Source organism: Faecalispora jeddahensis (assembly GCF_000577335.1).
Taxonomy (GTDB): Bacteria; Bacillota; Clostridia; order Oscillospirales; family Acutalibacteraceae; genus Faecalispora; species Faecalispora jeddahensis.
On the sequence record NZ_CBYL010000023.1, the window covers coordinates 1 to 56,331 of the forward strand.

The window sequence follows — 56,331 nt, forward strand, 5'->3', positions numbered from 1 at the left end:
TTGAACTTACATAGGAGCTAACATGAAAATTTGTAAAAATAATAGCGTTGTATTGAGCTGATAAGAGGGCTTACAGATAAACTATCTGTAAGCCCTCTATTCTTATACAGCTTTATTAAATTACGCTCTACTGCCTTTTCCTTAAACTCTGCCATATTTCGCTTGTTCGATTTCTCTTTAGGCGTAGAAAAGCATCCCTTTATTTTCAGTATATCATACTGTCTAACAATTGGAATACAGTTCAGAATGCTAGCTTTTCGGGCTTTTTTGCAAATTAGCCCAAATGGCGTTTGTGGAGATTGCCAGATCAAGTGGAAAAAAGTTTTTGAATGATTGCCCAATCCTGATCGTTGAAATGATATTCACGCCTTAGAGCATCAAGATTTTGTACCCCACTGTTTTTTTTAGGAACAGCATGCAAAATACTATTGATTTTTTTGACAGATTCAAGATCGCGAAACTCTGAGTAAGTAAACTGAATATCCTTTCCATTATTAAAGAAAAATGTATACGAAAATGTATAATATCCAATCCTGCGGACTTGATGATGATAGTAAGCACCTATTTCCACCTGAGTGACCGTATTGAGTGGATATTGATTAGATACATGATTTAGGCAATCATATTTCACAATTGAAGTATCTGTGAGTTCATAACGTGAGTAGATGCCAAAAGCACCAATTACAAAAGATAATATTAAAATAATGGCTAAAGAAGCAGAAACAAACCTCTTATACATTTTTTTATTCTTACTTAAGTCGTTTATGCTTTTAGGTTTATGCTGTTGGCCAAATAAAGGATAGATATTACGGGTTTGCTCTCCATAGATTATTCCCCTTTTCCCGAAGATTGGCCTCTTTTCTTTAAATTTCACAATCCAAAAACAGAAGCTGATACAGAAAATGGTGAGCGTAGGTATCACTAAAAAGAGAGAAGAACTGCCTGTTGCTACAGCGAAAACACGATTGTTTGTAAACGAAGTAAAATTGTGTACCCATCCAGGAATAAAAGAAAAACTAAACGATATCATGATGATAATTAAAAAAAGAAAATAATAAATCAATTTATCTAAAACGGATAGTGGAGGCATCTTGGGTTTCTTCCGTTTCGGCATATAAATCATCCTAAGTATTATTAAGAATAGAGATCGGTTTTTAATTATATCATATATTTAGTGGATAATAAATTAAGATACAAAGATAGCGATGTATTTTATTCTGTATGTTAATGATTATCTGCTCTCTATCATCGCGCCGCCAGAAGAATATCGGTACTATGGATGATTTACTCTAAGAATGAATCGCCCGTACCACTATGAGTTACCCTCAAATGTTCATGAAAGCAAAAACAGGTTGGTATTGCTAACCTGTTTTTGCTTTTGATAGGAAGAAAACATGCCGGAATCAGAATTGTAAGCGGTTTATTTGAGTGCATCGAATGCACACGGCAATATCTAACCAATCTTTCTCAGCGCAGTCCATTGCTACGCGATGGAGTGATACAGACGGTCCAGCGGCTGAAATAAAATGCGGATTAAGATAAAATTGCTGACGCCATGCAGAATATCAAAGGGAATGCCCGCAATCCACCACGCCAGAGCGGTAGGGATGCCGCCTGCCAATAGGTAAATGAGCGAAAAGAAAAGGCCGAACAGCAGGCCGAATCCTCCGCCGAACGCTGCCCATGTCCATACGCTGCGGGGCCTTTTATCCAGTAGCGTAGCGATGATCCACAGAAACGCCCAAATGTACAGGTAGCCAAACCACCAGAAATGGAACCCATAAAAAACGCCTTCCAAAAGCACAAATACATAGATAATGAAAAGAGCTTTCTTTTGAAACCAGCGCGTATAAAGCAGGATCAGCAGCGTTACCATTTCGATATTCGGCAATGGGGAAAGCGCAATCTGTAAGACAAACAGTATCGCGGTGCATACCGACAGCCGGACCAGCTCTTTGGCGGTCAAAGAATTATTTTGAAGCATTTTCAATGTTTTCAACGATGAATTGATATTGATCGCCATCTGTAACTGGCTGCTGATCTATGCCATATTGTCCATATTCCCCGTTTACATAAAGCGCCCAGTATTGATCCCCTTGACTAAAGTCCGCGGTTACTCCATTGATCGTGTAAAGCGAGAACCCGTACTGCGTTTCTTTTCCCTCAATGGATAAAACAGATTCGGCTGCTTCTTTCAAATACTCAGCATCGGTATCGACGGTGAAATTTTCGGTTTTTCCATCCTCATAAACTACCGCGATAGAAATATGCTTGCTGCCCTCTGTGGGTTTTTGGGAAAAAATCGCCCAAAGGCCCGCGAGCAGGGCTATGGCCAGTACAAAAGCTGTGATGGGAATCCAAATCCGATTGCGATTATTTTGTTTTTCCATGAAATACCCCTTTATTTGATTGATCAGTCAGATTTGCCTTTTAATACGCGCTCTGCATATCTTACGCTTTCCATGGCGTTCTTTCCATAAAAATCAGCACCGATTTGGTCAGCATACTCTTGTGTCATGACGGCTCCGCCTACCATGACGAGCGTATCCGGCTTTTTTTCTTTCAGCTGACGGATCGTCTCAGCCATGGCAGGGACGGTGGTGGTCATCAGCGCGCTGAGCCCCACCAGTTTTACCTGATTTTCAATGGCCGATTCTACGATCGTTTCCGGCGGAACATCTCTTCCAAGGTCAATCACGTGGTAGCCGTAATTTTCCATGATCGCCTTGACAATGTTTTTCCCGATATCGTGAATATCGCCTTTTACTGTGGCCAAAATCACGGCCGGGCCGATTTCATCGGAAGCCGGCAGCTTTTTCCGCACTTCTTCAAATGCCGCCTTTGCCGCTTCGGCGCTCATCAAAAGCTGCGGCAAAAAGACCGTTTTTGCTTCAAATCCCTTTCCGACGATATCCAGTGCCGGCACAATCTGCTCCTGAATCAGGGCGAGCGGCTCTGTGCTCTCCAGCTTTTCCTTTGCCAGCTCGGCCGCCTCCGCACTGAAACCGCGGAGGATGGCGCCCTGCAGTCCGTCCGGCGTTTGGGAAGAATTCTGGGCGGCAGGGGCCTTTGACACTGTCACCGTATCCGACGGAACATTCTGAGAAAAGCGGATATATTCCTGGCAATTGTCGTCCAATCCGGCCAAGGCCAGGTAACTGTGATACGCTTTTTGCATTTCGAAAGAGAAGGGATTCATGATCGCCGCACTCAGTCCCTTTACCAAAGCCATGATAAAAAATGTGCCGGTGATAAAATCCCTGTTGGGCAGACCAAAGGAAATATTAGAGATTCCCAGAGAACAGCAAACGCCCAGTCTGCCTTGAATCATTGGAATCGTGTCCAGAGTGACCTGAGCCGCCTGCTGGTCGGAAGAAATCGTCATGGCCAGAGGGTCAAAAATCAAATCGCAGGCGGCGATCCCATATTCCGCCGCTCGACGTACGATTCGCTCGGCGATTGCGAAACGTCCCTCCGCTGTTTCCGGAATTCCGGATCCATCCAGCGTCAGGCAAACGACAAAGCCCCCATATTTTTTAACGAGAGGGAAGATGGCGCTCATACTCTCGTCACTGCCGTTGACAGAGTTGATCATCGGCTTGCCGTTGTACACGCGCATCGCGCGTTCCATGGCAGTCTGGTTAGATGTGTCCAGCTGAAGCGGCAGATCGCATACGCTTTGCAGCTCTTTCACACAGGTTACCAGCATTTCCGGTTCATCAATTTCAGGAAGTCCCACGTTGACATCCAGCACCTGTGCACCCTGCTCCTGCTGCAAAATACCTTCTTTGAGAATATAGCCGATATCCTTCTGCCGCAGGGCCTCTTTAAACCGTTTTTTGCCTGTGGGATTGATTCTTTCGCCAATCATGACCGGTTTGCCGCCAAATACAACGGCATGGGTATAAGAGCTGATCACAGCGCGGTGTTTGGAAAGAATCGGAGTAACGGGCAGGCCCTTTGTCTGATCCGTCATCAGCCTGATATAAGCAGGCGTCGTTCCGCAGCACCCGCCTATGACACGGGCCCCTCCGGCTGCAATGCGGAGCATGGTTTGTGCAAATTCTTCGGCCGACACGTCAAATACCGTTTTTCCGCCTTCCGAGCGCGGCAGCCCTGCATTCGGCTTGACCAGAACAGGGACGGACGCACAGGAAATAAATCTGGGGAGGAGCTCCAGCATTTTGTCCGGCCCTAATGAGCAATTGATGCCGATGACGTCTGCACCCAAACCCTCCAGCATGGCTACCATCGCCTCCGGCGTGGTACCGCTCATCAGCTTGCCCGTTTCATCATACACGTTGCTGACGAAAACAGGCAGACTGCAGTTTTCCTTCGCGGCCAGCACAGCGGCCTTGGTTTCATAGCAGTCGTTCATGGTTTCAATCAGCACACAATCAGCACCGGCTTCTGCGCCGGCCTGTACGATTTCGGCGAACAGGGAAACGGCATCTTCAAAATCAAGGTCTCCCAGCGGGGCAAGCAGCTTGCCGAGAGGGCCAATGTCCAACGCGACGAAACGATCCGGCTGACCGAATTTCGCTTCCTCTCTGGCGGTTTTTGCGCAGTTTACGGCGGCTGAAACCACCTCTTTTACCGAAAACCGGCCTTCCTGTCCGTCGTATTTCAACCCGTTTGCGCCGAAAGTATTGGTACAAACCAGATGGCTTCCCGCTTCGTAATACTGCCGGTGCAGATCCTTTATTTTTTCAGGATGCAGCAGATTCCATGTTTCCGGCAGCTCCCCGGGCGCCAGCCCCTGCTCCTGCAAATAGGTGCCGGTTCCACCGTCCAGATAAAAAATCCCTTGATTGATACATTCCATGATATTCATTTCTGCAAAGTCCCTTCATAGACGAAATGTGCAGTCTTGCTGACCGCAGGTCGGGCAATGATCCCGTTTAGAGCATACAGCCGGTTTTTCTGCTGTGTGGTCTGTTTGTTCCATTCCAATGATAGCCGAAACAGATTTCTGCGGAATCATGAGCAGCGCATCTGTCAAGGAAATGCCCGCATTCTGGTTCGCATGCAGGGCATCCAGCAAGGGTTTCTGCGCGTTTAAAGGCAAATCGCCGTAGCCAGGGCTGAAACGCGAACGAAAAGTTTGGCCAGGGTGCTCTTCGGCCCATTCCCGGCACAACAAATCACAAAAACTCTCGATGGCAACAGTACCGACGGCGTCCAACACAAGAGCCAGGGAAGGCGAAGTGACAAAAGCACGCTTTCTCTGCCGTTCGGTCTCTATGCCCGTGGTAGCTGCAAACAATATGGCACGGTCGCACCCTGCAAGATGTTTGGCAAGGCTTTTTCCTTCCACACAGAAAGTGCCGAAATCTGTTTTTGCCTCCGTAATAGACACGGGCACTTCCATAAAGCAGGCGGTATAATTTGCCGCCCTTTGAAAATCGGCCAGAGCCCTTTCCATCAAACCGACAAGCTGAGCATCCGGCTGAGAACGCCCGAGCCCCATATAGCGGCCAACTTCTTTCAGCGGGATTTCTACATCGGACGATTTATGAAAAACAGTTTTTACTGCGGAGCTATGTCTCATTAGATACCTCTGCGGGAGCGCCCACAATTTCCGATAGATTTTCCATGATCTTACGGGCAATCAAAGGATTGTTCATCGAATAAACGTGTACAGCGGGTATCCCATTGGCAAACAGATCTATAATTTGCTCTGTTGCATAAGCGATCCCCGCCTGGCGCATGGTGGCCGGATTCTCTCCGAAGCGATCTAAAATATACCGAAAGCGCTGAGGCAGTACGGTTCCCGAAAGAGCAATAATTCTGCGGATCTGAGCGACGTTGGTGACGGGCATAATTCCCGGAATGACAGGCACCTGAATTCCCGCGTTTCTGATTTTGTACATAAAGTTGTAAAAAATATTATTGTCAAAAAACATTTGTGACGTTAAAAAATCACACCCGGCGTCTACTTTTTCCTTCAGATATTCGATATCCTTTCTTTGGGACGGAGATTCCGTATGGCCCTCAGGATAACAGGCCCCACCGATGCAGAACCCGCCGTACCGGTGGATCTCCGACACGAGCTGACTGGCATAATGGAATTCCCAGTCTTCGTGTACGCTTGATTCCGGCGGCAAGTCGCCCCTGAGCGCAAGTACATTGCTGACGCCGGCAGCACGCAGGCTGGAAAGCTGCTCGCGGATACCTTCCTGTGAAGAATGGATGCAGCTCAGGTGGGCTAAAGCGGGTACGTGGAATTGATTCTGAATGTCCGCCGCAATCGAAACAGTATAATCACTGGTTCCGCCGCCCGCGCCATATGTCACGCTCATAAAGCTTGGCGAAAGCAGGGCGATTTCTTCGGCGGCCCTTTGTATGCTTTCATAATTGCTGCTTTTTTTCGGTGGAAAAACCTCGAAAGAGAGCGAGGGTTTTGGACCGCACAACAATTCCGTAAGCTGCATAACCATTCCCCTTATGTTTTATTTTCAAACCATCCCGATGGATGTCTGAATTTGGTATATTAATCTATTATACCAAAGAATTCCCCCAACAAGGTAATAGCATATTTTTATTTATTGTAATAGATAAATCCTATATATGAAGTACGAAATCACTTTTTCCTTTTCACCATCATTGAACTGAGCTGAAAACCATTGATTATGAATCTGTGGTATCATATGCGGGAATCGCAGAAGTAGTGGCAGGCATTAACAGAAATGTTTGTGGAAATGGGAAAGCAGGCGGTAAAGCGTATCCTAGAGAGAGGGAAGTCAGCCACTAGCATGGCCGAAACTTGGAATGGATGGAAAGGATGCTTTATTTCATAAAATTTATCTCTGGCTTTATCCTATAAGGAAAATGAAAACAGCAAGACGGTATCGCGAAAGCGATACCGTCTTGCTGCAAGGATACTTCCTTCTGATCTAAGATGATTGCGTTAACAGGGTTCTTGCTAGAAATCATTGTACGAAATAGATGCATTGAGAGGTGACATAGCTTTTGATTTATCATAATCCCTGAGTCGTTGGAACCTGTTTTTCCACACAACATTCAAAATCATTTTCGCACAAAAAGCCTGGGAATTGCCTCAACAATACATGGGCTTTTTTTAAGAAACTTTAGGATACCGGAACCTTCAGCACAATTTTTTTCACCATTGCAGACTCACCCGCAACAATCTTAGGCATATGGGCCTCCTCCGGGGTGACTACAATCAGTTCTCCCTGGGAAAGAATCACCTGGCTGGCCGTCTCTGGGCTGTGGTAAATGGTGATGTCCCGCTCAGCATCGTAGGGAATCTTCTCCTCCAGTGTATCGCGCGGAGCCAGATGAAAGCCCTCACGTCCTGCAACTATGTAATGAATGTCAAAGTAGCGGTCATGGGTCTCGTATTTGCCCTCGTCTGCAGGAATGGTCGTATACTCCTGTACGCTGGCGGTAACTCCTTGCTCCAGCTCAATCTTTCCCACCGGAAGGTCTGCAAGATCGGGTCTGCGGAGAAAGGCATAGCCGATTTTGAATTTCTCTGCCAAATAGTCGTAATGTTCGGCCAGGGCAAGACTGGAAATCAACATATAGGTACTCCCTTTCTTCTGTCGCAATGTGTTTGTGCGACAATCTGTTTGTTTTTCCGAGTTTTAGAAATTACAGCGCACCAGACAACCACGCCGCCCAGTGCAACCCTAGAGAAACCGCTAAGCATACCCGGCGTGACAAAGAGGATGATCGCCGCAAAGAACAGCACCAGCTCCACCAACATCAGGTTTTTTCTCAGATAGTCCGCCACCGTTGAAGTCAGGAAGAAGGTGCTGCATCCCTGAATATCAACCTGACTATGGACGAAATCCAGCGGGAGGTAGCCCGCCGGGGCCCTTCTGCACATAATTTTATTGATCCTAATTTGCTTCTCCGCTCCATTTGGGGTGACGGTAAACCTCCGGATTTGCCACACCGGGCCACTGCTCACCCTGCAGAACAGCCAGACAGCCGTCGGCGCACATGGTGGCGGCGCGGATCGTGGCCTCTTTTGTCTGGGCGGCGCTGTGGGGCGAAAAGATGAGATGCTTTGCTGCCAATAGCGGATTCCCCAGTCGGGTGGGCTCTTCTACCGGAGTGTCGATTCCCGCCCCCGCGATGATATCGTTATTGAGGGCCTCAATCAGTGCGTCTTCATCCACAATGCCGCCGCGGGCACAGTTTACCAATATCGCCGAGGGCTTCATCTGGGCCAGCTGTGCTTTCCCAATGAGGCCTTTTGTTTCAGGCAGCAAAGGAATGTGAAGGGTTACAATGTCCGCAGCCTTCAGCAGATGCTCCAGCGTCGGGCAGGGCTGCGCGCCGCGTTCTGCAATCTGCTGCTCAGACAGGTAAGGATCATAGGCCATCACCTTCATCCCAAAGGCAGCGCACAGCCGCCCAACACGATTGCCAATGTCACCAAATCCCACAATGCCTACTGCTTTGTCCAGCAGCTCAAACTGGCGGCCGCAGTTTCGGATTTCAAAATTTCCGTGCAGCGCTTCGTTGTGACATTCCACCAGGTTAGAGGCCAGACCCAGCATCAGGGCCAGGGTGTGCTCCGCCACCGAATCGGCGTTGCAGTGCGGGGCGATCACCACCGGAATGCCCCGGGCAGTGGCCGCCGCCACATCCACGCTGTCGAACCCAATTCCGGAGCGCCCTATTACCTTCAGGTTAGGGGCCTGTTCCAGCTCCTGAGCGTTTAGGTGTCCGATGCGGATCACCAGAGCATCCGCAGTGGAAAGCTCCTCCAGATACTCTGTGGGGTTGCCGGAATTGGCAACCCAGATTTCTCCAGCTTGGGCAAATTTCTCATATCCCTCTTTGCAAAGAGGCTGTGTCATGATGGTTTTCATTGGCGTTCCTCCCATATCAATAGATTTCCCTTTTCGTCAAACGGCAGTTCCTTAGGTTCTTCAACAATTTCGATGCCGGGGGTGTTTTGGGCAAGCTCCCAATATGCTTTGGAAAGATACAGCTCGCCCATGGTCAGTGTGTTGCGGATCAGTACAATTCTGGGATTCTCGGGGTCAATGTGATTGCAGGTCTTGATGGCGCCCTGAATGGCCATCTTGTCATCCCGCAGTACCATGGCCAGCTTAATGGGCCAAAAAACAGTAGAGGTCAGGGCATTGGGATAGGTCTCCAGAAAATTAAATTTCTCATAAAAACGAAGCGTGGTGGTATCGGCCTGACCGATTCCCATCCCGTTTCCGTGGGAGGCCTCGGTCAAATCCAACACTGCCGTGCGCTGGTGCTTCAGACCGCCGCCGCCATAGGGGGTGGACCAGGTCCCGGTGATGTTGGGGTCCATGCCGCTGCCGGAAAAGTCCTTTCCGATCTCCTTCACCACCATGACATCGGTTTCATCCACCAAAATCCGGGGCATCAGACCTTTGGCATACTCCAGCAATCCTGGCTCTTCCACCGGGATTTCTTCGTTGCGCAACACCGCCACCCTGCAGGTTTGGTCGTGTGCATTTTCAATCACCCCAATGCCGAAGAGTACCTTTGCATGGGTGCGGACAAAATTTCCGAAGAGGGGAATGCGGGTTTTAAACACCCCAAAGCCGTCCCGGTGTAGGCTGTCCGCCCCCTCCTGATTGCCGAGACCGATGCAGAGCATTTTGGTCAGTCCTGACTCATAGTCGCCCCGAAAGGCGCTGTGGGGTTTGATGCGATTGACCGCCACGATGCCGTCCGCCTCAAAGGCCAGCTTGTCGATGTAGACCGGAAGACGCTTTCCCTCCTCTTCCACGTGGCCCAGTTCCACCGTCTCCATGGAGGAATCAATGGGGCAGCCGCAAAATTCTTCCGTGATGCCATAACCGGAGAGGATAAGCCGCTGACCCTCGGCGGTGGCCCCTCCGTGACTGCCCATGGCAGGGACGATAAAAGGGTGACAGCCCAGGCGTTTTAAGTAGGAGACCGCCTCCCGCAGCACAACATTCATATTGGCGATACCGCGGCTTGACCCCGTAAGGCAGATACACATTCCCGGGCGGAGCAGTTCCTCCAGCCCCTTGTTTTCCAGCTGGCGGCGCACCTCGCCGGCTACGTCGGTCAGGTGGGTGTCGTCAAAGTGCTGCCGAATCTTGAACATGGGCGGGATGTGAACCTCCTTCAGCAATCCCTCAATGACACTATAGTCCTGAAAGCTATGGTTAGGGTTTTCCAAAATAACGCCCCCTTTCTTTTTCTTTATCTTACCGCAGAAAAGAGGAGACTGTCTTTTAAAAATTTTATTCTTTATTTGCACTTTTCTCAGATATATGATAAGGTGACTATGAGGTGATACTCTATGGAAAGCAACGTAACCGTTCACCGGGTGGTCCGCGATAAAAAGAAACCCGGTCAGTATATTGAACCTCACAGTCATCCTTTTTTTCACTATCTGTTCGGTCTGGCAGGTCACGTCCGCATGCATGCTGCAGAGACGGATTTTATTGTGCCGCCCGGCGGGCTTGCTATGATACCGCCGGGGATAGAACACTCCATCCACAGTCTGGATGATTCCTGTAGCCTGAATATAAAATTTACCTGCGAGGGCTGCCTGGCAAAACCGGCGGCGCAATTACCCCTTTTTTTGCCGTGGGTTGGAGATTACCAGCAGGTGCTGCTGAAAAACCTGTTGGAGGAGGCAGTCCTGCAGCGAGCTGGCAGTGCTGAGCTTGTAAGTCTGCGGATGTACGAGCTGCTGCTCCTGTTAAATCGGACAGAGTCTGCTGCACTGCCTGCACCACCAGTGGATGTAGGGCGAAACAGCAAGCTGAAAAAGGCACTGGAGCTGATTGCGATCCATCCGAATTTGTCCGTGGCAGAGCTGGCGGCGGCCTGCGGCTACCACGAGAATTATTTTTCTTCCTTTTTTAAAGAAGCCATGGGCTGTACACCCCGGCACTATATTAACCTGCAGAAAATGAACAAGGCCAAAGATCTGTTGCTCTTTTCAGACTGCAATGTAACGCAGGCTGCGGAGCAACTGGGATTTAGCTGTGTACACTATTTCAGCCGGGTGTTTCATCAATTGACCGGCATCACCCCGTCAGAGTATCTTAGCCGCGGTAGCCAACCGGTTACTGTCAATGTAGTGCATAACAGCAACACGCCCGCGGGGATATTCGAATTCCCGCTTCGCGATCCGGCCTCCTGATCATTTCACGGTACGTTCAAGACGGATACTGCAAGGTCTTATATACGGTAATTTTGTATTATAAGACCCAAAACGCCTCTCGAAAGTATAAAACGCACGATGGCATTGCCATTGTGCGTTTTAGATTTTTAATATCAGACAAATCTAAAGACATAAATTTTGCACACAAAAATGCAACAATGCAAAGGGCAGAGATGATAATGGAGGCTTTATAATCATTTAGTATGCTTAGTTACCGTACTTGCATTTCTAAAAAATATAATTAAAAGGATCAAGACTGTAATACAAGAGCGGAAAAATAAAGCTGAATTATGCTTTATTTGCTATCCATTTATGGTAAAATACAAAAAAGTATGGACAATGCAGGTATACAGCAGTTTTTCGCGATTGAATCTAGAAAAAATAACGACATGCAGAACATGTGGTATAACTGGGAGAACGCGGCCGCCGCGGAATAAATTCAGGAACATTCTTATGATGTGATTTAAGGCTTTTCAATCGGAGAATGCCGAAGGATAAACACAGAAAAAACCTTGAGGCCTGTAAAATACGGGCCTCAAGGTTTTTTGGTTTGGTAAAGAGATATGGCGGAAAAGGAAAAGCCTGAAACCATCTCTTTCATTTTAGTCAGAATGACTTTCCGATCGGAAATCAATTGTTATGGCTCCCAAAGAGAAGCTGTGTAAAAATTGCTTTCAGCCTTCTTTTGGCTTCCTCGAACAATGCCTCATTGCGAGTGGTAATTTCTTCTTCCACAAAATAGCGGTCCTCAATATACTTTGTATACCGAAGCTCTACCAGTATTCCCTCAAATCTTTCCTGAAACAGCTCACGGTAGTGGTGAATGCTGTGTCCGCCTAGAATGGCATTATCCAAAACGGTATAGCCCTGTGTTTCAAATCCATTGTGCAGAGCTTGCAGCGTCTGTTCCGAGGATGTTGCGCCGCACCGGTTCGATAAATAAATATCCTGATTGCCACCATTTGCAAAATTGATAAAAAAACTGTGTAGATCCAGTAAAAGGACGGACGGAAACACCTGTAGCTTTGCGCGCAGCAGATTTTCCAGCGCCTGATGATATGGTTGATAATATTGAGTGATCCGCTCGTTGATTTCTTTCTCCTCCAACGGAATCGCATACAGCGGACTGCCCTGCGTGTTCTGCTGATAAACTACTGTATTGCGATAATCACCATCCTTTGCGCCTCCTGTTGGGCGGTTGACGTCTACAACATACCGGCTTAAGTGATTGACAATGGTGGTACAGCCCATTGCAGGAAGAAAGTCGTATAGCTCCGGCAAAAACCAATCTGTGTTGGACAGGCATGCCGTATCAAGCATGCGGCTTCTGATATGCGGGGGAACCAATGTTCCGCTGTGAGGCAAATCAATCACCAGCGGGAATCGATGCGTGTTTTCATTCAGAATCGTAAAATACTCCATGACAGCCTCCTTTTTGCTCCGACTGTTCAAAAATTTAAAAACAATAAAAGCCCACCAGTCTAAGGCATCATGCCCAGACGGTCGGCTCACAATACTGCACTTCCCGTGGTCTGTTCCACTTCCGTCAGTTGTACAGTGATTTGATACTATCATCGAATATCAATATTGTCAAATCTGAGAGCAGTTCAGGACGTTGCAGAGAGCATCCGGCAGGAAACGAAAAGCAGGAAAGGCCCCGCCGTTTTGGCGGAGCCCTCCTGCTTGGTTCAGAAGATTGTATATCCTGTGAGTTGCACTCGTAAGCAAATTGGATCGGGCGCTATACCACGGCCCGGATTGCCGTAAGGCTCATTCCGTAAAGCGTGAAAGAAAAGCTCTGGTGCGCTCGTTGCGGGTGTGAGAGAAAATTTCGTCCGGCGTGCCGTTTTCCAGAACCGTGCCACCATCCATGAAGATGACGTGGTCGGCCACGTCGTGGGCGAACTGCATTTCGTGCGTTACCACAACCATGGTCATGTGCTCTGCGGCCAGCTGGCGCATAACCCGCAGAATTTCGCCCGTCAGCTCTGGGTCAAGGGCCGAGGTCGGCTCGTCAAAAAACAGGATTTCCGGGTTCATGGCCAGCGCCCGGGCAATCGAAACCCGCTGCTGCTGCCCGCCGGAAAGCTGGTACGGGTAAGCGTCCGCTTTTTCAGAGAGCCCCATTTTCTTCAGCAGCTCTCTTGCGGTAGCGGTGGCTTCCTCGTGACTTTTCTGTAACACGCGCACCGGCGCGTCGGTAATGTTTTTCAGTACGCTGTAATGCGGGAACAGGTTGAAATTCTGGAATACCAGCCCCAGGCGCAGGCCGATTTTACGGCACAGCTCGGGGGAGGAATACACGGCTTTTCCGTCGGGGCCGTTTTGTACCAGTACGTCGCCGCAGACGGAAATAACGCCCGAGTCCACGTTTTCCAGCTGGGCAATGCAGCGCAGCAGGGTGCTTTTTCCCGAGCCAGATGGCCCGATAATGGCGAGCACCTCGCCCCGATGCACCTCCAGCGAGATCCCCTTGAGGACTTCTTCGCCGTCGAAGCACTTTTTGATATCTGTTGCGGTCAGAATCGTCTGACTCATTGGGAATCCCTCCTTATTGGTAATAGCTCAGCCGGTTTTCCAGCACCGTAAATGCCCGGGTGACAATCCCGTTCATTACTAGGTAGAACAGCCCGGCGATTACCAGAGGAGTCATATCCACAGCGCTCGAGACCCACTGAGAGGTGACCTTCAGCAGCTCAACGACGCCGATTACCTGAGCCAGAGAGGTATCTTTCACCAGGGTGATGAATTCGTTCCCCATCGGCGGGGTGATCCGCTTGATCACCTGGGGCAGAACGATGTGAAAAAAGGCCTGTGATTTGGTGTACCCCAAAACCTTTGCGGCCTCCCGCTGTCCATTGGGGATGGACTCCAGACCGCCGCGGTAAATCTCGGCAAAATAGGCGGCATAATTCAGGGCAAACGCAACCTCTGCGGCCAATACGCGATCCAGCTGGATTCCAAGCAGGGGCTTTAACGCGTAGAACATGAACAGCAGCTGCAGCATCAACGGGGTTCCGCGCATGATCAATATGTAGAAGCGCACGGGCAGATTGACGATTTTCAGTTTCGACATTCTGCCCAGTGCCACCAAAAGTCCCAAAGGAAGCGAGACAATCAGGGTGAAAAAGAAAATTTGCAGGGACATCAGCGTTGCCGTAAACATTTCTGTTAATAGCACCTGATAATTCATAGCTTAGACCTCCGGGACCAATTTCGGAGACGGGTTTTATTTCACGTCTACCGTTGTAACATCTTCGCCAAACCATTTTCCAGAAATGGTGGTCATTGTGCCGTCCTTTGCCATCGCGCGCAGGGTTTCATCGATCTTATCTTTCAGTGCCAGATCGTTTTTGCGCATGCCGACGACATAGTCCTCAGACGCCAGAGAAATCGCCGTGCCGCCGTTTTCCAGAATGCGGAAGGAGCCGGGCTGGTTTTTCAGGTAGAAGCGCGCGACAACCTCGTCGATCGAGATCGCGTCGATTGTGCCGTTCTGAATTTCCAAAATCGCCTTGGTGTAGTCGTCGATCTGTATCACATTCTTCAGGGAGCTCTTGAACTCCTTGTTTTCCACCGCGTTCAGAGCCGCTTCGGCGGAGGAATCACTCTGCACGCCGACCACCCTGCCGCTTAAATCTTTGAGCGTTTTATAGGTGGACTCCGTCTTGACCAGAATGATCTGGTTGTTGCTCATATAGGGAATGCTCAAAGCCATCGCTTCGGCGCGCTCAGGGGTTTTGCTGAAACCGTTCCACAGGCAGTCCACGTTGCCGTTGTCCAGTTCGGCCTGCTTGTTGCTCCAGTCGATCGGCTGAAGCTTCAGCTCTACGCCAAGGCGTTTGCAGGCTTCCTTCGCCAGATCGATATCGAATCCGATCAATTCGCCGGTATTGGTATCTTTATAGCCCATCGGGGGGAATGCATCGTCCAGCCCAACAACCAGAGTGCCGGCTTTTTCCACCTTGTCCCAGGATTCATCTGCGCCGGCCGCGGAGGAAGCCGACTGATTTCCCTGGCCGCAGGCAGTCATGCCGAGCGATATCGTAAGAGCGAGGAGCGAAGCCAGTAATTTCTTCATAATAACAGTCCTTCCGATTTTGATCACATTTCGGGCACTTTAGCGTAGTAGCATTAGAAAGTGTCCGCGATAACGTTTTTTATTCTACTCGATTCATAAGAAAAAGTAAAGAGATTTTGAAAAGTCTATGCAAAGTATGCAAAAAGCTTCCGGATTTGCCGGAAGCTTTCGGAGCATCATTACAGCAAAGCGCGGCCCCTTGACGGAGAATTCCGCAGGCGCCGCGCTCTTTTAGAAATTACCAGAAAATTTTTAGTTGAAGTAGCTGCGGTTACGGGCAGCCTGACCGTGCTGTGTCACGTTATACGCCACGTCGAAGCGGATGGAAACGTGATTCAGTACGGTAGAACCGCTCAGCACATCCACCACAACATAGCAGGTGCCGGGGGCCTTTCCGGTTACGCGGTAATTGCCGTTGGCCAGCCTCTGCACGGTGGCAATTCCGGTGCGGCTGGAATAAACGTTGATGGTTTTGGTGTAGGCATTTCCGGCCAGAACGACGCCAATGTCGTAAATGTTGCCGGGGGCCATGGTGTAGGTATTCGTATCGATCATAACAGAACCGGCATACTGCACGCCGTTGTAAATCAGATCGGTATTGGTGGAGCCGTTATCGGTTCCGGTGTTCGCGCCGGCAGGGATATCCGAAGAGGGATCGCTCTTGAGCTTAAAGGTATACCCCTTGCTGTTGGCGTATGCTCGCACATAGGAGTCCGATGAGCCGCGCAGCGTCGTATTGTCTCCAAACGCACTGCGACCGATGTCCTGTACACTGTCGGGGACAACAAGGGTATAAAGTTTCGTGCAGTCGTAGAACACACCGTCGCCGATTCCTCTCAGCCCATCCTCTATAGTGACGGAACTGAGCATCTGGTCGTAGGCAAACAGGTCATCCTCCAGAGTATCGAGTTCGGCAGGAATATTGACGGACTGCAGGCGTGAGCAGTAAGAGAAGGCGCCCTCTCCCAACATGGAAAGATACTGGGGAAGCTTGACAGACTGCAAATTAACGCAGTAGGCAAACGCCTCGGGCTTGATTTCCTCCAGAAGTGAGGGCAGCGAAATCCCCGTCAGTGCGCGGCAGTTATAAAATGCGCGTTCCCCAATGGAATAGAGCGAGCGCGGAAGGGATACACTGGTCAGAGCGGTGCAGTTAAAAAAGGTCTTATCGGGAAGCTCTTCCATACCGTCCGGCAGGCTGGCACTTGTCAGTGCCGTGCAGTAGGAGAAAACGGAATCATCCATCTCTGAGATTGTGCGGGGAAGAGAAACGGAAGTCAAAGCTTTGCAATAGCTGAATGCTTCCTGTCCAAGGGTAGTAAGGCCGCTGCGGAAGCTGACACTGGTAAGCTTTGAGCAGTAGCTGAATGCGTTCTCTTCAATAGTATTTACATCCGGCGGAATAGATATGCTTGTGATGCCGGAATTGTAAAAGGCCGCGTCTTCAATGACGGTGACATTCGATGGAATCGTGATATCGTTTAAGGCGGTGCAGCCGCTGAACAGCCCGCTGCTGATTTCTGTCAGCTTTTTGGGCAGGGTGATATAATTGAGCTTGGGGCATTCCGCAAAGGCGCGGGTGCCGATCGTCTCAACACTGCTGGGCATGGAGACCGAGGCCAGACGACCGCAGTCGTAGAAAGCCTTCTCGGCGATTGTCTCAACGGAATCCGGAATTGTCACATAGGTCATACGGTTGTTTCCCGAAAACGCACTTGCGCCGATTTCGGTGACGGTGGATGGGATTTTTACGGTAGTGTCGGTTCCGGTATACTTTGTCAGCACTCCGTTCGTTATTTTAAAATCGCTGGATGCGGCGAATACAGGCGGTGCGGAAAAAGCCGATACAGCCAATACGAAACCGATGACCAAGGTCAGCAGTTTGTATTTCTTCATAGAAACACGCTCCCTTTTTAAAAATGCATAAGATGTCGTTTCATTCTGTTAAACAATATAACTATAATGTATCATGAGATGGAAATATTTGCAAGAAAAGTAACAAGAATGAAAAAACTGCTTTTTGCAAAATTGGGAACCATGTTTTGTGTTGACCATGGCAGCAGAATGGCTTATACTGGAAATAAAGAGACCAACAGGAACCAGGCAGGAGAGTGATACAATGAAAAAATTTGTCATTACGATCGCACGTGAGTACGGCAGCGGCGGCAGAACAGTCGGCAAATTGCTGGCTGAGGAGCTGGGCGTTCCGTTTTATGACAGAGAGCTGCTTCGTATGGCGTCTGACGAAAGCGGAATTAACGAGACCTTGTTTGCGAAAGCGGACGAAAATCTGAAAAGCACTGTGCTGTGGAAGGCGTTCCGCAAATCGTATTCGGGCGAACTGATTCCGCCGGACAGCGAGGATTTTGTATCTAACAGCAATTTGTTTCAGTTCCAGTCCAAGGTGATCCGCGAGCTGGCCGCGCAGGAATCCTGCGTGATTATCGGCCGCTGTGCGGATTATATTCTGCGGGACATGGATCACGTTTTAAGGCTTTATGTTCATGCGCCGATGGAATCCTGCATGGAACGGGCCAGGGTTTTCCACCCCAATCTTTCGGATTCGGAGCTGCGCCGCCTGATTCAAAAAATCGATAAGCGCCGCGCGGAATATTACGAGTATTTCACCGGGAAACACTGGAAGGATGCGGACAATTACGACCTGTGCTTCAACAGCAGCCAGCTTTCGTGGGATCAGTGTGTCCGGCTGGTCAAGGCATATTTGGATATTAAACTGGGTTGACAGCCCGCAGGCCGTTAAAGCGCGACGTAGCCACAGCGTGTTCTGCGCTGTTTTTGGCGGCGGGAACGTTCAGTTGAATTCATAAATAAAAAGCTCCGGAGACGACTGAGTCGTCTCCGGAGCTTTTCAGTTTTCAATCAGCATCCGGGTCTCCCCGGATTCATACTCCAGCTCGATGCTGTGAATGCTGTTCCCTTCAAACAGAACCAGGGCGGGGTCGTCGCACAGCGCACAAATCAGCGGTATCCGTTCTTTTGATGTACCGAACGAAACGCTGCGGATTCGTTTGACCCCATTGGGATGCACAAAGTTTTTGGGCTTGGGATCAATATTGAAATAGGTCATCAGAAAAGGAATCTGCAGATCGTCGGGGAACAGGCAGGTAAAGCGGAGCTTGCGGCCCTTGGTGTCATTTCTGTGAGAGGGCATGACAACATACTTCTGCTTTGCCTGATCCAGAAGCTTTTTTTCACGCTCCAGATTCGACTCGTAAGTTTCCAGCGCCAGTCCGCAGGGACCGCCCTCGTGCGTATCCCACAAATCGAGGCGGTCGGCAAACCTTTTTTTGCCCGACAGGCGCAGCAGGCGCTTTATCATTTCCGGCATGCCGGTAGAGGCAAGCAGCTCGAGGTATGGCCCGTCAGAAAAATAAATGATGGCATTATAAGCCCGCTTTGCCGAGCCGTATTCCACGGCAAAGCCCTTTTCGCGGTATTCTTCCACCGCTTTCTGCAAATCGTTTACTTTCAGGATCATGTGACTGACTTTCATTTGTTTTCTCCTCCCGTCAGCGCCGTCGGCGCGCCATCACAGCCGTTTGCCGAAATCAGGAATGATGGACTTCTTTGTTAGTTATAACATACAAGTGTGCGGATTTCAATTCCCCAACCTGTTTTTAGGGAAGAAATGAGGGAGGGAACGTTCGGATTCTTTCCGGTAGCTTTCATATTCTGATTTTCGGCCGCATATCTATAACCAATCAGATTAGTTTGGGAGGCAGAGCTGTGAAAGGCATAGTAGAAGAGCGAGCCGTAGAGCTGGGAGAATACATCATAGAGAACAACGCGACCGTTCGCAAAGCCGCGAAAAAATTCGGCGTCAGCAAATCCACTGTACATAAAGATGTGGCGGAACGTCTGAAATATGTTGATCCGCAGCTGTACAAAGAAGTGAAGAATGTGCTGGAGATCAACAAGGCCCAGCGCCATATTCGCGGCGGCATGGCCACCAGAATGAAATACAAAAAAGACTGATCCGACCTGTGACTTCCTGGCAGCCGGTCTGTATCCGGCTGCCGCAAAAACGGCGGTTCCCTCTTCGAAAAGAAGGGGGAGCCGCCGCATTTGATTTTTAGGGATCAGTGTTCGATCATCCGGTACCCGGCTGAAAGAAGTGCGCTGCGGATTTCTTCAATGTGCTGGTGGTTGCGTGTTTCCATCACGATGCGCAGGGTGCAGCCGTTGATGTCGCTGCCTTCGCCGGAATGGTCGTGGCGAACCGCCACCACGTTGCCTCCCATATCCGCTATAATGGCCGAAACCTCTTTGAGCTGGCCAGGCTTGTCGATCAGCTCGAGCGTCATGTCGCAGGAACGGCCGGCCTTGAGCAGGCCGCGGTTGATGATGCGGGACAAAATCGTCACATCGATATTGCCGCCGGACACCAGGCAGACGACCTTCTTGCCTTTCAGATCCAGCTTGTTAAACAGGGCGGCAGCTACCGAAACGGCGCCCGCCCCCTCGGCAATCAGCTTCTGCTGTTCAATCAGCGTCAGAATGGCGGTGGAGATTTCGTCATCGGTTACGGTCACGATCTCGTCAACGTATTGGTCACAGATGGAATACGTCAGGTCGCCGGGCTGCTTGACGGCGATGCCGTCCGCGATCGTGCATACGCCGTTCAGGCATTCCACCTGATGATGCGCCAGCGCCTGCACCATAGACGGCGCGCCGCTGGACTGTACGCCGTACACCTTGCAGTTGGGGCTCAGCGACTTGATGGCATAAGCCACGCCGGAAATCAGTCCGCCGCCGCCGACCGGGACGATCACCGCGTCCACGTCCGGGAGCTGGCTCAAAATTTCAAGGCCGATGGTGCCCTGGCCCGCCATCACGTCCTCGTCGTCAAACGGGTGGATGAAGGTGCTGCCGGTTTCCTCCTGAATCTGGAGCGCGCGCTGGTATGCGTCGTCGTATACGCCGTCCACCAGCTCCACCTGTGCGCCGTACGCGCGGGTGGCTTCCACCTTTGAGATGGGGGCGGAATTCGGGATGCAGATGCAGGACTGGATGCCGCTTCTGGCGGCCGCCAGAGCCACGCCCTGCGCGTGGTTCCCGGCGGAGCAGGCGATCACGCCGCGCTCCTTCTCCTCCGGACTGAGGCGAGAGATTTTATAGTAAGCGCCGCGCACCTTAAAGGAGCCGGTGACCTGAAGATTTTCCGTTTTCAGGTAAACCTCGCAGTCGTCGCCGATTTTCGGCGCGTGGATTAAATCGGTCTGGCGGATTACATCCTTTAAAACGAATGCGGCGTGGTATATTTTATCTAAGGTCAGCATGCTTCTACCCCCTGAGTGCTCATGGCCATTGCTCCTGTGCGAAGAATCTGTTCGATCTGGTACGGCTTGCACAGCTCGATCAGGCTGTTCAGCGCCGTGGCGTCGCCTACCAGCTCCAGAATCATCGTGGTGGGGGAAACCTGCAGAATCGAGGCGTGGAACGCGTTGGCCAGCGTGACGAGAAACTCGCTGTTTTCGGGTGTGCGGCGAACGCGCAGCAGCAGGTGCTCGCGCACCACCGCACTGTCCCGCTCCAGAACGGTCACCTGCTCAATTTCCTCAAGTTTGCTCAATTGTTTATCGACCTGGCGGACGATGCGGTCGTCGCCCTGCACGACGATAATCATTTCGGAATACTGCTCATCCTCCGTCTGTGCGGCCACGATGCTCATGATATTGTAGCACCGGCGGCTGAACAGGCCCGAGATGCGCAGCAGAACGCCGGGGGTGTTTTTGGCGCGCACCGACAAAATGTACTCTGTTGCTTTTGTGTCACTCATTGCTGCTGCTCCTTTTCGTCGATTTCCAAAATGGCTTCTTCTGCCGCAGAACCTGCGGGAACCATGGGCAGAACGTTCATGTCGCTGTCGATCAGGCAGTTGATCAGGGACGGGCCCTGGTAGTCGAGCGCCTGACGGAGGACAGGCTCCACGTCTTGGCAGGTGCGGATGGTAAAGGCTTTTACGCCGAACGCTTCGGCCAAAAGCTCGTAATTCGTCGCTTTATTCAGCGTTGTTTGAGAAAAGCGGCCGTCGTAAAACAGCTTCTGCCACTGGCGTACCATTCCCAGAACGTTATTATTTACGATCAGCTCAATCACGGGGATATTGTACTTGGCGGCGGTGGAAAGCTCCGCACAGTTCATGTGGAAGCTGCCGTCGCCCGCAACGTTGACCACCCGCAGCCCCGGCTGCGCCACCTGCGCGCCGAGCGCCGCGCCCAGGCCGAAGCCCATGGTGCCCAGTCCGCCGGAGGTGATCATGCGGCGCGGTTCTTTGAAGGGATAAAACTGCGCGGTCCACATCTGGTGCTGGCCCACCTCTGTGGAAAGGATCAGCTGATCCCCGGCCAGATAGTGAAGCGTTTCCAGCAGATACTGCGGGGTTACGCCGCTTTCACAGACAGCCTTCTGCGAGAGCGGATACTCCCGCTGCCACGCTTTGATCTGTGCTGTCCATTCGGGGTGGCTGGCCGTTTCCAGCCGGCTGTTCAAAGCCTGTAGAATGGCACGGGCGTCGCCCTTCAGGCGGAGGTCGGCGTAGATGTTCTTATTGAATTCGGCGGAATCAATGTCGATATGCACCACGCGGCAGCCGCGCGCGAACAAATCCGCGTTGCAGATCACGCGGTCAGAAAAACGGGTGCCGACCGCGACCAGCACATCGCATTCCTTCAGTGCCAGAGCGGAGGGAACCGTGCCGTGCATGCCGAGCATGCCGAGATACCGCTCGTCGGTCTGGTCAAACCCGCCCTGACACATCAAAGAGCAGGAAACCGGGGCGTCCAGGCGCTCGGAGAGCTCCCGCAGAGCGTCGGAGGCCTCCGACGCGATGACGCCGCCGCCCGCGTACACAAAGGGGCGCTGGCATTCCCGGAGCAGCTCCACTGCCTGCTGGAGCCTGTTTTCATCCGGAAGAACGGACGCGCTGAGCGGATGATCCGGTTTTTGGGAAGTGAATTCGCATTTGTGCGCCGTTACATCCTTCGGGATATCCACCAGCACGGGGCCCTTCCGGCCGCTTTGCGCAATGCGGAACGCTTCGCGCAGGGTGAATGCCAGGTCGCTGACATCCTTGACGATAAAGTTGTGCTTGGTGATGGGCATCGTGATCCCTGTGATGTCCACCTCCTGAAAGCTGTCCAGACCCAGAAGGCCGAGGTTGACGTTCCCCGTGATGGCAACCATCGGAACGGAATCCATATAGGCGGTGGCGATGCCGGTCACAAGGTTTGTCGCACCGGGGCCCGAGGTAGCAAGGCAAACGCCGGTTTTGCCGCTGGCGCGGGCATACCCGTCGGCAGCGTGGGCCGCGCCCTGCTCGTGAGAGGTTTCGATGTGGTTGATCTTGTCCCGGTACTCGTACAGGGCGTCGTAAATGTTCAGTACCGCTCCACCCGGATACCCGAATACGGTGGTGGCGTCCTGTTCCAGTAAGCATTCCATAATAATCTGCGCGCCGGTTAACAGCATGTTTTTTCCTCCTGCAATGAATTTTCGTTCCGGGGAGGATGCAAATAAAAAAGCCCCCGCCTCCGGTTTCCCAGAGGCGAGGGCGTCAGCTCCCGCGGTACCACTCTGTATTGCTGCCCAGTACAGGCAGCATCTTGCTGCATATCTAACAATATGCTTCCCAATAACGGAGGAAATCCGGACTCAGCTTACTACCCAGCGGTTTCAGCCGTCTGCTCAAGGGTGATGTCCTGTGGGCGCCTTGCTGCCTCGCACCAACCGGCAGCTCTCTGAAAAGACGGTATCTCACATTCGTGTCCCTATCAAAGCATTTTTTCTGTTGCTATCATAGTATTCGATTGTTTTTGGTTTGTCAAGAGGGACAGGCAGAAAATTTGTTTTCCTGAAAAGACAGAAATAGAGAAATCAGGGCAGGTCAGGCTCTGTCGCCGAGCAGAGTCGATACGACCCCACACAGGATTCCGCCCACGGGGAACACCACCCAGCCCGGGTGCCACAGGCCAAACAAAAAGCCGAGAAGGAGGAACACCGCTGTCGCTATCAGCATAATGGCGCCGCTCAGCCGGCCTGCAAGCGTATCGTCCTGCCCCCTGGAAGCGTGGCGGTGGTGGTAAACAGGCGCGGACGGCTGGTATTGCTGCAGCTGCTCCTCCCAGTAGGATTTCTGCATCCCGAAGTAAACGAACAGGCTGACCCCGGCGGCAACCAGCAGGAAGAAGATAGTCGTAGCCAGAAAGCCTTCGCCGAAAATCGCTTCAAAAATCTGCTGCATCACAATGGCGAGGATACAGCAGACCACCCCTGCGGTGATCGCGATGGCAAAGCGGCCGCGGAACGCCTCATAGCCGCGCAGCAGCTCTTCAGGAATAGAGGGAGGGTAGCTCCCTGCCGTTGACGCTGCGGTAGGGGAATCCTGATCCTCCGAAATCCCCAGCTCCTGCCGGATTTCATCCATGCTGCCGAATTCCGAGATCACGGCCCCGAAAGCCTCGTTTTCGTTCTTCCCCTCTTTTAAAAGCGCTTCATAGCGCTCCTCCATGCTTTCAATGATGTTCATTTTCACTTCGGCGACCTCTTTCGTGCGGGGCAAGGAGGCAAAGGAATTCTCTACGTAAATCTGAATTTTACTCATGCTCATGCTCGTTCTCCTCTTTCTCACTGGTAAAATAGTCTACGATCTGCCTGGTCAGCTTCCATTCGCCGCACTTCTCGCGATAATACGATCTTCCGGCATTGGTGATGGTGAAATATGTGCGGGGTTTGCCGAAGGATTCCGAACCGTGATAGCTGGCGATATATCCGCTTTTTTCCAGGCGGTTGATGGCGGAATACAAGGTTGTTTCTTTCATGCTGTAAATTCCCTTGGTGCGTGTCTGTATTTCCTTCGAGATTTCATATCCGTAAGAGTCGTGTTCCAGCAGAAGAAACAGGATCATGATGTCGTTGTAGCCGCGCATGATATCGCTGCTGATCAAATTAGTTCCTCCTCCTTTTATTACTACGTCTGTTGAAGTAATTTGAGTATAGCACAACTACTACGACAAGTAAAGTAATTTTTGAAAAAACTTGACAGACCCTTCTGTTTTCCGGTAAAATACTTTTAACTTAAAAGCTTAAAGGAGCATCCATATCCATGAATTCTGTTCAGCAGGAGGAGCTGAATCACTTTTTTGTAGAAACCTTTAATAAGATTCTGCAGTATGAGGAAGCCGCGCTTTCTGCCGGAGACACATCCGGCCTGAGCATGAAAGAGCTGCACATACTGGAGGCTGTGGCGCAGATGCAGGCCCGACAGGAGAACACCATGTCGAAGATCGCGGCACGGCTGGGTATCAGTGTGGGCGCGCTCACCACGGCAGTCGGTGTGCTGGTCGCAAAGGAATGCCTTGAGCGCCGCGGCTGTGAGCAGGATCGCCGGGTTGTGTGGATTGTACTGACTCCGAAGGGGGAAAGGGCGGAATGGCAGCATCGTCTGTTTCACCGCGATATGGTTCAGATGATCGGCGATTCCCTTTCGGAAGAAAGACTTTGCTCCCTTTTGGAATCCCTGAAAATCTTGAGTCGTTTTTTTGAAGAAAAAAAGGAAGGCGGAATGACAGCATGAGCGTTCAGATTTTAATAGACAGTACGGCAGATTTGTCCCGGGAGGAGGCCGAGCAGCTCGGAATTCGGATTGTTCCGCTGACGGTGCATTTCGGCGATCGCCAATATATCGATAAATTTACGATCACAGACGAAGAGTTTTACGGGATGCTGAATACGGAAGCAGAGATGCCGACGACAACGCAGGTCAGCCCCCAGAGCTTTCTGGACGTTTATGCCGAGTACCCGAACGATGAGATTGTGGGGATTTACATTTCCCAGAAGCTGAGCGGTACATATCAGTCCGCCGTGATTGCCAAAGAGGAGTGCGGGCGCAGCGACGTTTACCCGATCGATTCCACAACGGTTTCGGCCGGTGCGACTTTGCTGGTGCGCGAGGCGATCCGCCTGCGCGACGAGGGGAAGAGCGGCAAAGAAATTGCCGAGTACATCACCGAGCTGACGAAACACGTGGAGATGCTGGCGGTCTTCAACACGATGAAATATCTGGTCAAGGGCGGCCGCCTTTCCAGCACAAAGGGGACGATCGGCAACCTGCTGGGGATCAAACCGATCATTCGGGTAAAGGACGGCGTCCTCGAGGTGATCGGGAAAGAGCGCGGCATGAAAAAGGCATGTGATTTTGTCGTTCGCCATCTGCGTGAGCTTCCGGATTTTGATTCGTCGATGCCGATCGCGTATTCGCATAGCTTTAACCAGCAGGATCTTGATGCGCTCAAGCAGGAGCTGGGAGAAGGGCAAACCCTGCTGATGGGCAGCGTGGTGGGTACGCATGCCGGTCCGGGCGCTATTTTGGTAGGGTATTTCCGTAAATAAAATGCGAAACGCTACTGCCCCACTGCGGCTGCGGAGCGCAGGATCATTTGTATAAAAAAAGCCCCCGCCTGATAGCCAATGTCATTTAGTTAAGACCAAATCTGCAAAAAAAGAACCCTCGTCTGTTTTTTCAAAGAAATGGACGGTAAGCTCGTCGTCGCTACCGCCGACGAGCAGGAGCAGGCATTGCTGACTGTCAACGGTGAGAGCATGACCGGCAAGATGACGAGCTACCTCATCGCCGGGGAGGATTTGCAGGGCGAATACTGGGGCGCTGTCTTTCTGCTGCCCATTTCCCTGCTGGAGCGTGCGCTCGGTTGCCCGCTGACGGTGGGCCAACAGCTTGAGGGCAACTTTATTCGCGACGGCAAGTTAAGCGCCATGCATTCAAAACGGCGGGGAAACTGGTGATTGAATAGCCGCTGTGGTGCTATTGTTACAGTTTGGCGTGACACTGTTCAACAATTGTCACATAAATCTATCGAAAATCAGCGCTGCACTTGACAGTTTGTCACATAAAAGGGTACAATATCAATGGTGCTCTATCCGGAGATCGATGGAAAACCCAGTCATTCAGGTATGATCTGTCCGCAGGGCGACAGAGATGCAGGATTTTTAAAATCTGTTATAAAGCATGGCCGATGATTGGACTGCTTCGTTTTGGCCGGACACAGCAACAAACAAGCGAATTTTTCGATGGCCTAACTATATGGAAACATTTCGTGTTTATTTTGCAAATGAGAAATATAAAGGGGCGGATATTGTGGCAAATTATTCAGCAGAAGAATTATTGGATTTTTTTACGATTTTGACGCCATATCTGAATGAAATATTTACGGAAGATGTTGATGTTTCTGTCATTAAAGAGGGTTATTATACTTCATATGCCCCGGGTAGATCTTTCGACTTTAAAGTCAAGGTCGGAGACCCGATGCAAGGTAAAGCTAGCAAACAATGTATGGCAACCGGTCAAAAGGTTGTGCAAAAGGTTTCAAAGGAGCAATCCGCTTTTGGCGCACCTTATATTGCGTGCGCATACCCGTTTAAAAATGGCAACAAGGTCGTTGGTTGTGTTATTACAGCCCAGGCTGTAGATACTCAAGAAAAAATACAACATATTTCGAATAATTTAGCTACATCCGCACAGGAATATACCGCCAATATGGAGGAGATTGCCGCAACAACTGCGCAGCTTGCCAATATTTCCGGTGAACTTGGGTCTTTTAGCAATCAACTCACAAGCTCGATCAAGCAAACTGACAAAATCGTCGCTTCCATCAGCAGCATCGCAAGGCAAACAAATTTATTGGCCTTGAACGCATCGATCGAAGCTGCCCACGTCGGCGCGCTTGGCAAAGGCTTTGACGTAGTGGCCGGCGAGGTGCGCAAGCTGGCGGTCGAAAGTGACGAGTCGGTTAAAACGATTAAGGACCTGTTGAACAAGGTGCAGCATGCCATTATTCAAATGAACGAGAAGATTCAAGCAGTTGACCGTACTGCAAAATCCCAGGAAGCGTCGATACAGGAAATGGCAAAGGCCAGCCTTGATTTTGCGGCGATGGCCGGGGAGCTTGCGGGAATTTCCAATTACATGTCAAACGAATAGCAATCCATATCCGCAAGGAAAACAATACAAAGCCCGAGGGTACGCGAACCGCTGCAATTCCTAATGTGATTTTGTTAAGCCCAAACTTACAAAAAATGAAGCTCCCCGCCCATTATTCAATGAATGGGCGGGGAGTCTCTTTTTTGCTGATTGATGCGAATGATTGGATCGGGGGCATTTATTTGTTTATAAAAGTTAAGGAGCAAATTTTTCAATTTGCTCCTTAACTGAATGACATTGGCCTGATAGTGGGGGCTTTTCAAATTCTGATGATTTGGCGTCTGCGTGAAAGTTTAGAACAAAACAGCGTTCTGCCGCAGCGTTCCGTCTACAGAATTCCGATTACAGCTGATTGCCGGAGGTCGTGGAAGACCGGAATTTTCCGGGAGCGGCTCCCGTGTGCTTTTTAAACGCGCGGATAAAGTTGTTGGCATTGCCGAATCCGCATTCCACCGCAATCTGGGCAATCGGCTTTTTCGTGTTCCACAGTAAATCCTTGGCGTAGGACAGCCGGTTCATCAGCAAAAATTGCTTTGGGCTGTATCCGGTCATGCTCTTGAAGCTGTGCGACAGGTAATAAACGCTGATATAGAACTGTTCTGCCAGCTCTTTGATCTGAATATCCTCCAGACAATGCTCCTCCAGATACTTTTTCACTTCGTAAATGTGGGAGGAGTGCCTTCCGTCATAGGAGGCGAACTGACCGGCGGAGCGGCGATAGGCCAGAATCAGAGACTGCTGCAGAAAAGATACCATGTAGTCGCCGCGGTAAGGGCGAAAGCGCGCGCTTTCGCGGGACATTCCTTCAAACAGCGTCTCGGCTTCCTCCTGGCAGTCCGTCAAATCGAAGGTGGGGAAGCTCTCGGCGGAATGATGCTGAAAAACAGACATCAAAGGGCTGTCGTACAGAATGTGATGGATTTTCAGCGGCTGAATCGTCACCAAATACCGTTGGTACGGCGCTTCCAGCACCTCCAGCGAGCATTCATCCAAATTGCTGAAAAAGAACATATGTCCCGCAGGAATAATGTAATTTGCTCCGTTGACAGTCAGTCGGATTTTTCCTTGTTTGATGTAAATCTGACGGTATACGTTGAAGTACAGCTGTTGAATCGGCATGTCGGAATCAGCATAGGTACAGTCAATTGCCAGATCTAACTGCGGTTCCATAATAGACCTCCTTTGCCCCTTTGATTCATGTTTTCAGAAAACGGACAGTATGTAAGTGTTCGGTAAACCGGCCATCGCCGCAGGGATGGGCAGGCGGTTTCGTTCAGGCCGAGGCAGTGCGTTTCAGGCCGCGGGCCAAAGCCTTTTTGTCCGGAGAAACCCGGTAGGATTCCGTGATCTTCTGGATCGCCTTATTGTGAATAAAATCATCCCAAGTCGGCTGCTCCAAATAGGGAAGTGTTCGTGCCGGGTCTTTGACAAAACACTCCGAAATTGCCCATGCGGCCGCCATTTTGGCGTAATACCCCTCCGCCTGTATTTGTGTCAGCCGAAGCAGCGTGCGCTCCAGGTATTCCTCGCCGCAGTAATGATCCAGCAGCATCACCATACCGAAGCGGCAAAAAAATTCCCGTTCGGATTCCACATAGGGCAGAAGAAAATTCCACACAGTTTCCGGTTCGCGCCCGGCCAGGCGGAAGCCGGAGCAAAAGCTGTCGCATACAGACCAGTTGTCGATCTTGGGAATAAAATCGGCGGTGCGGGCCAGCAGCTCCGCCGTATCTGCCTTGGCACACCCGAGAACAAGGCCCTGAAGCATGATCTCCTCAAAGGTGCCGTCCGATGCCTGTGCGAGATAGCCGCGCCAGTCTCCCGCTGCAATCTGTTTTGCCAGCCGCCGCAGCGTGGGAAGCCGCACTCCTAAAATGTGGGAGGTTCCGGGCAGAAGCTTTTCACTGAACGCACGATACGATGATTCCGCTAACAGCTCCAGCTGCTGACGGGCCGGAACTTCCCAGTCCCATTTCGGCCGGCCGCTTTTCTCCATCCGAAAGAACCTCCTTACCGTGGTTTTCCGCACCGGGCAGAAAACCGGACGGCAGTACTTGGAACCGATTCAGTACACTCGGACCAACTCATATGCTTTCAGAATAACAGCTTGAACGATAAAAATCAATAACCCTAAAAGCAATTTTTAACAAATCTCTCAAAGAATCGGCTCTGTATCTTGTTTTGAAAGGGGTGTTGCACCGGGGAAAACTGCTTAAAAGAATATTCGCTGTTCCGGAAAAAATTTTCATTCCAATAAAGCAAAAGCTGTCCTGCTGCTTTTTAGAATTTATTTTGCTTTGGTTGCAATTGCTGCTGAAAGCGCCCATGCCGGGCGGCAGGAGAAACGGGGTATCAACCCCTCGTTTTGTCTGGACAGAATAAAAGCCCGGCAGCGGTATGCTGCCGGGCTCAGGTTGTTGAGAAAATTGCACAACCGCGAAATTGGGAAACAATTTTGCTTCCTGCGCTGCTGCGTGCCTGCAGGGCAGAGGAACCCGCAAAGTGCAGTCGCATACAACAAGAGTGAGACTGTACTTTGCGGCGTTTGCCGTTTGTCTTGTGCAAATTTCGGCGGCCTGCATGTTTTTTGAAAAGCAGATCAGATTTCCTTTTTGACCTGACAGCATGCGGGAGAAACGGAGTCTGCGATCCCTTCCGCGCTCTCTTTTTTCAGCAGATAAATGGTTGCTGCGGCAGTCAAGGCATAAAGAAGAGTCATGACCAGCATGATGATGTCGGTATTCAGGCCCAAATCGCTTCTCATCACCTGATAGCTGCCCAGGAAACCGAAGAAGACGAAAACCGCGGCGGAAATCAGCTTCACTGTCCGCTCCGGGATCTTCTTACACAATACAACGCCGATGATGATTCCAATGCCGTCGGCGATCAGCATGCCCAGCGTGGTGCCGGCCAGAATCCAAAGCGGGTTTGTGGGGAATTTTGCGGCGAGCGCCACCGTGGTCAGCTGGGTCTTGTCGCCCATTTCCGCAATGAAAAACGCGATTGCCACCGTCGCAATGGCCCCGAATTTTGTGGTTTTGTTTTCCTCTCCATCCAGCTTGTCCCCCCGGATGGTCCATAGCCCGAAAAAGATAAACGACAGCGCGGCAATTCCCTGAATCCATACCTGGATCGTTTCAAAGCGCGTCAGCATATGGCCAACAGCCACGGCCAGCGCATGGTTTAAAATCGTGGCCAAAAAGACACCGATCATGACCTTAGTAGCTTTGTATTTTGCTGCAAAAGCCATTGCCAAAAGCTGTGTTTTGTCTCCCATTTCGGCTAAGACGACTGCGCCCAGTGAAAAAACTAAGGCTGTGATTCCCATTCTACTTCCTCCGTTTGTAATAAGAATTACAAAAGAAAAACCCAAGTATAGCTTTAACAGCTATACTTGGGTGTGTTACTCAAGACGTAGAGATCATGTATAGCCAATAAAGTTATACATGAGTCTCGTTAATTAAGGCAAGCCAGACCTGGTCGAGTCATTGTGTTGACTTGCCGCATACATAAAGTATGCAAACTACTCCCTCATGGGTTTTCAATTGTGGCTTCATTATACTGTGTGCAGGCGGGAAAGTCAAGTAAATCATTCCAAGTGAAAGAAATACGGACAAATGCGCATCAGCAGAATCATGGGTTGGCAGGCAGCGGTGCATGCGGCCTGTCCCATTTGTTCAGGGTACCAAAGGGTTCTATGTCCTTGGGTGACAGGGCGATGGGAAATACATCCGGTATAAAACTTTACCGTTTGCTGTGCTGTTGTGGAGACAGCACAGGGTTCAAAAAATCCCCCAAATGAAGAACACCGGAGGATTTTTTCTGGGATGCTGCCGTAACGAACGGATGTGTTTAATCGGATTCTTCTTCAAGACGTTTTGCTAACCGTTCCATACATTTGTGACATACATTGTGGTCTTTGTACTTCGAAATTCGATCCATGCTCCCACAGAAAATACAGGAAGGCTGGTATTTCTTCAGAATAATCGCAGAATCTTCCACGAAAATTTCCAAAGAATCTTTTTCTGTGATGTTGAGAGTGGATCTAAGCTCTTTTGGCAGTACGATACGCCCGAACATATCGACTGGCCGAACAATCCCCGTAGATTTCATGATGGTTCCTCCTAATCATAACCAATACCAATATGAATTCCCAATAAATTGATATTGCGAGTTAATAATACCTTTTTTTGGCATTTGTGTCAATCAACAAACAGTGAATAATTCTTTAATTTTACAATATGTATTTGTACAAATAAACTTAAAATTTTCATTCTCATGCTGTTCTTTCGATAAAAATGCTTTGGGTATGGAATGAAGCGCTTTTACATATGTATGTACGGGTGAAGAAATATGATGAATTACATTTGGGCTGGAATGATTCTGTTCAGTTGTATCTGCGCTTTGCTGACCGGGCGGCTGCCGGAGCTGTCCGATGCAGTGCTCTCCGGCGCGGCAAGTGCGGTTCAGCTGGTGATTGTTCTGCTGGGCATGATGTGCGTATGGACGGGTCTGATGAAAATTGCAGACGCCGGAGGGCTGACAAAGCTGCTCAGCCGGATGTTTTACCCTGTGATGAGGCTGTTGTTCCCCAAATACCCGAAAGACAGCGCCGCCATGAAGGCGATCTGCATGAACATAACAGCAAATCTGCTGGGGCTGGGAAACGCGGCTACACCGCTGGGGATCGCCGCTATGAAAGAGATGAGCCGCGTCAATAAACGGCCGACAGAAGCCGACAATAATATGGTGATGTTTGTGGTCATCAACACGGCGTCGATCCAGCTGGTGCCTACCTTTATGGGAACGCTGCGGGCGCAGTATGGTTCTGCTCAGCCCTTTGATATTGTGCCTGCCGTATGGCTCGCTTCCATTGTGTCGCTGGGGCTGGGGATTTTGGCCGCAAAACTGCTGGAAAGGCGGGAAAACAGGCTTGGCTGATATAGGGAGCGTGGTGGTACCGGCCACGATTTTTTTTATTCTCGTTTTCGGCTTTCTTAGGAAGGTGCCGGTGTTTGACGTCTTTGTCAGCGGAGCCAAGGAAGGCGCTATTTCGTGCTTTGAAATCCTGCCGTCCCTGGTGGGGCTGATTCTGGCAGTAAACATGCTCAGTGCGTCCGGTGCGCTGGATTTGGTCGCGTCCTTTCTTCGGCCGGCAGCACTGGCGCTCGGCCTGCCGCCGGAGGTGATGCCGCTGGCGCTCATGCGTCCCGTCTCCGGCAGCGGATCAAACGCGCTGCTGCTGCAGCTGTTCCGCGATTACGGGCCGGACAGCTTTGTCGGGCGCGTGGCCTCTGTGATGAACGGTTCGACCGAAACCACCTTTTACGCGATCGCCGTGTACTTCGGTGCGGTGGGAATCAAAAAGACCCGCCATACGATCCCCGCAGCCCTTACGGCCGATTTGGTGGGGTATATTGCTTCGGTGTGGGCGGTTCGTATCCTTTTTTTGTGACGGTAAAGAGGATCAAATGCTTCCTCTTCAATGGCGGGCATGCCTCCCGCTTCAAAATTCCTAATAAATATACAGTTCAATCGGGAAAAATCAATGCACAAGGGAGCGTGTTTCATGAAACACGCTCCCTTTGAATGGTTTTGATTCCGACAAGGAATATACAGAAAATAAGAGTGCCTTTTTCGGGAAAAAACAGCAGGAATGCCGGATGAGAGCAGTTTTGGGTATTGCGTATTCAGTCGGATTTGGGTATAATAACCTTCGTGAAAAATCGGGGGAGGATGCACTTATGCTCTTAACGCTGGATATCGGCAATACGAATATTACGATTGGTGGTTACGAGGGGAAGAAGCTTCGATTTGTATCCCGAATGGCGACCGACCGTTCCCGAATGGAGGATCAGTACGCAATCGAACTGCGCGATATCCTGGATATTTACGGGGTAAAGGTGATAGATGTTACAGGGGCAATCATCGGCTCGGTGGTGCCGCCGGTAACGACCTATATTACCCGTGCCATTCGAAAGCTGACTAAAATAGAGCCTGTTGTCGTCGGGGAAAAAACCGTGACCGGGCTGAATGTTCGCCTGAACCCACCGGAAGCGCTGGGCGCGGACCTGGTGGCGGGCTGCGTGGCGGCGGTTGAGCTGTACGGCGGCCCCTGCATTATATGGGATATGGGCACGGCTACGACGGTCTCTGTGATCGACAGCAACGGCAGTATGCTGGGCGGCTGCATTATTCCCGGCGCGGGCATCAGCATGGAGGCGCTTACCTCCCGCACGGCTCAGCTGCCGGCTATCAGCATGGAAGCGCCGGATAAGGTGGTCGGCACCAATACGGTGGACTGTATGCGCTCCGGCCTGATTTACGGACAGGCCTCCATGGTGGACGGAATGTGCGACCGAATTGAGGAAGAGCTTGGTGTAAAGTGCAAGGTGATTGCCACCGGCGGACTGTCGCACGACATCGTTTCCTATTGCCGGCGCGAGATTATTTACAGCTGCAATCTGCTGCTGGAGGGTCTGCGGATGCTGTATGAAAAAAATCTGCCGGTATAAATATTTGACACAGACTATTCTTTTTGCTATACTAAAATAAAGTTTTATAGGATTCCGCGGCATCTGCCGGTCTGGATCAGGATAAAACACACAGGATACTGTGTTCACAGAAGGATGCAGCCTGGGAGGTCTCTAAGATTTCCCAGGCATTTTTTCTGTGATGAACAGAAAGGAGTTGTAGCAAAAATGCAATGGGTCTTTTTGCTGATCGCAGGATTGTTTGAGGTGGTTTGGGCGGTCGGGCTGAAGATATCCGAAAACTTCAGCAAATTAGTCCCCAGTGCGGTGACGATTGTGGGGCTGATCGCCAGCATGTATTTTCTGTCGCTGTCGCTCAAAGAGCTGCCGATCGGCACCGCCTATGCCATCTGGACGGGGATCGGCACGGCTGGAACGCTGATTTTCAGCATCTTCTGGTTTCGAGAGGCGATCACTCTGCCGCAGGTGCTGTGCGTCATGATGATCATCGGCGGGGTAGTGGGGCTGAAATTGCTGTCGCCCTCTTAAAGATTTTCAAATCCAAAATAAAAGGGAACATCGGTGTCGTTATTATCTGTATCGATTATAATGATACCGATATTTCTTTATAAAAATAAAATGGTTTTCATTAAAAACTATAATAAGTACATTGGTATCTTTGTACTTTGGGCTGAAAACAGAGGGGAACGAATTCTGTTCCTCAGGCAGTAGAACAGCGGCTGATAATGAACCGCGGTTACAGCTGCATTTTGAATCTTCCGGGAGGAGGGGATATCTATGAAAGTAAAGCTGGTTGGCTTTTTCAGCTTGGTTGTACGGATGGTGGTGGTTCTGGGCTTTTTTCGCTGTATCAACTGGCTTGACAACCGGTCTGCTTTTTCACTCGCAGTTGTTTTGCTTTTGATGAGTTTTTTTGAAAATGTCTGGCGCTGGCTGTGGAACAAACGAAAACAGAAGTACGATTTGTCCGGGGAAGCGCAAAAGCCCTATTATTCCAGCTTTGAACTGTCAGGGTATTCGACAATTGATGCGTTTTGCCGGCTGAAGAAAAAGGTCAAAACATTTTTGGGGGATAAAAACGAAATGAAAAACCGTTGATTCCTCTTTGATCAATCAGTTCTATGAAAAACATTGCCCGGCAGGTTTCCCTGCCGGGCAATGTTTTTCAGCTTTTTATCGAAATTTAGGTGATTGCATGTTAAGTAAGGCTGCCGATCCGGGTGTTCAGCCAGTTCAGCAGCAGGTGCTTCGCGAATGGCTCTGTTTCAAACCGGGTGCACAGTTCGTCCAGCTGGGCATACGAATACCCGAACTCTTCCTCGAACAGCTCTTCGCACCAGACCAGCTCCTTTAAATAAGAAGCCACTTCTTCCGCGTGAGAGAAAACATGCAGGCTGAGCTGAAAATCCTCGCGCTGCCAGTACCGGTTAAACCGGCTGCAAAAACGGCGCAGGGCTGTTTCCCGCTGTTCCCCGGTGCGCTGCCATACGGCGCTCAGTTCGAAAACAAAGCCGCTCATCGCAAGGCGATGGGGAGAATCGGTTGTCTGAACCATCTCCAGAAGCTCCGCCGTGGACTGGATGGGTACCATCAGACGATCGTTTTCGGGGTGAAGCACATAGTAAAACACGGTGGGAAGAAAAATATACTGCACAAAGCCCAATACGGATTCAGTGTCCGGGTAGCAGGCCCAGTTGCTGTCGAGCAGAAAGCGCCGCTCGTCCGCAACGCAGGCGTTGACGAAAACAGGCTGCCGGAGTTCCTCCGGCGGCACAAACAGGTCGTTCCACACGTCCTGCTTTCCGAGGGTCCACTCCCAGAATCCGGGCTGCTGATATTTACAGGCCGGGCTGCGCATGGCGGTTACCTCGAATAGTACTCAACGACCAGCTGATCGTTGACTTCCACCGGAATTTCTTCACGGTTGGGCAAACGGGTCAGCGTGCCGCTGAAGGCGTTGAAATCGCGCTCCAGATAAGGAACAGCGAACCCCCTGCCGTCCAGAAAATTGGTACGGAACAGCTCGTTGCTTCTGGATTTTTCACGCAGCGTAATAACATCACCCGGCTGAATTGCATAAGACGGGATCGAAAGTTTCTTGCCGTTCACCAGAATGTGGCCGTGTGTTACCTGCTGGCGAGCCAGACGAATGGAGTTGGCAAACCCGATTCGGTATACCATGTTATCCAGACGGCACTCAAGCTTCTGCAGCAGAGCATCGCCGGTCTTGCCTTTGGATTTTTCCGCCGCGCGGTAATAACGGACCATCTGTTTTTCCAGAATGCCGTAGTACGCCTTTACCTTCTGTTTTTCGGTCAGCTGCATGCTGTATTCCGAAACTTTTCTTCTCTTGTTGAATGCCAGTGCGCCCGCGCGGTTCATGGCCTTGGGGTGCCCGCAAACATTAACCCCCAACCGGCGGCATTCCTTAAAACGAGGGCCTCTTCTTGTTGCCATTCCTGTCTGTCTCCTTTATTCGTTTCTGATTTTGCAGTCTAAAAGTTAGCGAACGCTAACTTTGGGGCAGCGACCCCCGCCGCAAATAGCTGTTACAGTGAGCGCGTCCATGATTAGGTACGCACAAGATGATCGTGTTAGAAAAAACTAACAAAAGCATTATAGCAGATTCAGGTTCCGTTGGCAAGAGCGGATTCCGGATTTTTTCGGTTTGTGTGCAGGTGCAGCCCGATTCGGGATGAGTGAGAAGATCGTGTGAAATCGGGCTCTGCCAAAATGGTTTCGCTGCGGAATGCGCCGTTCTGTACCGGCGGGGTCATGACATGATTACGCCCCGCAGGCCATCGAGCAGGAATTCCTCAAAGCTGTTTGCCGCGCCCCAGTCAAAACGGAACAGCCCTTCTCCGCCGCCTCCGCTGACGTAGTGCATGCGGGTTCTGCCCTCAAAATCATCCAGCGTCACCGTAAGGGTCAGGCGGTTGCTGGCCCGCCAGTAGTGCTTTTCATAAATCAACACCACGCACTGGCCGGCGCCTCTCGCGTTCACGGTGTAGCTGTCGATCTGCTCGCCGGTGATGCTTCCCTGCACAATGATTTCATTGATTCTCTGCATCGCGTCGAATAAGCTGATCGAAAGAAAAACAGTGTTTTCCATCGGGGAAATCCTCCTTCATACGTGATTTAAAATAATTGATCGAGTTACGGATCAGGCAGAATCGAATCCGATAAAGCCTCTTTCATCCAATTTTGAAAGGCAGCCGCCGCGCCCAGATCGAAGTCCCAGGTTTTGACGTCGGTGCCGGAAAAATGAACCCGGGTCGTTCCGGTCAAATCATCCAGAACGGCCTGCATCACCAGATAATCGCGCCCGGTGCGCATGTAATATTTTCGGTATGCCGTAGCCGCAACCTGTTTTCCTTCCGGTGTGTTTAACCGGTAAACCTCGAACGCCCAGCCACTCATCGCGCTGTCGATCCTCTTGTTCAGGCGTTCCAGCGCCTCTTCTACCGAAAGGGAAACGAAAAACGTCATTTCCATGATGTTCGCCTCTTAGGACTGACGCTTACCCGAAACAGGCCGTGCTGATTGCAGTAAGCGTACAGCATCCCTGTGCCGGTCATCGCAAAGCGGGCCTCGGGGTTTTGCTCCGGGTACAGCTTTTTCATCTGAATCTGATCCGGCGTGATCAGGGCAAGAAATGAAATAAAGTGATCCTTTTCCATCGGGTGCCTGAGCGTAACATAATACTCATTTTCTACCTGCTGCACGCAGACGCCGTGCGCCTCATCGGCTTCCTCCGCTTCCTGCACCGGCAGGGTGATGCCGCAGCAGGTAAACGAGCCCTGGCCAAGCGAGTGGATCACATTCCCACATACCGGGCAGACATAAATGCAGGTGCGCAGCATGTTGCCGGAGCGGTTGCTGTTGGTCACCTGTTCCCCCGATAAAAGCTCCGCAACGGAGACACCGAGTGCCTTCGCCAGCGGCTCCAGAAGAGAAATATCCGGCAGGCCGCGCTGCGTTTCCCATTTGGAAACAGCCTTGTCGCTCACGGCCAGCAGATCAGCCAGCTGACGCTGGGTATATCCTTTTTTCTCACGCAGGAATTTTATCGTGGTTCCCGTCACATACTGTATCATATGAAAATTCTCCCTTTGCAGTTGTCCTTCTGCTGAAAATGATGGATTTCTTCCCCGTTGAAAGTGGAAAGAAACTGCCGTAGTCTGTCAAACGGCCATTCTTCGCCAGAATAACAAATATGCAGCCCCAAAGCAACCTACGCTTTGTAGAGAGGAAAACGGGGCAGAGGCGATACTATCAGTATGCCCTCAGAAAAAGCAGTTGTCAACAGACCGTAGGGAAAGTCGTGCAGCCGCAAAATCATTCTACGGTTTTGCTTGCAGCGTTTCTGTATGTCTGTAGGGCGGTCACGCCCCGAAAATCAGTCCCATAGAACAACCATCCTTTTTCTTTGTTGGTTTTGCCACCTTCTTTGCTATGTTCTTGACGACCCGCATGTTTTTCGGCAGGCTCTGTCCAGAAAGGTTTCGATGAGAAAGCCCGCCGCAGAATTCTTGACAAAATACGTGTTTGGTGGTAGCCTTAGAGCAGTATTTTAAATAACAAACAAAGGCTAAGACGAAGAGAGTAAGCTTTTTACAAAATGCAAAGCGAGCTGGGGAAGGTGAGAGCCCGGCCAGAGTAGAAAAAGACGAAGATCACTTTGGAGCCGCAGGCTGAATCAGAGTAGGCCGTGCCGGGATTCCCCCGTTACCGGGATAGCATATGGCGGTATGTAAAAGGGTGGTATAACGAAGTTTGGCCTTCGTCCTGAATCAGGACGAAGGTTTTTTGTTCGTGTGAGTGTAATATTGTAGGAGGTACAGACCATGTATCAAAAAGTATCCACAGATCTTCATTTTGTGGACCGTGAAAAAGAAGTGGAGCAGTATTGGCAGGAGAACCATGTATTTGAAAAAAGCGTGGAAACCCGCCGCAAGGGAGCGCCTTATGTTTTTTATGACGGCCCGCCTACGGCGAACGGCAAGCCGCACATCGGCCATGTGCTGACCCGCGTTATCAAAGACCTGTTGCCCCGCTACCAGACCATGAAGGGCAAGCAGGTGCCGCGCAAGGCCGGCTGGGATACGCACGGCCTGCCTGTGGAGCTGGAAGTGGAAAAACTGCTACACATCAACGGCAAGGATCAGATTGAAGCCTACGGCCTGGAGCCTTTCATCGATAAATGTAAGGAAAGCGTCTGGAAGTACAAGGGCATGTGGGAGGATTTCTCCCGCACGGTCGGCTTCTGGGTGGACATGGATCATCCCTATGTCACCTACGACAATAACTTTATCGAGTCCGAATGGTGGGCGCTGAAACAGATTTGGGAGAAAGAGCTTCTGTACAAGGGCTTCAAGATCGTTCCCTACTGCCCGCGCTGCGGAACGCCGCTGTCGAGCCACGAGGTGGCGCAGGGGTATAAGGACGTCAAGGAGCGCTCTGCGATTGTCAAGTTCAAGGTAAAGGGAGAAGACGCCTACATTCTGGCGTGGACGACCACCCCGTGGACTTTGCCCTCGAACGTGGCCTTGTGCGTAAACCCCGACGAAAGATATGTAAAAGTCAAAAAAGACGATACCGTCTATTATATGGCGGCGGAGCTCGTGAACACTGTTCTCGGTGAGGACGCTGAGATTCTGGAAAGCTTTGTCGGCACCGATCTGGAATATAAGGAATACGAGCCGCTGTTTCCCTTTGTGCAGCCGAAGGAGAAGTGCTGGTTCGTCACCTGCGACCGTTATGTCACGCTGACAGACGGTACCGGCGTGGTTCATACCGCGCCTGCGTTCGGTGAGGACGATGCCCGTGTGGGCCGCGCTTACGGTCTGCCTCTCGTTCAGCTGGTGGACGGCAAGGGGCAAATGACAAAAGAAACCGCGTGGCCCGGCGTGTTCGTCAAGGATGCCGATCCGCTGATTCTGGACGACCTGAAAGCAAGGGGCCTGCTGTTTGCCGCGCCGAAGTTCGAGCACAGCTACCCGTTCTGCTGGCGCTGTGACACCCCGCTGATCTATTACGCAAGAGAATCCTGGTTCATTAAAATGACTGCGGTTCGCCAAAATCTGATCCGCAACAACAACACCGTCAACTGGATTCCCCCGGCCATCGGCAAGGGCCGTTTCGGCGACTGGCTGGAAAATGTGCAGGATTGGGGTATCAGCCGCAACCGTTACTGGGGCACCCCGCTGAATATCTGGGAGTGCGAATGCGGCTGCCGCCATGCGGTCGGCAGCATCGAGGAGCTCAAAAAGATGTCCCCGAACTGCCCGGAGGACATTGAGCTGCACCGCCCCTATATTGATGCCGTCACCATCACCTGCCCCGACTGCGGCAAGCAGATGCACCGCGTGCCGGAGGTGATCGACTGCTGGTTCGATTCCGGTTCCATGCCGTTCGCCCAGCATCACTATCCCTTTGAAAACAAGGAGCTGTTCCACGAGCAGTTCCCGGCGGACTTTATCTCTGAGGCGGTCGATCAGACCCGCGGCTGGTTCTATTCTCTGATGGCGATCTCCACGCTGCTGTTCGATCAGGCGCCGTTCCGCAATGTCATCGTGCTGGGCCATGTTCAGGACGAAAACGGGCAGAAGATGTCCAAATCAAAGGGCAACGCGGTCGACCCGTTCGATGCGCTCGAAACGTACGGCGCAGACGCGATCCGCTGGTATTTTTACAGCAATTCGGCCCCATGGCTGCCAAACCGTTTTTACGGCAAAGCCGTGGTGGAAGGCCAGCGCAAGTTCCTCTCTACCCTGTGGAACACGTACGCGTTCTTTGTGCTGTACGCCAACATCGACGAATTCGACGCTACCCAGTACCGCCTCGAGCCCGACAAGCTGACGCTGCTGGATAAATGGCTGTTCTCACGTCTGAATTCGATGGTGCGCGACGTGGACACCAATCTGGAAAATTACCGCATTCCCGAGGCGGCCCGTGCGCTTCAGGATTTTGTGGACGATATGAGCAACTGGTATGTGCGCTGCAGTCGCGAGCGCTTCTGGGTGGAAGAAATGACCCAGGATAAGATCAGCGCGTATATGACCCTTTACACCGCCCTGGTGACGGTGGCGAAGGCCGCGGCTCCGATGATCCCGTTCATGACGGAGCAGATTTACCGCAACCTGGTGTGCAGCATCGACCCCAAAGCGCCCGAAAGCGTGCATCTGTGCCTTTTCCCGCAGTGCGAGGAATCCATGATCGACACGAAGATGGAAGAGGACATGAAGCAGGCCATGCAGATCGTCACGCTGGGCCGCGCGGCCAGAAACGAGGTCGGCATGAAGATCCGCCAGCCTCTGGCGAACCTGTTCATCCACGCGGAGCGTGATCTGGGCGAGGATTACCGCGGGATCATCCGCGAGGAGCTGAACATCAAAACGGTTCACTTTGTGTCGGATGCGTCCGATTTCTCGGATTACCGCTTTAAGCCGCAGCTCAAGCTGCTCGGTAAAAAGTACGGCAAGCAGATCAACGAAGTCCGCGAGGCTCTGGCTGCCCTGAACGGCTCCGCTGCGAAGAAGGAGCTGGATCAGAACGGCTCGATCAAGCTCTTGATCTCTACCGGAGAGATTTCTCTCACCGCGGAAGAGCTCCTGATCGAAACCGCCCAGAAGGAAGGTTTTGAGTCCATGTCCGATAAGGGCGTGACTATCGTGCTCGATACGACCTTGACCCCCGAGCTGGTGGAAGAGGGCTTTGTGCGCGAGATCATCAGCAAGCTGCAGTCCATGCGCAAGGATGCCGGCTTCGAGGTGACCGACCGCATTGTCGTGTACCAGAACGGCAACGATAAGCTGGCCGACCTTCTGTGGAAAAACCGCGAACAAATCAGCCGTGAGGTGCTTGCGGACGAAATCCGCCTTGGCGAAACCGATGGATACACCGCCGAATGGGATGTCAACGGGGAACAGACCACGTTTGGCGTCGTGAAGGTTTCGTAAGAAGGGTTAAAAATACCTTTCAAAGAAACAGGGAGCGGAATCGCGAACGATTCCGCTCCCTGAAATACAGGCCCGAAGCGGATTCGTTTTCCGGCTTCGGGCCTGCTTTCTTTGTGTTTATCCGTCTGCTCTCTCGTTGTTTTGCAGCAGAAACCTGGCTGCCGCGGTGTTTTCCTCCGCAACAAAAATCCGGTATTCGTCGCCGCTTTCCGGGCCGAAGTGCACTCTGGTCAGCATGGGGGTTCTTCCGCCCAGATTATTTCTGGATTCCCGGAAGGCGCGGTTTTCCGTCTTGGTTTTAAACGGCAGGCCGTGCTCTCTCAACACATTCTGGCCGCGGAAAAATTGCTCCAGATTGGTGCTGAAAAAGACCTCGTGCCAGCGGGGAGAAAAAAGACCCATGAGAAAAGCCTCCTGTTTGCTTTGTCCGTGAGTTATTCTTTGCCGTAAGAGCAGCAATAGTCCACGGGCTCCTGCATTTCAATCTGGAATTTGCTGTTGGCGGGAACCTCAAAGCTTTGTCCTGCCTCAATGGTCTGCCATTCTGTCCGGCCCGGCAGGAGTACTCTTACTGTGCCCGCCAGAATTTCCATCAGCTCGCTGTCTCCTGTTCCGAATTCGTATTGTCCGGGCAGCATGATGCCGAGGGTTTTTCTGGTACCGTCCTCAAACAGCACAGTGCGGCTGGTCACTTTGCCGTCAAAATAAATATTGGCTTTCTTTACTATGGTAACATTCTGAAACTGTTCCATGTTTTGCCCTCCATCGCATGTCGTGTAGTGTACTTTTTCATATTATCACGTTAAATCGCTTTTCGCAATCCTCTGCTTCATGCGGCGCTGTTTCTTATATTTTTCCCCGCATATTGAGAAATCAGATACAGAAGAATATAATGAAATCAATTCTAAGCTGTCTGGTTTGCGTTTCAAAAGGAGGAGGGAATCCAGTTGTTCGGTAAATTTACGGTCAATTCCAATCAGGATCATATCAGTGTGAAAGACTTTCGCCCCGACGATACTGCCGGTCTTTCCAAAGCGGACATTGAGGAAAAGTATAAAAAACTCCATGACGAGTTTGAGGAGCTGCAGGAAAAGTTCTATGCCTCGAAAAAGTATGCCCTTTTGATCGTGCTTCAGGGGATGGACTGCAGCGGAAAGGACGGCACCGTGCGCAGGGCGCTGTCCGGCATCAACCCCAACGGCTTTTATGTGGAAAACTTCAAGGTGCCCACGCCGCTGGAGCTCAATCACGATTATTTGTGGCGCGTCCACCAGAAAACGCCGAAGCGAGGGGACATCGTCGTTTTTAACCGCTCGTATTATGAGGATGTGCTCGTGACCCGTGTGCACAGGACGATCGACGACGAAACGGCGCACCGCAGGTTTGATGAGATCCGCGAATTTGAAAAATATCTGGTCAACAACGATACGATTCTGCTCAAGTTCTTTCTGCATATCTCGAAGGACTTTCAGCAGAAAAAGCTGGAGGAGCGGCTGGAAACCCCCGAAAAGAACTGGAAGTTCTCCGCGGCCGACCTGAAAGAACGGCGTTTCTGGGACGAATACCAGCACTGCTATTCCGATGTGCTTTCGCACTGCAGCACAAAAGAAGCGCCTTGGTATGTGGTTCCTGCCAATCACCGGTGGTTCCGCGATTATTTTGTGCTCAGCGTGATCGTGAAAACGCTCAAAGAGCTTTCGCTGGAATTCCCGGCGATCGACGGCGATGTGCGGGAGCTGATCAAGGAAGTAAAGAACAACAAGTAGATTCCCTTGAGGAATAACATCCTAATAATAAAGAGCGGGTGACGGCGTGAAAAAGTGCATTGTAGTGGCTGGAATAGTTGAATAACAAATAATCTGTTAGGAGGATTTTATGACTATTCCAGAGGAAAAAGTGTATCCACGTACCAATGATAATCAAACGGTCTATTTAAAAAACATCATCACAAATCCGAATATCATCGTTGGAGACTATACGATCTATAACGATTTTGTATCTGATCCAGCGCGTTTTGAAACCAATAATGTGTTGTATCAATACCCAATCAATCATGACCGTCTGTTGATCGGTAAGTTTTGTTCTATCGCTTGTGGGGCAAAATTTATTTTTACCAGTGCCAATCATACGCTGAAATCGCTTTCAACCTATCCGTTTCCTCTGTTCTTTGAAGAATGGGGCTTGGACAAAAGAGAGGTTGCTTCCGCGTGGGACAACAAAGGCGATATTGTGATCGGCAATGATGTTTGGATTGGCTATGAGGCCGTCGTCCTGTCCGGTGTCCATATAGGGGATGGAGCAATCATAGGAGCGCGGGCGGTGGTGACAAAGGATGTTCCTCCATATACCATTGTTGGGGGTGTTCCTGCAACGGAAATCAGAAAGCGATTTGATGAAGCTGCCATAAACAAACTGCTTCAGGTTCGTTGGTGGAATTTGCCCTTTGAGACAATAAATGATTTGTTGCCGTCTATTATGAACGGAGAAGTTAAAGAACTTCTTAGAAGCTTACACGGCACTCAATCTTAACAAAATAGTATCAATAAAGAAACATCGGGCCAATTGGTTCGATGTTTCTTTATTGACTTTCACCGGGAAAGGTCATAAAAAATACGATTCATCTCGGTTTCGGCTCTGGAAAAACACGCAGCAAGTGGATTTTCAGGCCCATAAAAGCACGCGGGCCTGCCTTTCTTTATTTACTGCATAACACACTTTTCTAAAGCTACCGGTTCCGCAGGCGAGGGATGTATTGTACAGAGTAAGGCTGATTTTTGCAAGAAAGTTCCTTTTTGCTCAGATCGTAGTATTTTTGTCAAATGATTGAATATTTTGACGCAAAATGGTACAATTAATTTTCATGAGGTAGGTGAACAGGTTGAGGTTGAAAAAATGGCTGGTGTCCCCTCTGAACAAAGAGCGTGCGGCGCAGATTGCGGAGGAGTACGGTCTTCCGTTTTTTCTGGCAATGATGTTGGAGATTCGGGGCGCACACCGGTGCGATCAGATAGAAGAATTGTTGGGAGAAAGGTCGGAGCTGTCCGACCCGTTTTTAACAGCGGATATGGACAAGGCGGCGGAACGAATCCGCCGTGCGCTGGACGATTTTGAGAAAATCGCAATTTATGGGGATTACGATGCAGACGGCGTGACCGCCACGGCTATTTTGTACTCTTACCTGGAATCTTGCGGCGGCAATGTGATGTATTATATTCCGGAGCGTGAGGGGGAGGGCTACGGCCTGAATCTGAATGCGGTGGAATTTCTGCACAGCAGGCAGGTAAACCTGATTATTACGGTGGATAACGGCATCGCCTCGGTCAAGGAAGCCGAGTATGTCAAAGAGCTGGGCATGGAACTGATTGTCACCGACCATCACCGTGCGCAGGAGGTTCTGCCGGACGCGGTGGCGGTGGTGGATCCCCACAGGCCGGACGATGCTTCTCCCTATAAGCAGTTTGCGGGAGTGGGCGTTGCCTTTAAGCTGATTATGGCGCTTGAGGGCGAAGACTGCGATCTGGAAGGGCTGATCGAAAACTATGCCGATCTGGTTGCGGTGGGCACCATCGGCGACGTGGTGCCGCTCACCGGCGAAAACCGGCTGCTGGTGCGCGAGGGGCTGCGATTGCTTTCGCGTACAGACCGCCTTGGCATCCGCGAGCTGCTCGAGCGCTCCGGTATGGCAGGGCGGCAGCTGACTGCAGGGAACGTGGCCTTTTCGATCGTGCCGCGCATCAACGCGACGGGCCGCATCGGTTCGCCAGGCAGGGCCGTGCGCCTGCTGGTCAGCGAAGACCCCGACGAGGCGCGCGAGCTGGCAGAGGAAATCTGCGACGACAACGACTGCCGGCGGCAGATTGAATCCGAGCTGTTTCAGAGCGCCCTGCAGGATTTAAAGGAGCACCCCGAACGCCTGTACGACCGCGTGCTGGTCGTCGCCGGGCGCGAATGGCACCACGGCGTGATCGGTATTGTTGCGGCACGTCTGGTTGATCACTTTGGCAAGCCCTGCATGGTCATCTCGTATTCGGGGGATCAGGCCAAGGGCTCCGGCCGCAGCGTTGAGGGCTTTTCTTTATTCGAAGCGCTCTGCTCCTGTTCGGAGCTGTTTACAAAATTCGGCGGGCATCCCATGGCGGCCGGTATCAGCCTGCCCGCAGAGAATATCGAGGCGTTCCGCGAGGCAGTCAACCGCTACGCGGCCGGTGTTCCGGATGCGGTTCCCACCCTGCGGCTCGACTGCAAGCTGCGCCCTGCCACGCTCAGCCCGGAGCTGCCGGGCCTTTTGCAGGCGCTGGAGCCGTTCGGCACAGACAACCCGGCGCCGCTGTTCGGGCTGTACCGTATGCGTCTTGAAAAAATCACCCCGGTGGGGGAAGGAAAGCATTTGCGGCTGACGTTTTCCCGCGACGGAACCATGACGAACTGCATGCTGTTCCATACCACCGCAAAGGAGTTTCCCTATGAGCCCGGGGATGAGCTGGATTTGGCCGTTACGCTGGACGCAAAGGAATTCCGCGGTGAAATGCAGCTTTCTGTGTTTATCCGGGAGATGAAGCTGTCGGCACTGGATACAGACGCGTTTATTCGGGGCAAGCTAACCTTTGAAAAATATAAGCGGGGAGACGATCTCACTCTGAAAGAAGCGGAAGAGCTTCTGCCGGATTACACAAATTTTGCACAGCTGTATCGCTTTTTGCGGGAGCGGGGCGGCTGGTCAGGCGGGGCGGAGCTTCTGCTCTACCGGTTCGACGGCGGCAAAATAGGCTACGCCCGGCTTCTGACCGCATTGGAAGTATTTGCGGAGCGCGGCCTGCTTTTGCTTCAGCAGAGCGGCGATCAACTAAATGTTGAGCTGTGCGAAACAGATCAGAAGGTCAATTTGTTTGAATCCCCAATATTATGTGATATTAACCAAATCAAAGAAGATGGTGTTGCACATGACTGATACAACTTCAAAAACCTATGATGATCTTCTGCAGGCGATGGAAACGAGCGGCCACGATTTTGATCTTGATCTGATCGGGCGGGCGTACCGGCTTGCGGAAAGCTCCCACACGGGGCAAAAGCGCCTTTCGGGCCAGCCGTACATCATTCATCCTGTGTCGGTCGCGTGCATCCTTGTGGAGCTTGGTATGGATTCGGAGTCCGTGGCGGCGGGCCTTCTGCACGATGTCGTGGAAGATACCTCCGTCGGGCTCGATCAGATCAGAAAGCAGTTCGGGTCGGATATTGCCAGTTTGATCGACGGCGTTACCAAGCTGGGCCGGATTCCCTATTCCTCGCGCGAGGAGCAGCAGGCGGAAAACATCCGCAAAATGCTGATCGCCATGTCCGAGGATATCCGCGTCATTATCATCAAGCTGGCGGACCGCCTGCACAATATGCGTACGCTGGAGTACATGACCCCCCAGAAGCAGCGCGACAAGGCGCTGGAGAACATGGAGGTTTACGCCCCCATCGCGCACCGTCTCGGTATCCGCGCCATCAAGGAGGAGCTGGAGGACCTTTCTCTGCGCTACCTTGACCCGATTGCCTACCAGGAGATCGAAAATACGCTTGAGCTGCGCAAAAAAGACCGAGACCACTTTATTGAAACGACCAAGGCGCTGGTCTACGACCGTGTTTCCCGCATGATCCCCAATGTGTACCTTCAGGGCCGCGTTAAGAGCATTCACGGCATTTACCGCAAGGTGTTCATGCAGGGCCGCAGCATGGATGAAATTTACGATATTTACGCGGTGCGCGTGATCGTGGATACCGTCAACGACTGCTATAACGTGCTCGGCATCATTCACGACATGTTCCGTCCGCTGCCGAACCGTTTTAAAGATTATATTTCCACGCCGAAGCCGAACCTGTACCAGTCGCTTCACACCACGGTGATCGGCAAAGAGGGAATCCCGTTTGAAGTGCAGATCCGTACCTGGGAAATGCACCACACGGCGGAATACGGTATCGCTGCGCACTGGAAATACAAACTGGGCCTTGCCGGCAAGGGCGATTCTCTTGAAAACCGCCTGGCATGGATTCGCCAGATGCTCGAAAATCAGAAGGACAGCGACGCGACCGACATCGTGCGCAACATCAAATCCGACCTTGTGCCGGAAGAGGTGTTTGTCTTTACGCCGAAGGGCGAGGTCATCAACCTGCCCATGGGCGCTACGGTCATCGACTTTGCCTATGCCATTCACAGCGCGGTGGGCAACCGCATGATCGGCGCCAAGGTGGATAAACGCATTGTCCCGATCGACTATAAAGTCAAAAACGGCGAGATCATCGAAGTCCTCACCACAAAGGAAGCTAACCACGGCCCCAGCCGCGACTGGCTCAAGATCGTAAAGACGAGCGAGGCGCGCAATAAGATCCGCCAGTGGTTCAAAAGAGAGCGCCGCGATGAAAATATTGTGGAGGGCCGTGCCGAGGTAGAGCGTGAGTTAAAGCGCAACGGCATCGCGCTCACCGAAGAAGAACTGAAAAACTTCCTGCTCGGCATTGGGCGCAAGGTCAGCTGCAATACGATGGACGACGTGTACGCGGCCATCGGCTACGGCGGAATCCAGCTGTGGAAGAACATGCCCCGCCTGCGCGAGGAATACCTGAAAACGAGAAAGCCGGCTCAGACGACGGAACGCAAGCAGTCCCAAAGCCCCATCAAACGGGCGGCGGGCGGCGTTCTCATCGACGGCATGGAAAACTGCCTGATCAAGTTCTCGCGCTGCTGTAACCCGCTGCCGGGCGACGAGATCATCGGCTTTATCACCCGCGGCTTCGGCGTGTCCGTTCATAAACGGTCCTGTCCCAACGTGCCGCGGAATATTGCAGAATCCCCTGAGCCGGAACGCTGGGTTTCCGCGCACTGGGAGAGCGGCGAGGTCAAGGAGGAATTCAAATCCACCCTTGAAATCGTGGCGGAGGTCCGCCCGGGACTTCTTGCCGACCTGACCCAGCAGATGTTTACCCTGCGCCTGTTCATCCACTCGCTGAACTCGCGCGAAACAAAGGACGGCAAAACAATCATTTCCGCTACCATCACCGTCAACGGTATCGACCATCTGGCCGGCGTGATCTCGAAGCTGAGCGGAATCGAAGGCATTCTGTCCGTTCGCCGTTCCTGAGGGCTTGGTATCCCCTCACGACTGATTGGAAGGAGACTCGGCTTATGAAAATCAACGCAATTACCGGCGGACTGCTGGAAGAAAATTGCTATTTGCTCACCGACGACGAAACCGGCCTTTCCGCCGTGATCGATCCCGGTTTTACTTCTGCGCGGCTGGATGAAGCCATCCGCGCTCTGCCTGCGGAAAAAGTGACGCTCTGCCTTTTGACCCACGGCCACTTTGACCATATCGACGGTGTGCCGCACGTCAAAGAGCTGACGGGGTGCGAGGTGTACATCTCCCGTCCCGACGCGCCCTGCGCCGGCGACCCTGAAATCAGCCAGGGCAGCATGCTGCCCTCGATCCGGCACGAGAGTTTTGTGCCGGACCACATTTTCGACGACGGGGACGTCATTGAGCTGGGCAGCCTGAAAATCAAAGTGCTGTTTACGCCCGGGCATACCGTCGGCAGCTGCTGCTTTCTTGTGAATGATGTGATCTTCAGCGGCGATACGCTGTTTGCCGGCTCTATGGGAAGAACCGATCTTGCCACCGGCAGCAGCCGCGACATGCAGGAATCCCTGCAGAAGCTTGCCGATCTGGAGGGCGACTACTATGTCTATCCCGGCCACGGCCCCTCCACAACCCTGGAGAGAGAAAGACGGTACAATCCGTTTCTAAATGAAGAGGAATTTTATTGATGGTTCTGTTGGTCGACGGGCACCCGTATCATTACGAAATGGAAAATTTGTGCCGGGTGTTCCTGCCTTATGAAGAAATCAAAACGATATTTGAAGTCCCCGAAGCGCTGCCGGAAACGCAGACCACCGTTTACACGGGCCTGCGGCAGCAGGGCGGTCAGGTGCAGATTTCCGTGCGGCTGCACCTGGGCGGCCGGATGCTGGAGGACAGCAGGTTCTTTCCGGAGTCCATCCTACGGATGGACAAAGAAGCGGAGCGCCTGATGGCGGTGATGCTGTTTGAGCTCTTCGCCGAGCGCTGCGGCTATCGCCCGCAGTGGGGCATTCTGACCGGCGTGCGCCCGATCAAGCTGCTGCGCCGTCTGTGCGGGCAGATGGGCCGGGAGCAGGCCATCGGGCATTTTACCTCCGGCTTTCTTGTCACACCCGAAAAAACGCGGCTGAGCGTGGTGACGATGGACAACGAGCAGAAAATCCTGTCCAAATCCCGTCCCGAATCGTACAGCCTTTACATTTCCATCCCGTTTTGTCCCACGCGGTGCGCGTACTGCTCGTTTGTGTCACAGTCGGTGGACAAGGCCATTCGATTGATGCCGGAATACGTTTCCCTGCTGTGCAAGGAGCTGAAACATACGGCAAAGGTGGCTGGGGAGCTGGGCCTGCGGCTCGAATCCGTCTACATCGGCGGCGGAACGCCCACGACCCTTTCGCCGGAGCAGCTGCGCACGCTGCTCGATACGCTTTGCACCCATTTCCCGGTTTCGTCCTGCCGCGAATTTACGGTGGAGGCCGGCCGGCCCGATACCGTAACGCCCGAGCGCCTGCAGGTGCTCAAAGAATTCGGCGTGACCCGCATCAGCATCAATCCCCAGACGATGAATGACGAGATTTTGGAGCGGATCGGCCGCCGCCACACCACCGCGCAGACGGTTTCGGCGTTTGAGCTGTCCCGCAAAATGGGCTTTGACAATATCAATATGGATTTGATCGTCGGCCTGCCCGGCGATACGGTGGAGGGCTACCGCAGCACGCTGGAACAGGTGCTGCGGCTTGACCCGGAGAGCGTTACCGTGCATACGCTGGCTCTGAAACGTTCCTCCCGGCTGAACCAGTCGGAGCGCGACGGCTTTGATCCCGACGCCGCCGCGGCCGCGCAGATGCTGGACGACACCGCGAAAAGCCTGTTTTCGTCCGGGTACGAGCCATACTATCTGTACCGGCAGAGCCGTATGGTCGGCAATCTGGAAAATACCGGCTGGGCCAAGCCCGGCTGTTACAGTGATTATAACGTGTACATCATGGATGAGACCCATACGATCCTGGCCTGCGGCGCGGGCGCCGTCAGCAAAGTCAAGGACCCGTATTCCGATACGCTGCGGCGTATTTTCAATTTTAAATTTCCGTATGAATATGTCAGCAGACATGAGGAAATGATTGCAAGGAAGGAGCAGGTGAAAGAGCTGTATGAACTATTTCGCAAATAGCTACGTCAAATATGTCGATCACCTCGAGCAGATCAACGAGGCAGCCAAAACCGACCCGATCGGCATGATCGAGCAAATTGAATCCGCCTATCGCCGGTACCTGGGCTCCATCGTCAATACCATCACGGAAAATCCGGAGCGCAATAAGATCATTCTGCTGGCCGGGCCGTCCAGCAGCGGCAAGACCACAACCATGGAGATCATGAAAGAGATGCTCCAGAACCGCGGAGTTCGCTGCGCGACGATCTCTCTCGACGATTTTTACCGGGGAGAAAGCCAGGCGCCTCTCCTGAAAAACGGCGATCACGATTATGAATCGGTGGATGCGCTGAATGTTCCCGTGCTGGAGAGCTGTATGATGAACCTGATTGAAACCGGACGCTGCGATGTGCCGGTATTCGATTTTTCCATCCATCAGCCGACAGGCCATACTAAGCCGGTGGCTCTGCCGGAAAACGGCGTGGCCATTTTCGAGGGAATCCATGCGCTGAACCCGCGCATCAGCGCGCACCTGCCGCAGGATCACCTGCTCAAGCTGTACATCAGCGTCAAGCAGGATATTAAAGACAGCGCGGGCGTGGTGCTGTCGCACAACGATCTGCGGTTTATCCGCCGCGTGGTGCGCGATTACAGCTTCCGCGGTGCCGGCCCCGAGCGAACGCTCTCCATGTGGCAGAATGTGCTTGACGGCGAGAACAACTATATCCGCCCGTACAAGAGCGTGAGCAACATCACGATCAATTCCATCCACATGTATGAGCCCTGTATTCTGCGCCGTAAGGCCATCCCGCTGCTGCGCGAAATTTCGTGCGAGCATCCCCGCTATCATTACACCAGCCATCTCCTCACACAGCTCGAACGCTTTGTGCCGGTGGACGAAAGCCTTGTGCCGGAAAACTCCATTCTGCGGGAGTTTATCGGCGGGAGCATCTACCAGAGCGCCGTGGAATAAGTTTCGGATGATCGGCAAAGCTGCGCTGCCGCCGAATTGCGAAATAATTTGATTTCACTGCATCGGTTTCGCGCCGCCCGGCGGTTTTCGACAGTCTGAATGCTTTTTACAGGTTTGGACCATTTTGCACACAAATAATTTATAATTTGTTTACAGGACAGATTCTTGCATTGTTAGCCAAATAGGTGGTATAATCGAAGTAACAAAAATCGAAGGAGCGTGTCTACGATGGGCCTTTTTGAAGATGTTGTCATCAATGCGAAATCGGCGGCGAATGCGGTCGGGAAAAAAGCCGGTCAGCTTGTGGATGTATCCAAACTGAAAATCAGTGCGGCCGAGCTGAATAACGAAATCAACAAAAAGTATGAGGCTTTGGGCAAAGCGGTTTACGACGCCAAAAAAGCAGACAGCGATCCTGCGGATTTGGTAGCCGAAGCAATGGTCGCGATTGACGAGCTTCAGGATCAGCTGAAGGCGCTCGAGGAGCAGATTCAGGAAGCTTCTGCCCAGCTGTAATCCCCTTTGAGCAAAACAGACGAATGAAACGCCCGGATTCCGTTTTGGCGGAATCCGGGCGTTTGTGTATCGATGGATTTTCGCATAACCGTTCCCCGGGGCTAATATAAATTCCAAAGAGAGGGCAAACGCCCGAACGGGATTTTTGGGGAATGGATGTGCTACTATGGGGAAAGCTTCCCGCAGGAAGAGCCAGAGCTTTTTACACGGTGCTTTGATTCTGACAGCGAGCATTTTAATCGTAAAATTGATCGGCGCCCTATTCAAGGTGCCGCTGACCTGGGTTATCACGGAGGATGGCCTGGGGTATTTCAATACGGCCTATAATTTTTACGGGCCGATTTACAGCCTGGCCACAGCAGGATTCCCGATCGCGATTTCGCGCCTGGTTTCCGAAAGCTGCACCCGCGGCGCTTACCGTGACATCCGGCGCATCCACCGCGCGTCGGCCCCCATCTTTATCGGCACCGGAACGGTCGGCTTTGCGCTGATGGTGTTCGGCGCAGCCGCCTACGCAAAAATCATCGGCAACGAAAACGCCCTGCCCGCGCTGTACACGCTGGCGCCGGCGATTTTGTTCAGCTGTTTAACCGCCATTTATCGGGGATACTATGAAGGTCTGCGGAATATGTATCCCACCGCAATTTCAGAAATCATCGAAGCGCTGAGCAAGCTGACGGTCGGGCTTTCCGCCGCCTGCCTGATTCTGCATCAGGGAATGAAGGAATACGAAACCCTCGGCACGGTGTTCGGCGTGGCCGCCGCTTCGCGCGATTACGCGAGGAGCGCGGTGCTGCCCTACGCCGCCGCGGGCGCGATCCTTGGCGTAACGGTCGGCTCGCTCCTCAGCTTTCTGTTCCTGTTCTGTCGCCACAAGCTGATCGGCGACGGCATTACGGAAGAAAACTTGAGAAATTCTCCGCCGCCGCGCAGCATGCGCAAAACGGTCTCCCGTCTGGTGAGAACGGCGATCCCCATCGGGATCGGGGCCATGGCGGTCAATGTGGCTGCCATGGTGGACACCACCTTTTTGCAGACCCGGATACACAATGTAATGGAGCAAAATCCACAGGTATTGCTTTCCATGTATCAGGGAATGATACCACAGATCAACATTGAGACAGATACCGTCCCGAATTTTCTGTTCGGCTGCTTCTCCATGGCGCTGACGCTGTTTATGCTGGTACCGGCCATCACACAGGCGTTTGGCATCAGTGCGCTGCCCAACGTGACCGCCGCGTATACGCGCGGGGAAGCACTGCACCTGAAAAAGAGCATGGAAGCGGTTCTACGGGTTACCGCACTGTTCAGCATCCCCGCGGGCATGGGTCTTGCGGTGATGGCGGGGCCGGTGGCGCGCCTGGTATTCGGCGCACGCCCCTCACTGCCCATTACCTCTCATGTTCTGGTCATTATGGGAGTCGGCGCGATTTTCGCGTCGTTCAGCACGCCGGTCAACAGTATGCTGCAGGCGGTCGGCCGGGTCGATCTGCCCGTAAAGCTTCTGGCGGTAGGGCTGACGATCAAGGTGACGCTCAATTACTTTCTGGTGGGAATTCCGGAAATCAACGTGCTGGGCGCCGGCGCGGGCACACTGGTCTGCTATTTTTTCCTCACGGTGGCGGCGCTGATCTGTCTGTGCCGCGAGACCAGAATCCTGCCGGATTTTCTTTCGATTTTCGGCAAGCCGCTCATCGCGTCCATCCTGTGCTGCGCCGCTGCGTGGTCGACTCGAGGGCTGCTTTCGCATGTTCTTTCAGAGAATCTTTCCACGCTGGGCGGAGTAGGCGCGGCGGTGCTGGTTTATTCGCTTTCGCTGCTGTGTTTGCGTGCAATTTGCCGCGATGATATTTTGATGCTCCCGAATGGGCAAAAAATTGCAAAAATACTTGAAAAACATGGATGGATAAGGTAATATAGTACTAGTTTTCGCCGGCTATATTCCAGGAAAGGACCTGTCAGATTGGATTTTCAAAGAAAAGAAACTTACACGATTGAGGACCTGCTGCAAATCGTCAGAATTCTCCGTTCGCCCGGGGGATGCCCCTGGGACCGGGAGCAGACACATCAAAGCATCCGGGCCTGCCTGATTGAAGAAACGTATGAGGCGGTCGAAGCCATCGACACCGAAGATACGGAGCTTCTGAAGGAAGAACTGGGCGATGTGCTGCTTCAGGTAGTGTTCCATGCAGATTTGGAAACTGAGGCAGGCAGGTTCAATTTTGATCAGGTTGCCGACGGCATCTGTAAAAAGCTGATTGTTCGGCATCCCCACGTGTTCGGGGATGTCCATGTCCAGGATTCCGCGGAGGTTCTCAAAAACTGGGATGCCATCAAAAAGAGCACCAAGCACCAGTCGACTCAGGCACAGGTGCTGGAAAGCGTTTCACCCGCACTGCCAGCTTTGATGCGCAGTGCCAAGGTGCAGCAGAAAGCGGCAAAATCGGGGTATGACTTTGCCGATGTCTGGCAGACGCTGCAAAAGGTGGAGGAAGAAACCGCGGAACTGAAGGAGGCGATCCGGAGGGGTAATGCGCAGGACTGCCAGCAGGAGGTCGGAGATCTTTTGTTTTCAGTAGTGAATGCGGCCCGGCACCTGAAAACGGAACCGGAGCAGGCGCTGACCATTTCCTGCAACAAATTCATCGCGCGTTTTACCGCGGCGGAGGAGTTGGCCAAGGAAAGGGGACAGCGGCTGGACACTTTGTCGCCTGAAGAGTTGGACAGGCTTTGGGATGAAGTAAAACAGCGTACCATTCCCCAGCTGGAAAACCAGACTGAAAAATAAAATTTTGGAGGTAACAAATCTTATGAACAAAACAGAATTGATTTCTGCAGTGGCAGAGAAAGCCGCTATTTCCAAGAAGGACGCCGACAGCGCAGTGAATGCAATGATCGATGTCATCATCGAGACCGTTGCGAAAGAGGAGAAGGTTCAGCTGGTTGGCTTCGGTACTTTCGAGGTTCGTTCCCGCAACGAAAGACAGGGCCGTGACCCCAGAACCAATTCCCCCATCACGATCCCCGCGTCCAAGATTCCGGCATTCAAGGCTGGCAAAGCATTTAAGGATGCTACCGACAAATAAACTGTTATCGATATTGAAGGCTGCGGACAGGCGTTTTGCGTTTGCCGTGGCCTTTTGTGTTATCGTCGGCAGAGTGGATCGTTGTGCTTTTTCTTCCGTTTTGGGCGGGAGAAACGACGGCCTTGGATTCAATGGCCTTATAGAAGCATAGAAAAGGAGAAAATTTGTCTCATGAGATTGGATAAGTATTTAAAAGTATCCCGTCTGATCAAGCGGCGCACCGTTGCAAACGAAGCGTGCGACGCCGGGCGGGTCATGGTAAACGGCAAGGTCGCCCGCGCCTCTTATGAGGTAAAGGAGGGCGATGTGCTGGAGCTGCAGCTCGGCGCGCGCAGCCTGAAAGTGCGCGTGGTGCGGGTGAGCGAATACGCCCCCAAAGGGGAAGCGTCCGAAATGTACGAGGCGGTTTCCTGAACTGAGCCAGAATATGTCCCTTTGCGCCAGCATATATGTAGTATAGCCCAATCCGCTTTCGCGCCGGATTCCTTGCCCTCTCCGCAGGTGGAAAAGACCGGAAGAAAAGCGGAATTGTGATAAACTATACTGTCGGGAGGGTACGATCATGGCGGAAGAAAAGAAACCAGCAGCCAAAACGGTCCGCGCGCCGCACAGCCTGATTGTGGATAACAGAAAAACGCTTACGGCAACAGGGGTCTCGAATGTAGACAGCTTCGACGACCAGACGGTGGTGGCGTATACCGACCTTGGCGAAATCGTCATCCGCGGCCGGAACCTGCAGATCGGCAAGCTCAATACCGAAACCGGCGAGCTGA

General features: G+C 51.9%; 59 protein-coding genes, 1 riboswitch and 1 other annotated feature (1 of these 61 only partly in view). Of the genes, 26 read left to right on the forward strand and 33 right to left on the reverse strand.

Annotation, left to right across the window (positions count from 1 at the left end; genetic code table 11):
• Positions 1 to 307: 307 nt before the first annotated feature.
• The 10 genes from TY09_RS09990 to TY09_RS10035 form a co-directional block, all read right to left on the reverse strand.
• Entirely contained in the window at positions 308 to 1,114 is an 807-nt protein-coding gene (locus TY09_RS09990) for a hypothetical protein (protein ID WP_009065985.1), read from the reverse strand.
• Positions 1,115 to 1,483: 369 nt separating this feature from the next.
• A complete protein-coding gene (locus tag TY09_RS09995) occupies positions 1,484 to 1,984 on the reverse strand; it encodes a hypothetical protein (protein ID WP_009066060.1) in 501 nt (166 codons plus the stop codon).
• Positions 1,971 to 2,390 carry a DUF4430 domain-containing protein gene (locus TY09_RS10000; protein WP_009066076.1) on the reverse strand — a complete coding sequence of 140 codons (420 nt, stop codon included), beginning with the start codon at positions 2,388 to 2,390 and terminating at the stop codon, positions 1,971 to 1,973. Before TY09_RS10000 ends, TY09_RS09995 begins: the two co-directional genes overlap by 14 nt.
• Before the next feature lie 23 nt (positions 2,391 to 2,413).
• A complete protein-coding gene (locus TY09_RS10005) occupies positions 2,414 to 4,834 on the reverse strand; it encodes a homocysteine S-methyltransferase family protein (protein WP_009065911.1) in 2,421 nt (806 codons plus the stop codon).
• A gap of 15 nt (positions 4,835 to 4,849) precedes the next feature.
• Positions 4,850 to 5,551, reverse strand: a complete 702-nt coding sequence (locus TY09_RS10010; protein ID WP_009066015.1) for a vitamin B12 dependent-methionine synthase activation domain-containing protein — start codon at positions 5,549 to 5,551, stop codon at positions 4,850 to 4,852.
• A complete protein-coding gene (metF, locus tag TY09_RS10015) occupies positions 5,541 to 6,434 on the reverse strand; it encodes a methylenetetrahydrofolate reductase [NAD(P)H] (protein WP_009066080.1) in 894 nt (297 codons plus the stop codon). Before metF ends, TY09_RS10010 begins: the two co-directional genes overlap by 11 nt.
• Before the next feature lie 657 nt (positions 6,435 to 7,091).
• A complete protein-coding gene (locus TY09_RS10020) occupies positions 7,092 to 7,547 on the reverse strand; it encodes a YhcH/YjgK/YiaL family protein (RefSeq protein WP_042433797.1) in 456 nt (151 codons plus the stop codon).
• Entirely contained in the window at positions 7,541 to 7,855 is a 315-nt protein-coding gene (locus TY09_RS10025) for a hypothetical protein (protein WP_042433800.1), read from the reverse strand. Before TY09_RS10025 ends, TY09_RS10020 begins: the two co-directional genes overlap by 7 nt.
• Before the next feature lie 13 nt (positions 7,856 to 7,868).
• Positions 7,869 to 8,849: a hydroxyacid dehydrogenase gene (locus TY09_RS10030; RefSeq protein WP_042433803.1), complete on the reverse strand. Its 981-nt coding sequence runs from the start codon at positions 8,847 to 8,849 to the stop codon at positions 7,869 to 7,871.
• Positions 8,846 to 10,171, reverse strand: a complete 1,326-nt coding sequence (locus TY09_RS10035; protein WP_242841477.1) for a nickel pincer cofactor-dependent isomerase, group 22 — start codon at positions 10,169 to 10,171, stop codon at positions 8,846 to 8,848. Before TY09_RS10035 ends, TY09_RS10030 begins: the two co-directional genes overlap by 4 nt.
• Before the next feature lie 123 nt (positions 10,172 to 10,294).
• Between TY09_RS10035 and TY09_RS17620 the strand changes: the two genes are divergently transcribed.
• Complete coding sequence (locus tag TY09_RS17620) at positions 10,295 to 11,146, forward strand: helix-turn-helix transcriptional regulator (RefSeq protein ID WP_052335596.1); 852 nt, start codon at positions 10,295 to 10,297, stop codon at positions 11,144 to 11,146.
• Between the two features lie 651 nt (positions 11,147 to 11,797).
• Here TY09_RS17620 and TY09_RS10045 read toward each other — a convergent pair.
• The 5 genes from TY09_RS10045 to TY09_RS10065 form a co-directional block, all read right to left on the reverse strand.
• Positions 11,798 to 12,589, reverse strand: coding sequence for an N-formylglutamate amidohydrolase (locus TY09_RS10045; protein WP_042433808.1), 792 nt, complete (start codon positions 12,587 to 12,589; stop codon positions 11,798 to 11,800).
• 64 nt (positions 12,590 to 12,653) lie between these two features.
• Positions 12,654 to 12,731, reverse strand: a riboswitch (ZMP/ZTP riboswitch).
• A 206-nt stretch (positions 12,732 to 12,937) separates the two neighbouring features.
• Positions 12,938 to 13,705 carry an amino acid ABC transporter ATP-binding protein gene (locus TY09_RS10050; protein ID WP_042433812.1) on the reverse strand — a complete coding sequence of 256 codons (768 nt, stop codon included), beginning with the start codon at positions 13,703 to 13,705 and terminating at the stop codon, positions 12,938 to 12,940.
• Between the two features lie 13 nt (positions 13,706 to 13,718).
• Complete coding sequence (locus TY09_RS10055) at positions 13,719 to 14,360, reverse strand: amino acid ABC transporter permease (protein WP_009066010.1); 642 nt, start codon at positions 14,358 to 14,360, stop codon at positions 13,719 to 13,721.
• Between the two features lie 36 nt (positions 14,361 to 14,396).
• Positions 14,397 to 15,248 carry an amino acid ABC transporter substrate-binding protein gene (locus TY09_RS10060; protein ID WP_042433815.1) on the reverse strand — a complete coding sequence of 284 codons (852 nt, stop codon included), beginning with the start codon at positions 15,246 to 15,248 and terminating at the stop codon, positions 14,397 to 14,399.
• Positions 15,249 to 15,500: 252 nt separating this feature from the next.
• Entirely contained in the window at positions 15,501 to 17,144 is a 1,644-nt protein-coding gene (locus tag TY09_RS10065) for a leucine-rich repeat domain-containing protein (protein WP_009066062.1), read from the reverse strand.
• Positions 17,145 to 17,367: 223 nt separating this feature from the next.
• Here TY09_RS10065 and TY09_RS10070 point away from each other — a divergent pair, with 223 nt between their 5' ends.
• On the forward strand, positions 17,368 to 17,991 hold the full coding sequence (locus tag TY09_RS10070; RefSeq protein WP_042433819.1) for a cytidylate kinase-like family protein: 624 nt from the start codon (positions 17,368 to 17,370) through the stop codon (positions 17,989 to 17,991).
• A 126-nt stretch (positions 17,992 to 18,117) separates the two neighbouring features.
• Here the strand turns inward: TY09_RS10070 and TY09_RS10075 are convergent, their stop codons facing one another.
• Positions 18,118 to 18,762 carry a VOC family protein gene (locus tag TY09_RS10075; RefSeq protein ID WP_042433821.1) on the reverse strand — a complete coding sequence of 215 codons (645 nt, stop codon included), beginning with the start codon at positions 18,760 to 18,762 and terminating at the stop codon, positions 18,118 to 18,120.
• 233 nt (positions 18,763 to 18,995) lie between these two features.
• On the opposite strand from TY09_RS10075, the gene spoIIID reads away from it, so the two are divergent.
• Complete coding sequence (gene spoIIID, locus TY09_RS10080; protein WP_009066041.1) at positions 18,996 to 19,244, forward strand: sporulation transcriptional regulator SpoIIID; 249 nt, start codon at positions 18,996 to 18,998, stop codon at positions 19,242 to 19,244.
• A gap of 104 nt (positions 19,245 to 19,348) precedes the next feature.
• Here spoIIID and ilvA read toward each other — a convergent pair whose 3' ends face one another.
• From ilvA to TY09_RS10105, 5 genes are all read right to left on the reverse strand, one after another.
• Positions 19,349 to 20,548, reverse strand: coding sequence for a threonine ammonia-lyase (ilvA, locus tag TY09_RS10085; protein WP_009065961.1), 1,200 nt, complete (start codon positions 20,546 to 20,548; stop codon positions 19,349 to 19,351).
• Positions 20,542 to 21,048, reverse strand: a complete 507-nt coding sequence (ilvN, locus tag TY09_RS10090) for an acetolactate synthase small subunit (RefSeq protein ID WP_042433825.1) — start codon at positions 21,046 to 21,048, stop codon at positions 20,542 to 20,544. Before ilvN ends, ilvA begins: the two co-directional genes overlap by 7 nt.
• Positions 21,045 to 22,739: a biosynthetic-type acetolactate synthase large subunit gene (ilvB, locus tag TY09_RS10095; RefSeq protein ID WP_042433828.1), complete on the reverse strand. Its 1,695-nt coding sequence runs from the start codon at positions 22,737 to 22,739 to the stop codon at positions 21,045 to 21,047. The genes ilvN and ilvB overlap by 4 nt, the downstream gene beginning before the upstream one ends.
• A gap of 69 nt (positions 22,740 to 22,808) precedes the next feature.
• Positions 22,809 to 23,054 (reverse strand) — a binding site (T-box leader).
• Between the two features lie 100 nt (positions 23,055 to 23,154).
• Positions 23,155 to 23,877 (reverse strand): permease prefix domain 1-containing protein, encoded by a 723-nt coding sequence (locus TY09_RS10100; RefSeq protein WP_042433831.1) that lies wholly within the window; start codon positions 23,875 to 23,877, stop codon positions 23,155 to 23,157.
• Positions 23,864 to 24,214, reverse strand: coding sequence for a PadR family transcriptional regulator (locus tag TY09_RS10105; protein ID WP_042433834.1), 351 nt, complete (start codon positions 24,212 to 24,214; stop codon positions 23,864 to 23,866). The genes TY09_RS10100 and TY09_RS10105 overlap by 14 nt, the downstream gene beginning before the upstream one ends.
• 158 nt (positions 24,215 to 24,372) lie before the next feature.
• On the opposite strand from TY09_RS10105, the gene TY09_RS10110 reads away from it, so the two are divergent.
• From TY09_RS10110 to TY09_RS18935, 4 genes are all read left to right on the forward strand, one after another.
• A complete protein-coding gene (locus tag TY09_RS10110) occupies positions 24,373 to 24,843 on the forward strand; it encodes a MarR family winged helix-turn-helix transcriptional regulator (RefSeq protein WP_009065956.1) in 471 nt (156 codons plus the stop codon).
• A complete protein-coding gene (locus TY09_RS10115; protein ID WP_009065987.1) occupies positions 24,840 to 25,658 on the forward strand; it encodes a DegV family protein in 819 nt (272 codons plus the stop codon). Before TY09_RS10110 ends, TY09_RS10115 begins: the two co-directional genes overlap by 4 nt.
• A 138-nt stretch (positions 25,659 to 25,796) precedes the next feature.
• Positions 25,797 to 26,069, forward strand: coding sequence for a hypothetical protein (locus TY09_RS10120; protein ID WP_009065997.1), 273 nt, complete (start codon positions 25,797 to 25,799; stop codon positions 26,067 to 26,069).
• Positions 26,070 to 26,367: 298 nt separating this feature from the next.
• On the forward strand, positions 26,368 to 27,264 hold the full coding sequence (locus tag TY09_RS18935; RefSeq protein WP_009066025.1) for a methyl-accepting chemotaxis protein: 897 nt from the start codon (positions 26,368 to 26,370) through the stop codon (positions 27,262 to 27,264).
• 342 nt (positions 27,265 to 27,606) lie between these two features.
• Here the strand turns inward: TY09_RS18935 and TY09_RS10130 are convergent, their stop codons facing one another.
• The 5 genes from TY09_RS10130 to TY09_RS10150 all read right to left on the reverse strand — a co-directional run bounded on the left by TY09_RS10130 (position 27,607) and on the right by TY09_RS10150 (position 31,377).
• On the reverse strand, positions 27,607 to 28,434 hold the full coding sequence (locus tag TY09_RS10130) for a helix-turn-helix transcriptional regulator (RefSeq protein ID WP_009065998.1): 828 nt from the start codon (positions 28,432 to 28,434) through the stop codon (positions 27,607 to 27,609).
• A gap of 103 nt (positions 28,435 to 28,537) precedes the next feature.
• Positions 28,538 to 29,260, reverse strand: a complete 723-nt coding sequence (locus TY09_RS10135; RefSeq protein ID WP_042433839.1) for a DNA alkylation repair protein — start codon at positions 29,258 to 29,260, stop codon at positions 28,538 to 28,540.
• A gap of 88 nt (positions 29,261 to 29,348) precedes the next feature.
• A complete protein-coding gene (locus tag TY09_RS10140) occupies positions 29,349 to 29,891 on the reverse strand; it encodes a hypothetical protein (protein ID WP_042433841.1) in 543 nt (180 codons plus the stop codon).
• On the reverse strand, positions 29,864 to 30,592 hold the full coding sequence (locus tag TY09_RS10145) for a TMEM165/GDT1 family protein (protein ID WP_081759647.1): 729 nt from the start codon (positions 30,590 to 30,592) through the stop codon (positions 29,864 to 29,866). Before TY09_RS10145 ends, TY09_RS10140 begins: the two co-directional genes overlap by 28 nt.
• Positions 30,593 to 31,116: 524 nt before the next feature.
• Positions 31,117 to 31,377, reverse strand: coding sequence for an AbrB/MazE/SpoVT family DNA-binding domain-containing protein (locus tag TY09_RS10150; RefSeq protein WP_009065992.1), 261 nt, complete (start codon positions 31,375 to 31,377; stop codon positions 31,117 to 31,119).
• A gap of 240 nt (positions 31,378 to 31,617) precedes the next feature.
• On the opposite strand from TY09_RS10150, the gene TY09_RS10155 reads away from it, so the two are divergent.
• The 5 genes from TY09_RS10155 to TY09_RS10175 all read left to right on the forward strand — a co-directional run bounded on the left by TY09_RS10155 (position 31,618) and on the right by TY09_RS10175 (position 34,856).
• Positions 31,618 to 32,205 carry a nucleoside recognition domain-containing protein gene (locus TY09_RS10155; RefSeq protein ID WP_009066003.1) on the forward strand — a complete coding sequence of 196 codons (588 nt, stop codon included), beginning with the start codon at positions 31,618 to 31,620 and terminating at the stop codon, positions 32,203 to 32,205.
• On the forward strand, positions 32,198 to 32,719 hold the full coding sequence (locus tag TY09_RS10160) for a spore maturation protein (RefSeq protein ID WP_042433845.1): 522 nt from the start codon (positions 32,198 to 32,200) through the stop codon (positions 32,717 to 32,719). The genes TY09_RS10155 and TY09_RS10160 overlap by 8 nt, the downstream gene beginning before the upstream one ends.
• A 289-nt stretch (positions 32,720 to 33,008) precedes the next feature.
• The gene (locus TY09_RS10165) at positions 33,009 to 33,779 is read left to right on the forward strand and encodes a type III pantothenate kinase (RefSeq protein WP_042433900.1); all 771 of its coding nucleotides are present in this window, start codon (positions 33,009 to 33,011) and stop codon (positions 33,777 to 33,779) included.
• A 186-nt stretch (positions 33,780 to 33,965) separates the two neighbouring features.
• Positions 33,966 to 34,286, forward strand: coding sequence for a DMT family transporter (locus TY09_RS10170; protein WP_009065976.1), 321 nt, complete (start codon positions 33,966 to 33,968; stop codon positions 34,284 to 34,286).
• 249 nt (positions 34,287 to 34,535) lie between these two features.
• Positions 34,536 to 34,856, forward strand: coding sequence for a hypothetical protein (locus TY09_RS10175; RefSeq protein WP_042433848.1), 321 nt, complete (start codon positions 34,536 to 34,538; stop codon positions 34,854 to 34,856).
• A 100-nt stretch (positions 34,857 to 34,956) separates the two neighbouring features.
• On the opposite strand, the gene TY09_RS10180 is transcribed toward TY09_RS10175, so the two are convergent.
• The 5 genes from TY09_RS10180 to TY09_RS10200 form a co-directional block, all read right to left on the reverse strand.
• Positions 34,957 to 35,616, reverse strand: coding sequence for a hypothetical protein (locus TY09_RS10180; RefSeq protein WP_042433851.1), 660 nt, complete (start codon positions 35,614 to 35,616; stop codon positions 34,957 to 34,959).
• A 5-nt stretch (positions 35,617 to 35,621) separates the two neighbouring features.
• Positions 35,622 to 36,215 carry a 30S ribosomal protein S4 gene (rpsD, locus tag TY09_RS10185; RefSeq protein ID WP_042433854.1) on the reverse strand — a complete coding sequence of 198 codons (594 nt, stop codon included), beginning with the start codon at positions 36,213 to 36,215 and terminating at the stop codon, positions 35,622 to 35,624.
• Positions 36,216 to 36,531: 316 nt separating this feature from the next.
• Positions 36,532 to 36,870, reverse strand: coding sequence for a DUF6054 family protein (locus TY09_RS10190; protein ID WP_042433857.1), 339 nt, complete (start codon positions 36,868 to 36,870; stop codon positions 36,532 to 36,534).
• 44 nt (positions 36,871 to 36,914) lie between these two features.
• Entirely contained in the window at positions 36,915 to 37,253 is a 339-nt protein-coding gene (locus TY09_RS17625; protein WP_052335597.1) for a hypothetical protein, read from the reverse strand.
• Positions 37,244 to 37,855, reverse strand: a complete 612-nt coding sequence (locus tag TY09_RS10200; protein ID WP_042433860.1) for a helix-turn-helix domain-containing protein — start codon at positions 37,853 to 37,855, stop codon at positions 37,244 to 37,246. The genes TY09_RS17625 and TY09_RS10200 overlap by 10 nt, the downstream gene beginning before the upstream one ends.
• Before the next feature lie 750 nt (positions 37,856 to 38,605).
• Here TY09_RS10200 and ileS point away from each other — a divergent pair.
• Positions 38,606 to 41,719, forward strand: a complete 3,114-nt coding sequence (gene ileS, locus TY09_RS10205) for an isoleucine--tRNA ligase (RefSeq protein WP_042433863.1) — start codon at positions 38,606 to 38,608, stop codon at positions 41,717 to 41,719.
• A gap of 117 nt (positions 41,720 to 41,836) precedes the next feature.
• On the opposite strand, the gene TY09_RS10210 is transcribed toward ileS, so the two are convergent.
• Both TY09_RS10210 and ppnP read right to left on the reverse strand, forming a co-directional pair.
• On the reverse strand, positions 41,837 to 42,121 hold the full coding sequence (locus tag TY09_RS10210; protein ID WP_042433866.1) for a hypothetical protein: 285 nt from the start codon (positions 42,119 to 42,121) through the stop codon (positions 41,837 to 41,839).
• A gap of 32 nt (positions 42,122 to 42,153) precedes the next feature.
• Positions 42,154 to 42,471: a pyrimidine/purine nucleoside phosphorylase gene (gene ppnP / locus TY09_RS10215; RefSeq protein WP_009066092.1), complete on the reverse strand. Its 318-nt coding sequence runs from the start codon at positions 42,469 to 42,471 to the stop codon at positions 42,154 to 42,156.
• A 195-nt stretch (positions 42,472 to 42,666) separates the two neighbouring features.
• Between ppnP and TY09_RS10220 the strand changes: the two genes are divergently transcribed.
• From TY09_RS10220 to yabP, 13 genes are all read left to right on the forward strand, one after another.
• Positions 42,667 to 43,485, forward strand: coding sequence for a PPK2 family polyphosphate kinase (locus TY09_RS10220; protein ID WP_042433869.1), 819 nt, complete (start codon positions 42,667 to 42,669; stop codon positions 43,483 to 43,485).
• Between the two features lie 109 nt (positions 43,486 to 43,594).
• Entirely contained in the window at positions 43,595 to 44,248 is a 654-nt protein-coding gene (locus TY09_RS10225; RefSeq protein WP_042433872.1) for a CatB-related O-acetyltransferase, read from the forward strand.
• Between the two features lie 355 nt (positions 44,249 to 44,603).
• Complete coding sequence (gene recJ, locus TY09_RS10230; RefSeq protein WP_242841478.1) at positions 44,604 to 46,667, forward strand: single-stranded-DNA-specific exonuclease RecJ; 2,064 nt, start codon at positions 44,604 to 44,606, stop codon at positions 46,665 to 46,667.
• Positions 46,660 to 48,837 carry a RelA/SpoT family protein gene (locus TY09_RS10235; RefSeq protein WP_042433878.1) on the forward strand — a complete coding sequence of 726 codons (2,178 nt, stop codon included), beginning with the start codon at positions 46,660 to 46,662 and terminating at the stop codon, positions 48,835 to 48,837. The genes recJ and TY09_RS10235 overlap by 8 nt, the downstream gene beginning before the upstream one ends.
• Before the next feature lie 44 nt (positions 48,838 to 48,881).
• Entirely contained in the window at positions 48,882 to 49,520 is a 639-nt protein-coding gene (locus TY09_RS10240) for an MBL fold metallo-hydrolase (RefSeq protein WP_042433881.1), read from the forward strand.
• Positions 49,520 to 51,004 carry a coproporphyrinogen dehydrogenase HemZ gene (gene hemZ / locus TY09_RS10245; RefSeq protein WP_042433884.1) on the forward strand — a complete coding sequence of 495 codons (1,485 nt, stop codon included), beginning with the start codon at positions 49,520 to 49,522 and terminating at the stop codon, positions 51,002 to 51,004. Before TY09_RS10240 ends, hemZ begins: the two co-directional genes overlap by 1 nt.
• Positions 50,985 to 51,956 (forward strand): uridine kinase family protein, encoded by a 972-nt coding sequence (locus tag TY09_RS10250; protein ID WP_009065938.1) that lies wholly within the window; start codon positions 50,985 to 50,987, stop codon positions 51,954 to 51,956. The genes hemZ and TY09_RS10250 overlap by 20 nt, the downstream gene beginning before the upstream one ends.
• Positions 51,957 to 52,184: 228 nt before the next feature.
• Positions 52,185 to 52,472 (forward strand): hypothetical protein, encoded by a 288-nt coding sequence (locus tag TY09_RS10255; protein WP_009065899.1) that lies wholly within the window; start codon positions 52,185 to 52,187, stop codon positions 52,470 to 52,472.
• A 166-nt stretch (positions 52,473 to 52,638) separates the two neighbouring features.
• The gene (locus TY09_RS10260; protein ID WP_042433886.1) at positions 52,639 to 54,387 is read left to right on the forward strand and encodes a putative polysaccharide biosynthesis protein; all 1,749 of its coding nucleotides are present in this window, start codon (positions 52,639 to 52,641) and stop codon (positions 54,385 to 54,387) included.
• A gap of 48 nt (positions 54,388 to 54,435) precedes the next feature.
• On the forward strand, positions 54,436 to 55,260 hold the full coding sequence (gene mazG, locus TY09_RS10265) for a nucleoside triphosphate pyrophosphohydrolase (RefSeq protein WP_042433890.1): 825 nt from the start codon (positions 54,436 to 54,438) through the stop codon (positions 55,258 to 55,260).
• A gap of 22 nt (positions 55,261 to 55,282) precedes the next feature.
• Positions 55,283 to 55,558: an HU family DNA-binding protein gene (locus tag TY09_RS10270; RefSeq protein WP_009066053.1), complete on the forward strand. Its 276-nt coding sequence runs from the start codon at positions 55,283 to 55,285 to the stop codon at positions 55,556 to 55,558.
• Positions 55,559 to 55,729: 171 nt separating this feature from the next.
• Positions 55,730 to 55,972: an RNA-binding S4 domain-containing protein gene (locus tag TY09_RS10275; RefSeq protein ID WP_009065970.1), complete on the forward strand. Its 243-nt coding sequence runs from the start codon at positions 55,730 to 55,732 to the stop codon at positions 55,970 to 55,972.
• A 148-nt stretch (positions 55,973 to 56,120) separates the two neighbouring features.
• A protein-coding gene (yabP, locus tag TY09_RS10280; RefSeq protein WP_009065926.1) for a sporulation protein YabP crosses the window boundary here: on the forward strand, positions 56,121 to 56,331 show its 5' portion. 86 nt of this gene lie beyond the right edge of the window; the window shows 211 of its 297 coding nt (coding positions 1-211); it begins with the start codon at positions 56,121 to 56,123; its stop codon lies beyond the right edge, outside the window.

Bases quoted from the DNA above. Each gene is read 5' to 3' on its own strand.
- TY09_RS18935 (WP_009066025.1), top strand. From the start codon at position 26,368: ATGGAAACATTTCGTGTTTATTTTGCAAATGAGAAATATAAAGGGGCG.
- TY09_RS10060 (WP_042433815.1), bottom strand. From the start codon at position 15,248: ATGAAGAAATTACTGGCTTCGCTCCTCGCTCTTACGATATCGCTCGGC.
- TY09_RS10025 (WP_042433800.1), bottom strand. From the start codon at position 7,855: ATGTGCAGAAGGGCCCCGGCGGGCTACCTCCCGCTGGATTTCGTCCAT.
- TY09_RS10065 (WP_009066062.1), bottom strand. From the start codon at position 17,144: ATGAAGAAATACAAACTGCTGACCTTGGTCATCGGTTTCGTATTGGCT.
- TY09_RS10140 (WP_042433841.1), bottom strand. From the start codon at position 29,891: ATGCTGTCAGGTCAAAAAGGAAATCTGATCTGCTTTTCAAAAAACATG.
- TY09_RS10260 (WP_042433886.1), top strand. From the start codon at position 52,639: ATGGGGAAAGCTTCCCGCAGGAAGAGCCAGAGCTTTTTACACGGTGCT.
- TY09_RS09995 (WP_009066060.1), bottom strand. From the start codon at position 1,984: ATGCTTCAAAATAATTCTTTGACCGCCAAAGAGCTGGTCCGGCTGTCG.
- TY09_RS10030 (WP_042433803.1), bottom strand. From the start codon at position 8,849: ATGAAAACCATCATGACACAGCCTCTTTGCAAAGAGGGATATGAGAAA.
- ppnP (WP_009066092.1), bottom strand. From the start codon at position 42,471: ATGGAACAGTTTCAGAATGTTACCATAGTAAAGAAAGCCAATATTTAT.
- TY09_RS10045 (WP_042433808.1), bottom strand. From the start codon at position 12,589: ATGGAGTATTTTACGATTCTGAATGAAAACACGCATCGATTCCCGCTG.
- TY09_RS10120 (WP_009065997.1), top strand. From the start codon at position 25,797: ATGGACGGTAAGCTCGTCGTCGCTACCGCCGACGAGCAGGAGCAGGCA.
- TY09_RS10200 (WP_042433860.1), bottom strand. From the start codon at position 37,855: ATGATACAGTATGTGACGGGAACCACGATAAAATTCCTGCGTGAGAAA.
- TY09_RS10050 (WP_042433812.1), bottom strand. From the start codon at position 13,705: ATGAGTCAGACGATTCTGACCGCAACAGATATCAAAAAGTGCTTCGAC.
- TY09_RS17625 (WP_052335597.1), bottom strand. From the start codon at position 37,253: ATGGAAATGACGTTTTTCGTTTCCCTTTCGGTAGAAGAGGCGCTGGAA.
- ileS (WP_042433863.1), top strand. From the start codon at position 38,606: ATGTATCAAAAAGTATCCACAGATCTTCATTTTGTGGACCGTGAAAAA.
- TY09_RS10110 (WP_009065956.1), top strand. From the start codon at position 24,373: ATGAATTCTGTTCAGCAGGAGGAGCTGAATCACTTTTTTGTAGAAACC.
- TY09_RS10190 (WP_042433857.1), bottom strand. From the start codon at position 36,870: ATGGAAAACACTGTTTTTCTTTCGATCAGCTTATTCGACGCGATGCAG.
- TY09_RS09990 (WP_009065985.1), bottom strand. From the start codon at position 1,114: ATGCCGAAACGGAAGAAACCCAAGATGCCTCCACTATCCGTTTTAGAT.
- TY09_RS10075 (WP_042433821.1), bottom strand. From the start codon at position 18,762: ATGAAAGTCAGTCACATGATCCTGAAAGTAAACGATTTGCAGAAAGCG.
- TY09_RS10255 (WP_009065899.1), top strand. From the start codon at position 52,185: ATGGGCCTTTTTGAAGATGTTGTCATCAATGCGAAATCGGCGGCGAAT.
- rpsD (WP_042433854.1), bottom strand. From the start codon at position 36,215: ATGGCAACAAGAAGAGGCCCTCGTTTTAAGGAATGCCGCCGGTTGGGG.
- TY09_RS10175 (WP_042433848.1), top strand. From the start codon at position 34,536: ATGAAAGTAAAGCTGGTTGGCTTTTTCAGCTTGGTTGTACGGATGGTG.
- metF (WP_009066080.1), bottom strand. From the start codon at position 6,434: ATGCAGCTTACGGAATTGTTGTGCGGTCCAAAACCCTCGCTCTCTTTC.
- TY09_RS10235 (WP_042433878.1), top strand. From the start codon at position 46,660: ATGACTGATACAACTTCAAAAACCTATGATGATCTTCTGCAGGCGATG.
- TY09_RS10100 (WP_042433831.1), bottom strand. From the start codon at position 23,877: ATGAGCATGAGTAAAATTCAGATTTACGTAGAGAATTCCTTTGCCTCC.
- ilvA (WP_009065961.1), bottom strand. From the start codon at position 20,548: ATGCTGACCTTAGATAAAATATACCACGCCGCATTCGTTTTAAAGGAT.
- TY09_RS10225 (WP_042433872.1), top strand. From the start codon at position 43,595: ATGACTATTCCAGAGGAAAAAGTGTATCCACGTACCAATGATAATCAA.
- TY09_RS17620 (WP_052335596.1), top strand. From the start codon at position 10,295: ATGGAAAGCAACGTAACCGTTCACCGGGTGGTCCGCGATAAAAAGAAA.
- TY09_RS10005 (WP_009065911.1), bottom strand. From the start codon at position 4,834: ATGAATATCATGGAATGTATCAATCAAGGGATTTTTTATCTGGACGGT.
- TY09_RS10010 (WP_009066015.1), bottom strand. From the start codon at position 5,551: ATGAGACATAGCTCCGCAGTAAAAACTGTTTTTCATAAATCGTCCGAT.
- TY09_RS10000 (WP_009066076.1), bottom strand. From the start codon at position 2,390: ATGGAAAAACAAAATAATCGCAATCGGATTTGGATTCCCATCACAGCT.
- TY09_RS10145 (WP_081759647.1), bottom strand. From the start codon at position 30,592: ATGGGAATCACAGCCTTAGTTTTTTCACTGGGCGCAGTCGTCTTAGCC.
- TY09_RS10055 (WP_009066010.1), bottom strand. From the start codon at position 14,360: ATGAATTATCAGGTGCTATTAACAGAAATGTTTACGGCAACGCTGATG.
- TY09_RS10070 (WP_042433819.1), top strand. From the start codon at position 17,368: ATGAAAAAATTTGTCATTACGATCGCACGTGAGTACGGCAGCGGCGGC.
- hemZ (WP_042433884.1), top strand. From the start codon at position 49,520: ATGGTTCTGTTGGTCGACGGGCACCCGTATCATTACGAAATGGAAAAT.
- ilvN (WP_042433825.1), bottom strand. From the start codon at position 21,048: ATGAGTGACACAAAAGCAACAGAGTACATTTTGTCGGTGCGCGCCAAA.
- TY09_RS10165 (WP_042433900.1), top strand. From the start codon at position 33,009: ATGCTCTTAACGCTGGATATCGGCAATACGAATATTACGATTGGTGGT.
- TY09_RS10275 (WP_009065970.1), top strand. From the start codon at position 55,730: ATGAGATTGGATAAGTATTTAAAAGTATCCCGTCTGATCAAGCGGCGC.
- TY09_RS10250 (WP_009065938.1), top strand. From the start codon at position 50,985: ATGAACTATTTCGCAAATAGCTACGTCAAATATGTCGATCACCTCGAG.
- TY09_RS10180 (WP_042433851.1), bottom strand. From the start codon at position 35,616: ATGCGCAGCCCGGCCTGTAAATATCAGCAGCCCGGATTCTGGGAGTGG.
- TY09_RS10020 (WP_042433797.1), bottom strand. From the start codon at position 7,547: ATGTTGATTTCCAGTCTTGCCCTGGCCGAACATTACGACTATTTGGCA.
- TY09_RS10115 (WP_009065987.1), top strand. From the start codon at position 24,840: ATGAGCGTTCAGATTTTAATAGACAGTACGGCAGATTTGTCCCGGGAG.
- TY09_RS10270 (WP_009066053.1), top strand. From the start codon at position 55,283: ATGAACAAAACAGAATTGATTTCTGCAGTGGCAGAGAAAGCCGCTATT.
- TY09_RS10130 (WP_009065998.1), bottom strand. From the start codon at position 28,434: ATGGAACCGCAGTTAGATCTGGCAATTGACTGTACCTATGCTGATTCC.
- TY09_RS10135 (WP_042433839.1), bottom strand. From the start codon at position 29,260: ATGGAGAAAAGCGGCCGGCCGAAATGGGACTGGGAAGTTCCGGCCCGT.
- ilvB (WP_042433828.1), bottom strand. From the start codon at position 22,739: ATGCTGTTAACCGGCGCGCAGATTATTATGGAATGCTTACTGGAACAG.
- TY09_RS10240 (WP_042433881.1), top strand. From the start codon at position 48,882: ATGAAAATCAACGCAATTACCGGCGGACTGCTGGAAGAAAATTGCTAT.
- TY09_RS10150 (WP_009065992.1), bottom strand. From the start codon at position 31,377: ATGAAATCTACGGGGATTGTTCGGCCAGTCGATATGTTCGGGCGTATC.
- TY09_RS10210 (WP_042433866.1), bottom strand. From the start codon at position 42,121: ATGGGTCTTTTTTCTCCCCGCTGGCACGAGGTCTTTTTCAGCACCAAT.
- TY09_RS10170 (WP_009065976.1), top strand. From the start codon at position 33,966: ATGCAATGGGTCTTTTTGCTGATCGCAGGATTGTTTGAGGTGGTTTGG.
- TY09_RS10155 (WP_009066003.1), top strand. From the start codon at position 31,618: ATGATGAATTACATTTGGGCTGGAATGATTCTGTTCAGTTGTATCTGC.